At 50.9% G+C, this 57,671-nt stretch carries 49 protein-coding genes, 2 pseudogenes and 1 riboswitch (2 of these 52 cut by a window edge); of the genes and pseudogenes, 12 read left to right on the top strand and 39 right to left on the bottom strand.

The window, feature by feature from the left end:
• The 7 genes from ACPV3A_RS10590 to ACPV3A_RS10560 form a co-directional block, all read right to left on the bottom strand.
• Positions 1-961 carry the 5' portion of a response regulator gene (locus ACPV3A_RS10590; RefSeq protein WP_194544589.1) on the bottom strand. 719 nt of this gene lie to the left of the window's left edge, so 961 of the gene's 1,680 nt are visible here — the first part of the coding sequence; the start codon lies at positions 959-961; its stop codon lies off the left edge, out of view.
• A 19-nt stretch (positions 962-980) separates the two neighbouring features.
• A complete protein-coding gene (locus tag ACPV3A_RS10585; protein ID WP_076325426.1) occupies positions 981-1,853 on the bottom strand; it encodes a CheR family methyltransferase in 873 nt (290 codons plus the stop codon).
• A 60-nt stretch (positions 1,854-1,913) separates the two neighbouring features.
• Positions 1,914-5,573 (bottom strand): response regulator, encoded by a 3,660-nt coding sequence (locus ACPV3A_RS10580; RefSeq protein ID WP_194544590.1) that lies wholly within the window; start codon positions 5,571-5,573, stop codon positions 1,914-1,916.
• On the bottom strand, positions 5,570-6,745 hold the full coding sequence (locus ACPV3A_RS10575; protein ID WP_194544591.1) for a PP2C family protein-serine/threonine phosphatase: 1,176 nt from the start codon (positions 6,743-6,745) through the stop codon (positions 5,570-5,572). Before ACPV3A_RS10575 ends, ACPV3A_RS10580 begins: the two co-directional genes overlap by 4 nt.
• Positions 6,746-7,000: 255 nt before the next feature.
• Positions 7,001-7,342 carry a general stress protein gene (locus tag ACPV3A_RS10570; RefSeq protein WP_194544592.1) on the bottom strand — a complete coding sequence of 114 codons (342 nt, stop codon included), beginning with the start codon at positions 7,340-7,342 and terminating at the stop codon, positions 7,001-7,003.
• Positions 7,343-7,429: 87 nt separating this feature from the next.
• A complete protein-coding gene (locus tag ACPV3A_RS10565; RefSeq protein WP_220683881.1) occupies positions 7,430-7,963 on the bottom strand; it encodes a hypothetical protein in 534 nt (177 codons plus the stop codon).
• 57 nt (positions 7,964-8,020) lie between these two features.
• Positions 8,021-8,542 carry a DUF948 domain-containing protein gene (locus ACPV3A_RS10560; protein WP_220683880.1) on the bottom strand — a complete coding sequence of 174 codons (522 nt, stop codon included), beginning with the start codon at positions 8,540-8,542 and terminating at the stop codon, positions 8,021-8,023.
• A 278-nt stretch (positions 8,543-8,820) separates the two neighbouring features.
• Between ACPV3A_RS10560 and ACPV3A_RS10555 the strand changes: the two genes are divergently transcribed.
• Positions 8,821-8,985, top strand: a complete 165-nt coding sequence (locus ACPV3A_RS10555; protein ID WP_006212708.1) for a DUF1328 domain-containing protein — start codon at positions 8,821-8,823, stop codon at positions 8,983-8,985.
• 119 nt (positions 8,986-9,104) lie between these two features.
• On the opposite strand, the gene ACPV3A_RS10550 is transcribed toward ACPV3A_RS10555, so the two are convergent.
• The 3 genes from ACPV3A_RS10550 to ACPV3A_RS10540 all read right to left on the bottom strand — a co-directional run bounded on the left by ACPV3A_RS10550 (position 9,105) and on the right by ACPV3A_RS10540 (position 11,947).
• The gene (locus ACPV3A_RS10550; protein ID WP_194544595.1) at positions 9,105-10,610 is read right to left on the bottom strand and encodes a DHA2 family efflux MFS transporter permease subunit; all 1,506 of its coding nucleotides are present in this window, start codon (positions 10,608-10,610) and stop codon (positions 9,105-9,107) included.
• Positions 10,611-10,662: 52 nt separating this feature from the next.
• Positions 10,663-11,112: a MarR family transcriptional regulator gene (locus ACPV3A_RS10545; protein ID WP_426199464.1), complete on the bottom strand. Its 450-nt coding sequence runs from the start codon at positions 11,110-11,112 to the stop codon at positions 10,663-10,665.
• Between the two features lie 256 nt (positions 11,113-11,368).
• Entirely contained in the window at positions 11,369-11,947 is a 579-nt protein-coding gene (locus tag ACPV3A_RS10540) for a hypothetical protein (protein WP_194544597.1), read from the bottom strand.
• A gap of 203 nt (positions 11,948-12,150) precedes the next feature.
• Here ACPV3A_RS10540 and ACPV3A_RS10535 point away from each other — a divergent pair, with 203 nt between their 5' ends.
• A complete protein-coding gene (locus tag ACPV3A_RS10535) occupies positions 12,151-12,516 on the top strand; it encodes a hypothetical protein (RefSeq protein ID WP_194544598.1) in 366 nt (121 codons plus the stop codon).
• Positions 12,517-12,622: 106 nt separating this feature from the next.
• On the opposite strand, the gene ACPV3A_RS10530 is transcribed toward ACPV3A_RS10535, so the two are convergent.
• Positions 12,623-13,495: a cation diffusion facilitator family transporter gene (locus ACPV3A_RS10530; RefSeq protein WP_426199461.1), complete on the bottom strand. Its 873-nt coding sequence runs from the start codon at positions 13,493-13,495 to the stop codon at positions 12,623-12,625.
• A gap of 225 nt (positions 13,496-13,720) precedes the next feature.
• Between ACPV3A_RS10530 and ACPV3A_RS10525 the strand changes: the two genes are divergently transcribed.
• Positions 13,721-13,909, top strand: a complete 189-nt coding sequence (locus ACPV3A_RS10525; RefSeq protein ID WP_071219622.1) for a hypothetical protein — start codon at positions 13,721-13,723, stop codon at positions 13,907-13,909.
• Positions 13,910-14,034: 125 nt separating this feature from the next.
• On the opposite strand, the gene ACPV3A_RS10520 is transcribed toward ACPV3A_RS10525, so the two are convergent.
• Positions 14,035-15,660: an ABC-F family ATP-binding cassette domain-containing protein gene (locus tag ACPV3A_RS10520; protein ID WP_194544600.1), complete on the bottom strand. Its 1,626-nt coding sequence runs from the start codon at positions 15,658-15,660 to the stop codon at positions 14,035-14,037.
• A gap of 267 nt (positions 15,661-15,927) precedes the next feature.
• Here ACPV3A_RS10520 and ACPV3A_RS10515 point away from each other — a divergent pair, with 267 nt between their 5' ends.
• Complete coding sequence (locus ACPV3A_RS10515; protein ID WP_426199459.1) at positions 15,928-16,332, top strand: DUF1259 domain-containing protein; 405 nt, start codon at positions 15,928-15,930, stop codon at positions 16,330-16,332.
• Positions 16,333-16,444: 112 nt separating this feature from the next.
• Here the strand turns inward: ACPV3A_RS10515 and ACPV3A_RS10510 are convergent, their stop codons facing one another.
• From ACPV3A_RS10510 to ACPV3A_RS10495, 4 genes are all read right to left on the bottom strand, one after another.
• Positions 16,445-17,476, bottom strand: a complete 1,032-nt coding sequence (locus tag ACPV3A_RS10510) for an MBL fold metallo-hydrolase (RefSeq protein ID WP_071219625.1) — start codon at positions 17,474-17,476, stop codon at positions 16,445-16,447.
• A gap of 127 nt (positions 17,477-17,603) precedes the next feature.
• Entirely contained in the window at positions 17,604-17,705 is a 102-nt protein-coding gene (gene cydS / locus ACPV3A_RS10505; RefSeq protein WP_422759654.1) for a cytochrome bd oxidase small subunit CydS, read from the bottom strand.
• 5 nt (positions 17,706-17,710) lie between these two features.
• The gene (locus ACPV3A_RS10500; protein WP_216534063.1) at positions 17,711-18,742 is read right to left on the bottom strand and encodes a cytochrome d ubiquinol oxidase subunit II; all 1,032 of its coding nucleotides are present in this window, start codon (positions 18,740-18,742) and stop codon (positions 17,711-17,713) included.
• The gene (locus tag ACPV3A_RS10495; protein WP_194544603.1) at positions 18,739-20,091 is read right to left on the bottom strand and encodes a cytochrome ubiquinol oxidase subunit I; all 1,353 of its coding nucleotides are present in this window, start codon (positions 20,089-20,091) and stop codon (positions 18,739-18,741) included. The genes ACPV3A_RS10500 and ACPV3A_RS10495 overlap by 4 nt, the downstream gene beginning before the upstream one ends.
• Before the next feature lie 633 nt (positions 20,092-20,724).
• On the opposite strand from ACPV3A_RS10495, the gene ACPV3A_RS10490 reads away from it, so the two are divergent.
• Both ACPV3A_RS10490 and ACPV3A_RS10485 read left to right on the top strand, forming a co-directional pair.
• Positions 20,725-21,855 (top strand): virulence factor, encoded by a 1,131-nt coding sequence (locus ACPV3A_RS10490; protein ID WP_426199456.1) that lies wholly within the window; start codon positions 20,725-20,727, stop codon positions 21,853-21,855.
• Between the two features lie 118 nt (positions 21,856-21,973).
• Positions 21,974-22,153: riboswitch (Lysine riboswitch) on the top strand.
• A gap of 170 nt (positions 22,154-22,323) precedes the next feature.
• Complete coding sequence (locus ACPV3A_RS10485) at positions 22,324-23,715, top strand: amino acid permease (protein ID WP_233355141.1); 1,392 nt, start codon at positions 22,324-22,326, stop codon at positions 23,713-23,715.
• Positions 23,716-23,791: 76 nt separating this feature from the next.
• On the opposite strand, the pseudogene ACPV3A_RS10480 reads toward ACPV3A_RS10485, so the two are convergent.
• The 5 genes and pseudogenes from ACPV3A_RS10480 to xylA all read right to left on the bottom strand — a co-directional run bounded on the left by ACPV3A_RS10480 (position 23,792) and on the right by xylA (position 31,316).
• Positions 23,792-24,815 (bottom strand): annotated as a pseudogene (locus ACPV3A_RS10480) (transglutaminase domain-containing protein).
• 107 nt (positions 24,816-24,922) lie between these two features.
• On the bottom strand, positions 24,923-27,274 hold the full coding sequence (locus tag ACPV3A_RS10475; protein WP_426199454.1) for a YcdB/YcdC domain-containing protein: 2,352 nt from the start codon (positions 27,272-27,274) through the stop codon (positions 24,923-24,925).
• 242 nt (positions 27,275-27,516) lie between these two features.
• Positions 27,517-28,146, bottom strand: coding sequence for a bifunctional 4-hydroxy-2-oxoglutarate aldolase/2-dehydro-3-deoxy-phosphogluconate aldolase (locus tag ACPV3A_RS10470; protein ID WP_426199451.1), 630 nt, complete (start codon positions 28,144-28,146; stop codon positions 27,517-27,519).
• A 149-nt stretch (positions 28,147-28,295) separates the two neighbouring features.
• A complete protein-coding gene (gene xylB, locus ACPV3A_RS10465) occupies positions 28,296-29,792 on the bottom strand; it encodes a xylulokinase (protein WP_426199449.1) in 1,497 nt (498 codons plus the stop codon).
• 207 nt (positions 29,793-29,999) lie between these two features.
• Positions 30,000-31,316, bottom strand: a complete 1,317-nt coding sequence (gene xylA / locus ACPV3A_RS10460; protein ID WP_071219634.1) for a xylose isomerase — start codon at positions 31,314-31,316, stop codon at positions 30,000-30,002.
• A 367-nt stretch (positions 31,317-31,683) separates the two neighbouring features.
• On the opposite strand from xylA, the gene ACPV3A_RS10455 reads away from it, so the two are divergent.
• Together ACPV3A_RS10455 and ACPV3A_RS10450 are read left to right on the top strand one after the other, a co-directional pair.
• Positions 31,684-32,856, top strand: coding sequence for an ROK family protein (locus tag ACPV3A_RS10455; RefSeq protein ID WP_194544609.1), 1,173 nt, complete (start codon positions 31,684-31,686; stop codon positions 32,854-32,856).
• A gap of 153 nt (positions 32,857-33,009) precedes the next feature.
• Positions 33,010-33,213, top strand: a complete 204-nt coding sequence (locus ACPV3A_RS10450) for a hypothetical protein (RefSeq protein WP_426199447.1) — start codon at positions 33,010-33,012, stop codon at positions 33,211-33,213.
• Positions 33,214-33,333: 120 nt separating this feature from the next.
• Here ACPV3A_RS10450 and ACPV3A_RS10445 read toward each other — a convergent pair whose 3' ends face one another.
• From ACPV3A_RS10445 to ACPV3A_RS10430, 4 genes are all read right to left on the bottom strand, one after another.
• Complete coding sequence (locus ACPV3A_RS10445; protein ID WP_006212730.1) at positions 33,334-33,570, bottom strand: glutaredoxin family protein; 237 nt, start codon at positions 33,568-33,570, stop codon at positions 33,334-33,336.
• Between the two features lie 67 nt (positions 33,571-33,637).
• Entirely contained in the window at positions 33,638-34,579 is a 942-nt protein-coding gene (gene trxB / locus ACPV3A_RS10440) for a thioredoxin-disulfide reductase (RefSeq protein WP_071219637.1), read from the bottom strand.
• 480 nt (positions 34,580-35,059) lie between these two features.
• On the bottom strand, positions 35,060-37,081 hold the full coding sequence (locus ACPV3A_RS10435) for a heavy metal translocating P-type ATPase (protein WP_339219902.1): 2,022 nt from the start codon (positions 37,079-37,081) through the stop codon (positions 35,060-35,062).
• Positions 37,082-37,417: 336 nt separating this feature from the next.
• The gene (locus ACPV3A_RS10430) at positions 37,418-38,527 is read right to left on the bottom strand and encodes a PEP-utilizing enzyme, TIM barrel domain protein (RefSeq protein ID WP_194544612.1); all 1,110 of its coding nucleotides are present in this window, start codon (positions 38,525-38,527) and stop codon (positions 37,418-37,420) included.
• 266 nt (positions 38,528-38,793) lie between these two features.
• Between ACPV3A_RS10430 and ACPV3A_RS10425 the strand changes: the two genes are divergently transcribed.
• Positions 38,794-39,408 (top strand): nucleotidyltransferase domain-containing protein, encoded by a 615-nt coding sequence (locus ACPV3A_RS10425; protein ID WP_426199444.1) that lies wholly within the window; start codon positions 38,794-38,796, stop codon positions 39,406-39,408.
• Positions 39,409-39,493: 85 nt separating this feature from the next.
• Here ACPV3A_RS10425 and ACPV3A_RS10420 read toward each other — a convergent pair whose 3' ends face one another.
• Both ACPV3A_RS10420 and ACPV3A_RS10415 read right to left on the bottom strand, forming a co-directional pair.
• A complete protein-coding gene (locus ACPV3A_RS10420) occupies positions 39,494-40,786 on the bottom strand; it encodes a homocysteine synthase (protein ID WP_216534086.1) in 1,293 nt (430 codons plus the stop codon).
• 153 nt (positions 40,787-40,939) lie between these two features.
• Entirely contained in the window at positions 40,940-41,767 is an 828-nt protein-coding gene (locus tag ACPV3A_RS10415) for an SDR family NAD(P)-dependent oxidoreductase (RefSeq protein ID WP_194544615.1), read from the bottom strand.
• 237 nt (positions 41,768-42,004) lie between these two features.
• Here ACPV3A_RS10415 and ACPV3A_RS10410 point away from each other — a divergent pair, with 237 nt between their 5' ends.
• A complete protein-coding gene (locus ACPV3A_RS10410) occupies positions 42,005-42,262 on the top strand; it encodes a DUF3949 domain-containing protein (protein WP_426199441.1) in 258 nt (85 codons plus the stop codon).
• A gap of 75 nt (positions 42,263-42,337) precedes the next feature.
• Here the strand turns inward: ACPV3A_RS10410 and ACPV3A_RS10405 are convergent, their stop codons facing one another.
• From ACPV3A_RS10405 to ACPV3A_RS10375, 7 genes are all read right to left on the bottom strand, one after another.
• On the bottom strand, positions 42,338-43,195 hold the full coding sequence (locus ACPV3A_RS10405) for an ATP-binding cassette domain-containing protein (RefSeq protein WP_426199439.1): 858 nt from the start codon (positions 43,193-43,195) through the stop codon (positions 42,338-42,340).
• Positions 43,188-44,030, bottom strand: coding sequence for a hypothetical protein (locus tag ACPV3A_RS10400; RefSeq protein WP_071219647.1), 843 nt, complete (start codon positions 44,028-44,030; stop codon positions 43,188-43,190). Before ACPV3A_RS10400 ends, ACPV3A_RS10405 begins: the two co-directional genes overlap by 8 nt.
• Positions 44,011-44,700, bottom strand: coding sequence for an RNA polymerase sigma factor (locus ACPV3A_RS10395; protein WP_113059518.1), 690 nt, complete (start codon positions 44,698-44,700; stop codon positions 44,011-44,013). The genes ACPV3A_RS10400 and ACPV3A_RS10395 overlap by 20 nt, the downstream gene beginning before the upstream one ends.
• Positions 44,701-44,789: 89 nt before the next feature.
• Positions 44,790-46,991, bottom strand: coding sequence for an ABC transporter permease (locus ACPV3A_RS10390; RefSeq protein ID WP_426199436.1), 2,202 nt, complete (start codon positions 46,989-46,991; stop codon positions 44,790-44,792).
• Positions 46,984-47,853: an ABC transporter ATP-binding protein gene (locus tag ACPV3A_RS10385; RefSeq protein ID WP_194544618.1), complete on the bottom strand. Its 870-nt coding sequence runs from the start codon at positions 47,851-47,853 to the stop codon at positions 46,984-46,986. The genes ACPV3A_RS10390 and ACPV3A_RS10385 overlap by 8 nt, the downstream gene beginning before the upstream one ends.
• A gap of 307 nt (positions 47,854-48,160) precedes the next feature.
• A complete protein-coding gene (locus tag ACPV3A_RS10380) occupies positions 48,161-49,066 on the bottom strand; it encodes an aldo/keto reductase (protein ID WP_194544619.1) in 906 nt (301 codons plus the stop codon).
• 49 nt (positions 49,067-49,115) lie between these two features.
• Entirely contained in the window at positions 49,116-49,910 is a 795-nt protein-coding gene (locus tag ACPV3A_RS10375) for a sulfite exporter TauE/SafE family protein (RefSeq protein WP_194544620.1), read from the bottom strand.
• A 123-nt stretch (positions 49,911-50,033) separates the two neighbouring features.
• On the opposite strand from ACPV3A_RS10375, the gene ACPV3A_RS10370 reads away from it, so the two are divergent.
• Positions 50,034-50,213, top strand: a complete 180-nt coding sequence (locus ACPV3A_RS10370) for a hypothetical protein (RefSeq protein ID WP_071219655.1) — start codon at positions 50,034-50,036, stop codon at positions 50,211-50,213.
• A 48-nt stretch (positions 50,214-50,261) separates the two neighbouring features.
• Here the strand turns inward: ACPV3A_RS10370 and ACPV3A_RS10365 are convergent, their stop codons facing one another.
• Both ACPV3A_RS10365 and ACPV3A_RS10360 read right to left on the bottom strand, forming a co-directional pair.
• Positions 50,262-50,822 (bottom strand): hypothetical protein, encoded by a 561-nt coding sequence (locus ACPV3A_RS10365; RefSeq protein WP_426199433.1) that lies wholly within the window; start codon positions 50,820-50,822, stop codon positions 50,262-50,264.
• Entirely contained in the window at positions 50,819-51,730 is a 912-nt protein-coding gene (locus ACPV3A_RS10360) for a hypothetical protein (RefSeq protein WP_220683864.1), read from the bottom strand. Before ACPV3A_RS10360 ends, ACPV3A_RS10365 begins: the two co-directional genes overlap by 4 nt.
• Positions 51,731-51,918: 188 nt before the next feature.
• Here ACPV3A_RS10360 and ACPV3A_RS10355 point away from each other — a divergent pair, with 188 nt between their 5' ends.
• Positions 51,919-52,260 (top strand): hypothetical protein, encoded by a 342-nt coding sequence (locus ACPV3A_RS10355; protein WP_194544951.1) that lies wholly within the window; start codon positions 51,919-51,921, stop codon positions 52,258-52,260.
• Between the two features lie 146 nt (positions 52,261-52,406).
• Here the strand turns inward: ACPV3A_RS10355 and ACPV3A_RS10350 are convergent.
• The 3 genes and pseudogenes from ACPV3A_RS10350 to ACPV3A_RS10340 all read right to left on the bottom strand — a co-directional run.
• Positions 52,407-54,597, bottom strand: a pseudogene (locus ACPV3A_RS10350) (alpha-galactosidase).
• Positions 54,598-54,645: 48 nt separating this feature from the next.
• Positions 54,646-56,688: a beta-galactosidase gene (locus ACPV3A_RS10345; RefSeq protein WP_426199430.1), complete on the bottom strand. Its 2,043-nt coding sequence runs from the start codon at positions 56,686-56,688 to the stop codon at positions 54,646-54,648.
• 152 nt (positions 56,689-56,840) lie between these two features.
• Positions 56,841-57,671, bottom strand: partial view of an ABC transporter substrate-binding protein gene (locus ACPV3A_RS10340; RefSeq protein WP_426199428.1) — the 3' portion only. Its footprint extends 456 nt past the window's final position; 831 of the gene's 1,287 nt are visible here — the last part of the coding sequence; the start codon falls outside the window, past its right edge; its stop codon occupies positions 56,841-56,843.

Raw genomic sequence — 57,671 nt, 5'->3', positions numbered from 1 at the left:
GGGTTAATCGGTCTTCTTCAGCTTGGGCAAGCGAGACAACCAAATACACACCACCCTCATTGGTAAACTTCACGGCATTGGATACCAGATTCACCAATACTTGACGAAGGCGTCCCATATCCCCGAATACGATCGCAGGAATTTGATCCTCAATGTAATACGTGAGCTCCAGATTCTTCTTGGAGGCTTCTCCGGAGAACAAACCAAACACTTCCTGAACGCAGGACTTGAGATCAAACGGATATTCCTCCAGCTCCATTTTGCCTGATTCCATCTTGGAGAAATCCAGAATGTCATTAATGATGTTAACCAAGGCATCCGCACTGTTTCGGATAATGGCTGCATATTCCCGCTGCTCATCCTGAAGATCGCTGTCCATCAGCAAATCAATCATCCCGATGACGCCATTCATCGGCGTACGGATCTCATGACTCATCATCGCCAGAAATTCCGTTTTGGCTTTGGCGGCAATCTCCGCTTCTTCCTTGGCCAGCACAAGCTCTTGATTAATTTTTTCAAGCTCCTGGGTCTTCTGATGCAATTGCATGGATTGAATCTTCAGCCTGTTATTGGTCCGGTACATATCGACAAAACCCTCGATCTTGGATTTCAAGATTTGAGGGATAAAGGGTTTAACCATATAGTCGATTGCTCCTGCGGAATATCCTGCAAAAAGATGCTCCGCGTCCTTGCTGTTTGCAGAAATGAATATAATCGGAATATCCTTCGTCTTGTCTCTCGCCTTGATCAGCCTTGCTGTTTCGATACCGTCCATGCCGGGCATTTGTACATCAAGAACAATCACGGCAAAATCATACTTCAAGAGATATCGTAAAGCCTCTTCCCCCGAAGTAGCTTTAATTAGCGTGTATTGTTCGCTGTCCAGAACAGCTTCGAGCGCAAGTAAGTTTTCAGGGCGGTCATCTACCAACAGAATATGAATCGGTTCGTGAAACCCCATGAGATCCTCCTACAAAACTCTATTTAATCTTCCGGTATATCTTCTCCACCCGGTCCAGCGTCTCATAAGCTTCACTATAATTCGTAAAGTGTATGGACTCTTTAGAACCCAGTACGAGAATACCAAAATGGCTTAGACTCTCGTGAAATAATCCGTGTACGTGATCCCTCAGCTGATCATTAAAATAAATCATGACATTCCGGCAAAAAATCACATTAAACTCGTTAAAGGAACGGTCTGTTGCCAGATTATGCTCGGCAAATATCATGTTTTTCTTCAAAAACGGTTGGAAAATAACCGAATTGTACTTCGCTGTATAATATTCGGAGAACGAGCGGGTACCGCCCGCCTCCATATAATTCTTGGTATATTGCTTCATGCGTTTGATGTCGAATACGCCTTCCTTGGCCTGCTGGAGCGAACGCGAATTCATGTCCGTCGCATAAATCCGGGACTTCTCATACAATCCCTCTTCATGAAGCAAAATGGCCATGGAATACACTTCTTCTCCGGTCGAACAGCCTGCATGCCAAATCCGTATATAAGGATACGTACGAAGCAATGGAACTACAGACTGCCTGAATGTCAGGAATAGCTTCGGATCCCTGAACATTTCCGTAACCGGAATCGATAGATTATATATAAGCCGCTCAAAACAAGAACGGTCGTGAAGCACTTTATCCTGTAGGGCTGATATGGTGGACACGCCCTCGGCATGAACATGATGCCAGATTCTCCGCCTCAATGAGGGAATGGCGTAATTGCGAAAATCGTAACCATAGAATCGATGAATACCTTCCAAAAGAAGCTCAATCTCGATCTGTTCCAGCTCACGTTCGCTTTCCTCTGTCAACAACAGTTGTTCTGATTCCATATGGTCACTAGATGACATCACGCTTGCACCGCTTTCCCCGTGTTTATTTGCTACTTGTACTTTACCCACAAAAGCGGCTTACGAATACAACCAAACCCTCATAAGCGAAAGAAGTTGCTCCGTTTGTATCGGTTTCTTCATATAATCGGAAGCTCCCGCTTCAATACATTTTGCACGATCCTCTTTCATGGCTTTGGCTGTCAGGGCAATAATCGGCAGTTTCTCGAATTCCGGCATTTCGCGTAAACGTCGCATCGCCTCATATCCGTCCATCTCCGGCATCATCATATCCATTAACACCAGATCAAATTCCGGATGATCCTGAAGCAGCTCAATGGCTTCCTTGCCGTTTTCCGCAAAGGTGACTTCCATATTGTAGCCCTCCAGCACGCTGGAGAGAGCAAACACGTTGCGGATATCATCGTCCACCAGCAGAATCTTCTTGCCTTCAAACAGCTCTTCCTTATTGTGCAGCTTCTGCAGGATTTTGCGTTTATCTTCCGGCAAATCAGCCTCGACCCGATGGAGGAACAGCGTCGTTTCATCCAGAAGCCGCTCTGGCGATTTCACGTCTTTGATGATGATCGACTCCGCATATTTGCGAAGCTGCATCTCTTCCTTCGAATCAAGATCCTTGCCTGTATAAATAATGATCGGCAGATCCACCAGGTTCTCGTCATCGCGGATCTGATCCAGCAGCTCAAAGCCTGTCATGTCCGTTAGCATCAGATCAAGCACCATGCAATCATAGCGCTGTTTGCGAAGCTCACTGAGCGCTTCGGCGCCTGTGGATGCCGCCGTAATCGATACATCGTCATGACCAATCAATTCAATGATCGAATTCCGCTGAATGTCGTCATCCTCAACAATCAGGAGATGTTTCATCGATTTTTCCGCATAGGATTCGATATGCGTAAACGCGTCCTCCAGCGCTTCTCTCGATGACGGCTTCTTCAAGTAAGCGATCGCACCCATCATTAATCCTTGCTTCACTTCATCCACGACGGAAATGACATGCACTGGAATGTGGCGCGTAACCGCAGAGCTCTTCAGTTCGCCCATGACAGACCAGCCGTCAATAACCGGAAGCTGGATATCTAGGATAATGGCATCCGGTTTGTACGACTTGGCCATCTCCAGACCGATATCCCCCTGCAATGCAACCAAGGCCTTGAAGCCGCGGCCTCTGGCCATATCCAGAAGAATTCTGGCAAACTTCACATCATCCTCAATGATAAGCAAGACTTTATCTGTCGGTCCGAGCTGATCGCGATCGTCATCCACCTGTATGGATGGCTGAACCTCTTTTGAAATCATCTTCGCTTTCGGTACGATCAGATTACTCTCCGTTGGTGCCTCAATTGCTGCAGCTGCTTCCTGATTACTCTCTACCAAATCCGGATGGCTGGATGGCAGGAAGAGCGTAAAGCAGCTTCCCTTACCTTCTTCCGATTCAACCAGAATGCCCCCGCCCAGCAGACGGGAAAGCTCGCGGCTGATAGATAAACCAAGCCCGGTTCCCCCGTATTTACGACTGGTTGTGCCGTCTACCTGCTGGAAGGCTTCAAAGATCAGATCCGTTTTATCCGCCGGGATACCGATTCCGGTATCTCTGACAGCAAAGGCCACATAATCCGCTTCGGCATTCAGGTAAAGCGGAAGCTTCTCCTTGTCGGCCTTTTCCACATGCAGCTCGACGGAGCCGCTATTGGTAAACTTGAAGGCATTCGACAACAGATTGCGAAGAATTTGCTTCACGCGATGGCTGTCCGTGACAATGCTCTGCGGAATATCTTCACTGATATGCACACCCAGGTCAATATGCTTGCGTGATGCCACGGCGGCAAAGTTCTGCTCCACGAAGGCTTCAATATCCGGAAGCTGAACGTCCTCATAATGGATCTCCATCTTCCCGGCATCCACTTTGGACAGATCTAGAATCTCATCGATCATTTTGAGCAGATCGGAGCCCGACATGTATATGGTCTGTGCATATTCAATCTGTTTATTGCTCAGATTTCCATCCTTATTCTCCGACAACAGCTGTGATAAAATCAGCAGACTGTTAAGCGGGGTCCGCAGCTCGTGAGACATATTAGCCATGAATTCCGACTTATACTTCGTTGTAATGGAAAGCTGCTTCGCTTGCTGCTCAAGCTGCATTCTCGCCTTCTCGATCTCATCGTTCTTCTCTTCCACTTCCTGCACCTGTTCCTCAAGCGCACGCGTCTTGGCAACAAGCTCGGTATTGTAATGCTCCAACTCTTCCTGCTGGCGCTGCAGCAAGTCCTCGGAACGCTTGAGGGCATTGGTTTGCTCCTCCAGATTTTCGTTGGTGCGGCGAAGCTCTTCTTGCTGGGTCTGCAGCTCTTCCGATTGAACCTGAAGTTCTTCGGTCATGGCCTGCGATTCGCGCAGCAGCTGCTCTACCCGCAGACGGCCTGTAATATTGTTCAGAATGATGCCAAGCGATTGACTCAGCTGAGATAAAAGCTGCTCCTGCAGTGAAGTTGTTTCTTCAAAGGCTGCCAACTCAACAACACCCAACACTTCATTCTCAAACAGAATCGGATAGATCACGACGGATACCGGCTTCGATGATCCCCAAGCGGATTCCACATTCATGAAATCTTCCGGCGCGCTTTTCAGTACGATCGGTTTCTTATCGAGCGCAGCTTGACCTACAAGCCCTTCCCCGATCATGAAGGAAATCTTCGGCTCTTCGCCGCCTTCATGGGCGTAAGAACCTTTCATCTCCAACTTATTCGGATGTTTGTCTTCTTGACGAATATAGATAGCTCCATAATGAGCACCCAAAATCGGCGTAAATTCGCTGATAAACCGCTGACCGACTTCCTCCAAGGAATTGATCCCCTCCAAAAGCTCCGTGACTCTGGCCATATTCGAGTTGAGCCAGGACTGATCACGCTGGGCCTGGAGATAGGTTTCCTCGATGCGCTGCTTCTCGATAATATCTTCGGACAGGTCTTTAAATACCCGGGCCACATCGCCAAACTCATCCTTGGACGTAACTTTAATACGACGGATCGCCTTCAATCTGCCTTCTCCAAAGCTCTTCAACATCATGGAGACTACGTTGATGCCCCGGGTAATGCTTGGAAGAATCCATAGAATGACCAGCATTCCTAATAACAAACCGCCAGCCATGAGATAGATAAACATTTGGACAGAGCGGTCATATGCTGCTGTCGCTGCTGTTATATCATCATTGATCTTCTGGTTCTCGTAGCTGCTAAGCTCGTTCAAACTCATCAGCATCTCTTCCTGGACAGATTGTCCGGTCGAATTACGGAGCAGGTTAGCTTCCGTTGCGTTGCTCTTTGCCAGCAGCTCCAGTGTCTTATTTTGATAAACGATATATTGATTCACCGCACGCTCAATCCGGACTAACAATTGCTGCTCTTCCGCAGCATTTGCACTTTCTTTGATCGCTTGAAAATACGTTTGAGCTCGTGCTGTCATCGTTTCCAGTTCCTGTTCGGACACAGCAAACGTAGACTGGTCATTGCTCAAGATCATGTTCGTAAGCTCTCGTGCCATATCGTTGACTTCTCCGCGCATTGCGCTGGAGTTTCGTACCTTTTGGTAGCGATCCTGATAGATCTGGTTCAATTGGTCGTTCATATAACTGATTCGGTCATAACCAATCAAGGTCAGAACCAGCATGAGCGCCAGCAAAGTCGTAAAACCAATGACTAACTTGCTCCTAAGCTTCATTGATTGGTTTCCTCTCCTTTTTTAAGAGATATCCAAACCAGGCATTTATCGTCCTCTCGCTCCTGCGATGGATCATCCACAAAATATTGCTTCTTCATCTCATCTTCTCTCCAATGATGAGGGCCTCCCAAATGCTCCTTCAGATAATCCAGCTTCTCGTCATGACCGCCCTCCACCAGTTCGAGCAGGCCGTCCGTATACATAACCAAATGTCCTTCGCCTTCATATTGAAAGCTTCTTGGCTCCATGTCTTCGATCCGGTCAAACAATCCCACCGGGCAGCAGCCTTGATCCAGGGTCATCACATCCCCGCTCTCCTGAAAGAAGAGAGCCGGCGGATGCCCTGCGTTGACGTAGTCCACCCGCTTTAAACGGGTATCCACAACAAGATAGATCGCTGTAAAATAGTACTGTATCAGCTGTTCGCCGAGGTTTAACTGATTGAACCTGCGGTTCAATTCCTGAACCACCTTCTCCGGTTCGACATAAGTCGTCACCGTGTCCTTCAGAACCGAAGCGATGAACATACAAAATAGGGACGAAGTAATCCCGTGTCCCATCATATCCAGCAGAATCACGCCATAACGGCCATCACCAAGCGGGTACCATGCGTACAAATCTCCCGCAAGCTCCGCCGAGGGCTGGTACAGCGCATGAATTTCAAGCTGATCATCTTCAATTGGTAAGCTCAATACGGCATTCTGTACCATGGCCGCAAGCTTCAATTCAGCCTGGACCCGCTGTTCTCTCTCAATATGCCAGTCTTTCTCATGCTTCAACCGGAGCGCCAGGCGTATGCGTGCCATCAGCTCTACCTTGTTGATCGGTTTCGTTACGTAATCGGCGGCACCGGCATCCAGCGCTTCGGCCAGCTTCTTGGAATCCCCAACGGCGGTAACCATAATGATCGGTATATCTTTCAAATGCTCGTACTGCTGAACTATACGGCATGCTTCTATTCCATCCATCTCGGGCATCATCATATCAAGCAGGATCAGATCGATGTCCGATCTCCGGGGATGGAGTTCTTGGCTGCGATCGCCGATCCCCAAATGCTCCAGCATTTCCAGGGCTGAAGATGCAGATAGAGTGTTCTGGTAATTTTCCTTCTTTAAGATTTCTCGGATAATAATGACGTTAGTCGGATTGTCATCTACGATTAATATTCTCATTGCCCTCTCCCTTAACGTTTCGGATTATACGATAGAAATCCTTTTCCTACTATTATACTATAATAGTCCTCTGATCAATTGCCATAGAAAAAGGTTCTAAATCTTGAATCTTCCACTTTTACTAGGTATATGGAACATTCTTTTAAAACATAGATAAGGAATGAGACGTCTATGGTCTCATTCCTTATCTATGTTTTAAGTCCTATAACGCCTACCATCGATGCTGTCATAAAGCTGAACTTCGTTGCTATATCATCAATCTTTTTTAGCGATAACAAGTACTTTGCCTAGATCCAGCTGTTTCTCATAGAATCCAGCCTCGGCCTCCGTGAAGCCAAGCGATACGATTTTGGCGCGGAGCTCATCGCCGCGGGACCGGAACAAATTCGCAAAGGCGTCAAACACGCCTTCTTCCTTGATGCCTACGTTATTCGCATCGGATGCATCCACGATCCGGCTTGTCTTATCCGAATCATGAGCCAATACATAAATCCGATCCTGATCGTAACCGGACTGCCGCAGGTTCTGCACCTCCTGAACCGCTTGTGTACCATTCTCAACGACTTTGGCATATGACTTCGTATTGGTAAATTCCATTGTGAAAACCTCCCCTAATAGTGTAAAACCTCGATTTAGGTTATAGTCCATTTGTTATTAACCTTATTTCTTAAGGTTGAAACAAATTCAGTCGCTATAATCGAAAAATAAATCAATCCCTGCAATTTCGCCGGAGTCCCGGTCAATAAATACCTTAAGCGCTTGATGGTTCTCAAGGTACACATCCCCGTCCTCCGCTTTGAAATACGGCTTACCCAGTGATGCCCTAATTTGATCGGTTGTCATACCAATACGCTGGTCTTCAACCTGAAAGGATACGGCAGAGGGCTTCACACGAACATATTCCGTGTAGCCGTTGCGGACCCCAATCTCCATATCTTTGTAATCCAGCTTGGTAATTCCGGTCAGCTCTTCATGCTCAATTCGAGCCGGCGTTCCCAGCTTCCGAATGACATCGTGCTTGTTATCCGTTAGCGAAATCCCGTTTAAAGTTCCATAGCTCTCCGTAGAGTTGTCGCTGGTTTGTGCTTGTCCAACATCCGAAGCGGCATAAATTATAGGCGGTGGCGACATCCCGGCAGAAGGCTGCGGCTCTGCCACAGCACCCCCACCTCCGGAGTAAATCAAAAGCCCTACCATCAACAGTGCGACATTCCACATGCGACCTCCTCCTTTCTTCAGCTGTCGGAGCTATACCCGGGTTTAGCTTTCTTACGTTTATCTGGCTTTTTGGCGACGGAAGCTGTTCCACAGACCAACCGCTGTATCCACGTAGGCTAACCAGTTCCGACCGCGTGACTTTTCTTGCGCTTCCGTGTTCTGATATACCGCATCATAGGACTGGAACGTACGATCCTGAGCCGTCAAAGGCACTTCCATACGGGCAGGCTGCTCTTTCTTCTGCTCCATCCGGGATTGCTTAAAGCGGCTAACCATGCCGGAGGATACCTGCTTCACCGCATAGGTGACCTCGCTTAAAGCTTCTCCCAGATTCTTGACGGTATCCAGTACCGGATCGATCTGTCTCATCTTATGCTGAACGTCCACCGTAATATCGTTCGTATTCCGGATGGTCTGCTTCACTTCATAAGTCAATTCGTCCACCGTCTTTTGAACATCCTGAAGGGTTTCTGTTACCTTTTCGAGCGATTGTGTCGCAGCCTTTAATGTCTTGATTAAAAAGAAAACCAGAACCGCAAATGCTACGGCAATAATGGCAACACTGATTTGGGTTAGCATACGTTGTCCCTCACTTTCAAGTATGTTGGTTTCGGATACGCAATAGTTACCCTATCCCCCAGTCCACGAAACAAAGAGATCCCTGCCAATAATGCCATTGTCCTACAGCTTGTTTCATCCCCTGCCACCCCGGTTAAAGAACACTACGAAGGGCGCTGTTGGCAACGGCTAATCGGCTCCCTACCGAGCTTCAAATTGGATATGTGCCGCTTCTTGGAGCATCATGAGACTACATGCCTATGTCCAATAAAATCGATGAAGAAAGCAGGGTGAATAGGATGTTAAAATGGTCCGTAATTTTTCTAGTTGTTGCACTGATTGCAGGGATCTTTGGCTTCTTCGGCATCGTTGAGGCTGCAGCCAGCATTGCGAAGGTGCTGTTCTTCATCTTCGTTGTCCTGTTTGTGATCTCTCTCTTTACTGGACGCAGACGAAGTATGTGACGCTGTCGCATACTAAAGCCCATGCATTGAATATACACATAGGAAATGAAAAAAAGGGTGTCCTCCGTTTGATCAACGGTTAGGACACCCTTTTTTGCGCTGCGCAAAATCGGATCAGATTATACGTTCGTTGCTGCAGCCTCCTGATTTCCTGCGGTTTTCGGCTCTTCCGCCGGCTTGGTCTTCTTGATAAAGAAAGCCAGGATGAAGGAAGCGACGCTGATCCATGTCGCAATAACAAAGGCATAGTTAATGCCATAAATGGTTGCTTCATTCCCCAGCTTAAGCAGGTCGGCCTGATTCTTCGGATCAAATAGCCCCGATTGCATCAGAGCTTCCCCTTTGCTCTCTGCCTGGGTGGACATGACGGTAACTAGAATGGCCGTTCCGATTGAGCCGGAAACCATGCGCAGTGTATTGGACATGGCCGTACCATGAGCGTTCAAGCTCCGTGGGAGCTGATTAAGCCCCGCCGTTTGGATCGGCATCATGAGCATCGACATCCCGAACATCCGGGCCGTATAGATGATCATCATGTGGCTGTAGGACATGGTTTCGGTCAAATTACTGAACTCCCACGTCGTAATGACCGTAATCGCCAGACCGATAACAGCCAGCCATCTTGCGCCTACCTTATCGAAGATCGCCCCCGTGATCGGTGACATGATCCCCATCAGAATAGCACCGGGAAGCATAAGAAGGCCTGATTCCACCGGCGTGAATCCACGAATCTGCTGCAGATAAATGGGAAGCAGGATCATGCCGGCATACATCGCCATCGTGACAATGACATTGATAAGCGTGGTCAACGTAAACATATTGTATTTGAATATTCGGAATTCCAGCATCGGATTGTCGGTCTTCATCTCCCGCCAAACAAACAGGATAAGAGCAATCGCTCCGACCGCTAGGGTCGTAACAACCGGCGTGCTGGACCAACCATCATTCCCGGCATCACTGAAGCCGTACAGCAAACCGCCAAAGCCCAGGGTGGACAAAATGATGGCGATCATGTCCAGCTTCGGCCGGCTGACCTCGGTCACATTTTTCAGGAAGAATACCCCGATTAGCGTAGCAATGATCGAGAAAGGCAGGATCATGTAGAACAGGACACGCCAATCATAGTGCTCCACAATATATCCGGAAAGCGTAGGTCCGATGGCAGGAGCAAATATCATGGCAATCCCCATCATCCCCATCGCCTTCCCGCGATTCTCAATAGGGAATATGTTCAGAAATACAACGGTCATAAGCGGCATCAAAATACCTGCACCGGCAGCCTGAACGAGGCGTCCGGTAAGCAGTAACGCGAAGTTGGGGCTGACCGCGCACAGCAAGGTGCCAATCGTAAACAGCGTCATCGCACTAATGAACAGCTGCCTTGTCGAGAAACGCGCGATCAGATAAGCGGTAACGGGAATTAAGACCCCGTTCACCAGCATAAAGCCAGTGGTCAGCCACTGGGCTACGGTCGGTTTAATGTTCAAATTCTCCATGATGCTCGGCAGAGCAACATTCATCAATGTCTGGTTAAGAATGGCGACAAAAGCGCCAATCATAAGTGCAGCAATGATAGGGCCTTTCTTAACAGGCTCGCCGGGGCGAGCAATGGTATGGGTACTCATGTGCAGCCTTCACTCTCTTTCTAAGTAAAATCATACATTTAGCATGTTTGTTCTATGTGGACATCTGACCTTGGATGTGCTCAACATTCGTCAAAATTTTGCTGTACAGGACACTCAACTGCTTAACCTCTTCGTCCGTTAGAAAACCATATAACAAATCGCTCAACTCGGCACGTTTATTGGCCAACTGCTCGATCAGATCCCTCCCGAGCGGCGTAATCTCCAAATGAATGACCCTTCGGTCGGCTGTATCCCTTGTTCGGCGCGCGAATCCGCCCTCGATCAATTTATCGGATATGCCCGTAACCGCCCCGCATGTCACATGAATGGAATCGGCCAAGTCCGACAATCTCAATGCTCCCTGTTCATGAAGCATCTCCAAGGCGGTATACTGCGTTCTGCCTAGTTTAGGAAACCCTTCCTTCTGCCACTCATGATGCACAGTTCGAACCATCTTCTTAAATAGCATCTCCAACTCCAGAATTTCATTCCGCATGGACATGTATTTTTTACACTCCTTTAAAAGGTCCAGCACTTCTTCAATAGAGACCAATCTACTTCGCCTCTATATACTTTAGTACTAAAACATTTATTTCTAAACAATTACTGATTATAGTGGGGGATAATTATAGTGTCAATGTTTACATATATATTTTTTTCATAGTTTTTTTCTGAAAATAACGACTTTTCTCTTGAAAAACACAAAAAAAGACCCAGACTTGGTTTCCTTGTCTGAGTCTTTAGCCGATTCCCTTGCTTTACTTAAACAGCGAAGGAATGGACATCCAATCCATCGTAAAGTTCAATTCCAAGCCGTCGGACAGAAACTTCACATTTTTCACAGTTACCAGATCCGGTAAATAGTCCTTGAGCGAAATTTGTATCGGCTCCAGCTGGAACATGTTCAAAGGGATCTGGGCTCCCCGGATCGTTGTTGATTCATGCGTCAGGTGAAGATAGCTTCCCTCGGCAGACATCTGAAAGCGCAGCACTGCACCAAAGGGAAGAATCCCCCATTGCCCATTCATATGGGCTGTCATTGTGGTGCCATTCATCACGAAATCAGCACCTGTAATATCGACGCCCAGGTCATGGGTGCTCATATATTTTACCATGTTCTTCTTGCTGAGTTCCCCGACTTCTTCCGTGCTCAGCAGCATGCGGGTATCCCGATTGGACACCATGGTCATCAACTTGTCCTTGAAATCAACGGATCGGTAGCGCATATCCAGAGATTGCGTAGGATAAACAAACCAGACCAACGCACCGACAATCACAAGCAGAAGGACAAATATACCCAGCAGGAAACGTCCGGCTCTTTTTTTTCGACGTACCATCCAAAGCCCCTCCTCCCATAGGATATCCCTGCGGCAACAAGGCTTTTCCCATCTCCAAAGTATATAGGAATCCTTAAAACTTGTCACGAATTGCGAAATGTACCCAATTTTCTTGATTCAAAACATCCAAATCGTGGTTATTACGATAGTGTGTTAAAATAGCGAGATAAAATCATACTTCGGTCCCAAGGAGGAATTATTCCATGAAAAAAACTCTAAGCATTACTGCAGCCCTAGCACTCACCCTGTCTCTGACCGCCGTAGCAAGCGCAGACCCGATTAACGGGACGGTATCCGAAACTTCAGGGACGGTAACTGAAACTTCAGGACCGGCTCCAATCTCGACGACAGACCCTATTATCAAACCGGAAGAAGTCGTGTTGGTGCCTACACCTATGATCGAGATTGCGGAAAGAACTTACTTCTATAACGCTCCAAACGGCGAAAAGCTTGGTGCCTTGGCTCCGCAAAAAATCGACACAACCGGTAATCGAACGGGTGTCGTGCTTGGCGGGGAATGGGTTGAAGTTTATACATGGCTCGGTAAAGCTTGGATTTATGTAAAGTAATCAGGTATGACTGCCGGACTTCATGATCCTTCATGTCTCCTTGCAGGTTAAATGGCAGGTCAAGATGAACTTGGCCTGCCATTTGTATTCGTACCGATCGGTTTCCCTAGGACGATTCCTTAGGCTCCACGTGAATATGGACGCTCATAATATTGTGAATCCTCTCCATCTGTTCTTCGATACGGTCACTGATCTGATGCCCCTCCAGAACAGTGATATCCGGGTCCACCTCGATGACAACATCCACCAGCACATGATTGCCGTGAATTCGGGCCTTCATGTCCTTAATCCCCTCGACGCCGGGCGTACGGGCAATCGTACTACGCAAGTCCGACAAACGATTCTCATCAAAACCGTCCGTCAGACTATAGGTGCAATCCCTGAATATTTCCCAAGCCGTTTTGCAAATAATGACACCAACCGCTACCGCCGCTACGGTATCCAGCCAGGGCAGGCCGAATTGTGCGCCAATAATACCTACAGCTGCTCCCACACTGACGAGTGCATCCGATAAATTATCCTTGGCTGCGGCCATAAGTGCCTGGTTATCGATTCGCCGTGCGAGATTCCGGTTGTACCGGTATACGCCAAGCATCGCAACGGCACACACACCGGCTACGCCGGCAGACCATAAATTCGGGATTTCCTTGGAACCTTCAAAAAATGAACGAACGGCTTCAACCAGCACTTGGATACCAACGACCGCCATGATAAATGAAGCAACCAAAGCCGCAATCGTCTCCGCCCTTAAGTGTCCGTACGCATGATCGGAATCCGGCGGTTTCCGGGAAATTCGCAGTCCGATCAATACGGCGAGCGATGCCACGATATCCGTCAGGTTGTTAAAACCGTCGGCAAGCAAAGCACTGGATGCGAATAAGTATCCACAAAATATTTTAAACGAGGACAACACGAGGTAGGCGGCAATGCTGATCCAGGCCCCGCGTTCCCCTTGTTTGATATTATCATAGGCATTCACTTTATAACGTCTCTCCTTTGCTTGGCTTTCGCAGCCGTCAAGCGATATCCATCATTATCCATATTTAATCCTAGCAAAGGTCATTCGTGTGGGTCTAGAGAAACATAATTGCTTCGGTCAAAGAACCATGGACGTAGAAAATGGTATTAATCATTGTTACCCTTGCCGGGCGATTTAAAAACGAATAAAATGAGGACAAGCGAACACGAAGAGGAGGGTGATACTATGCCCGAGAATAATGAATCACGTAAAGTGAATTTAGCCGATGCAATCCGGCAAAAGCTGGAACAGAAAAAACAGCAGAATGCGTCCGCGAATAAGCCCGGACAATTCCAAGCCGGTTCAGCGCAAAAAATGAAAAGCCAAAACAACAAAAAACCAAACAACCAGCGTCGTCGTACCGGCGGTTCGTAGAAGAGCCAGTATCGTGCTTAACGCAAAAAATGCTGCACCTCCCATACTTGGAAGGTGCAGCATTTTTTTAATGGATCGGACGAGGTGAAAGCTCACGCCCTCATCCTTCGCCATATCCTATTTTCTTAAGCTTCAACCGGGTACATGCTATCCCGAAGTCCCTTGATCTCTTCACTCTCAAGATACTCGTCATAACTCATGCTGCGGTCGATGATGCCATTAGGCGTAATCTCGATAATTCGGTTGGCAATCGTCTGAATGAACTGATGGTCATGCGAGGTGAACAGAATCGTTCCGTCGAAATCGATCAGACCATTGTTGAGTGCCGTAATGGATTCGAGATCCAAGTGGTTCGTCGGCTCATCGAAGATCAGCACGTTCGCGCCGTTCAGCATCATTTTGGCCAGCATGCAGCGAACCTTCTCGCCCCCGGACAGTACGCTTGCTTTCTTCAGCGCTTCCTCGCCCGAGAACAGCATGCGGCCAAGGAATCCGCGCAAGAATGTCTCATCTTGATCCTTGGAATATTGGCGCAGCCATTCCACGAGGTTGATATCAACACCGTCAAAATAGGCAGAGTTGTCTTTTGGGAAATACGCCTGGGTTGTTGTTACCCCCCAGCTGTATTCACCGGCATCCGCCTCGGTTTCACCGGTTATGATCTGGAACAGCGTCGTTTTCGGCATCCCGTTCGGTCCAACAAATGCGATTTTGTCGCCTTTGTTTACAACAAAGCTGACATTATCCAGCACTTTTTCCCCATCCATCGACTTGGTGATCCCATCAATCGTAAGCAGCTGCTTGCCCGCCTCGCGTTCAGGTTTGAAATGAAGAAACGGATATTTACGGTTCGAAGGACGTAGATCCTCCAACGTAATTTTGTCGAGCTGTTTCTTACGGGAAGTCGCCTGCTTCGATTTGGAAGCATTCGCCGAGAAGCGCTGAATAAATGCCTGCAATTCCTTGATCTTCTCTTCCTTCTTCTTGTTGGCATCCCGCTGAAGTTCAAGCGCCAGCTTGCTGGATTCATACCAGAAGTCGTAGTTGCCGACATACAGCTGAATTTTACCGAAATCGATATCCGCAATATGCGTACACACCTTGTTCAGGAAGTGACGGTCATGGGATACCACAATAACGGTGCCTTCATAATCCATAAGGAAGTTCTCAAGCCACTGAATCGATTCCAAGTCCAAGTGGTTGGTAGGCTCATCCAGCAGCAGGTTATGCGGACGGCCAAACAAGGCCTGCGCCAAGAGAACGCGTACCTTCTCGTTACCGCTCAGCTCAGACATCTTCTTATCGTGCAGCTCACGTGGAATGCCGAGACCGATCAGGAGCGCTGCCGCATCCGGCTCTGCATCCCATCCGTTCAGCTCTGCGAATTCGCCTTCCAGCTCACCCGCACGCATGCCGTCTTCTTCGGAGAAATCGGATTTCGCATACAGCGCATCCTTCTCTTTCATGATGTTGTACAGCCGGGCATGACCCATTATAACCGTCTCCAGGACGGGATACTGATCGTATTCATAGTGGTTCTGCTTCAGAACCGCCATCCGCTCATTCGGTGTCATATGAACCTCGCCTTGGTTCGGTTCAATCTCACCGGAGAGGATTTTCAGAAATGTAGACTTACCCGCCCCGTTGGCGCCGATGAGGCCGTAGCAGTTGCCCGGGGTGAATTTTATATTGACATCTTCAAATAGTGCTCGTTTGCCATAGCGGAGCGTTACGCCGCTTGTACTGATCATTAAGCATTACCATCCTTTATCACTATTGGTTTCAGCACATTATAGCATAAGTACGACGGTTATCGAAGCTTCTGGATGATATAAAACGGTTTTAAACAAATATCACCTCCTGCATGCACCTTTTTCTCTAGTACACAAACGCCGACGATCAAGGCCTCTTTTTCTAGTTTAATAGAAAAAGAGGCTTTTCTATTAATGAAAGAAACCAGTCGGATCAGGTCCCCCTCTCATACGTTATATTATTCTGATATGAAAGGAGGGGCCATTATGGGCAACAAGCTTTGCAATCGCCTGGCTCGGATCATTGGGGGCACAGGAAGCGTCACCAATGGCGTGTGCGTTGTCTCCACGCTGCGGAGGCTAAATGTGAAAATATTGGGACGCCGCAGCCGTTCTCCTTTGACACTGCCTTTCGCGTTATCCTTTGAATCCAAAGACTCCCGTGGCCGCACGTTGAATCTGGGGGAAACCGTTATCCTGGAAAAAGAAATCAGTCCGTTTGCGGGGGAACTGCTGAAGCGCGGCATAAAAGTAACCGCCATTCATAACCATTGGCTTTTCCAGAGCAATCCATTCAAATATATCCACTGGGAATCGATTGACGATCCCGTGCAGTTCGCAGAGAAAAGCGCTGCTGCCGCAAGAGCAGTTGGCATTCTGCCAAAACGCTAAACGTTTAGAAGCAACTGAAAATGGGCCCGTAAGGTTATGAAAAACCTTTCGGGCCTCTTTTGGCAGTCTATGGTGTATGGTGCATGTAATCCGAATCGCTTGCACATTTCGGTTATGATGTCACGCTTCTTCGCTCAGGCTGAACCTTAAAGGTTTCTCCGTACTTTAATACGCGAATTCGCTCCTTGGCGATCCCCAGCCGCTCACGTTCCGCTTCCATTCGATCCAGCGCTTCTCTGGCCGTATCGTCTGCCAGCTTGAAGGTGCCGTAATGCATCGGAATCATCGTCTCGGCCTTCACATCCTGGAACGCCTGCAGTGCTTCTTCGGGATTGACGTGCTGCGACGTCATGAACCATTCCGGCTCATATGCCCCGATGGGCATCAGCGCAAGGTGAATGTTGAAGCGTTCTCCGATCAGCTTAAAGCCCTCGAAATAACCGCTGTCTCCGGCAAAATACAAATTCGGCGGAAGCAGGCGGGTGCCATCCTCCGATACAGGTTCGTTATTGCATGATGATTCATCGGAAGAAGCCGAATCCACCTTCGCATCCTGCAGGACAGGCTCCATCACGAACCCTCCCCAATGGGATGTATTCGTGTCAAACGGCGTGCGCCGAGTCCAATGCTGTGTCGGCACGAAGGAGAATTTCACGCCCTTGATGGTCGTGGATTCCCACCACTGCAGTTCAATCACGCGGCGAAAGCCTTTGTTGATCATTTTGCGACGCAGACCAACGGGTACAATGATCGTGGTGTCCGCACGGTACAGCTTACGGATCGAGGCAACATGCATATGGTCATAATGGGAATGCGAGATCAGAATGACATCGATCGGAGGGATCTCATGAATGGGAAGCCCAGGTTCTCCAAGACGCTTATTAAATCCCATTCTCCGCGCCCATACGGGATCAGTCACGATGTTCAAGCCTTCATATTGGATGAAGAACGTAGCGTGCCCGATCCAGGTAACGGAGGTTTCGTGCCGGTTGCTATGCAAATACTGAAGATCCGGCGTCAGGTTCGGAATGCAGTAAGAATAATCCTTCTTCTTCTGACGACGTTCGTCGCGCCACTGCTTGAATTGTTTAAGTGTTTTATCCGTGCTGACGTTATCGATATTGTTATAGCGAATTTTTGGCATGCAGCCTCCTCCTTCCATTACCCTGTATTTTACCCCGTATTGACCTCTCCGCTCAACTTTGCGCTTGTTGTTCTTTTTACACCGAACGTTTCGTGGCGAAACAACCCGGAATTGCCTTTATCCAGAATCAATCCGATGGATCCTTATACTTGACGACGTAGATCGCCATAAAGGCTACAGCAGCCAGTACGGTGAGCAGCGGTGCTATGAAAATGGCGAAGTCCTCCACTTGCCTCACCCCTTCTTCGCGGATTTGCCGCGAATGTAGTTTGCATCGAACAGAAACAATCGCATCAGCAGGATCAGGGAAGGAACCAATACGCAGAAACCCAGGATAAATGCGGTAATCAATGCGATCGCCATCGTATCGTTGGTTATGCTCTCATGAATATGGATGTAATCATAGAGAATATACGGCAGATGCGAGCGTCCATACCCGTACCAAGCAAAGGCAAATTGGAGCATGACCATAATAAAAGCGATGCCGAGCCGGATTCGCTTCCATACGAGGTACACCGCAATGACAAAGCAGATGAACGACGCGATAAACATCCATGCGATATCCAGCATCTGCCCAAAATGCACCGGATTCTGATGGTTAATCTGGAAAAACGCGAACACCGAAGCCAGGATCGTCGGACCGCTCCATCCCAGCGCATAACCCCGGACCACGCCGAACGCTACCTCATCCCCCGCACGATGCGCGTAATAGGACAGGAACATCGCCGAGATGTACAGAACGCTCACAAGCGCAAGCAGGATGACCGACCACGTGTACGGATTCGTGAAGAACGTATACCAATGAAGCTCTACCTTCCCATTGTCCATATAGATAATGCCGCCTTCCGAGATGGCCAATATCGTCGACAACGCTGCAGGGATGAGCAGTCCCGTGGCCCCGTAGAGCCCCATATACACGATATTGTTCCCGGTCTGGCTGCCATACGTGTGATAGGCGTAGTAAGCGCCGCGGATCGCCAGCAGCACAAGGGCCAAGCTGCCCGGCACAAGCAAGGCGGTGCCATAATAATACGCAGCATCCGGAAAAAATCCGACAAGTCCGACCACAAAAAAGATCAGGAATACGTTGGTTACTTCCCAGACGGGAGATAAATACCGCTGGATGATGTTATGAATCTTGTTCTCGTGTCCGGTGAGCACGCTGTAATAGCTGAAAAATCCGGCACCAAAATCAATCGAGGCCACCAGCAAATAGCCAAACAGAAATGTCCACAGCACGGTTATTGCCACCATTGCATAGCTCATTTGCGGTCTCCCCCTTCGATTTCGAGTCCCAGCAGCCGGATTTCCTCTTCCGCGCTTTTATTCCGGAACAATTGGCTTAACACGCGAATCGCGGATACGGATAGCACCAGATACAGGATTATAAACAGCACCAGCATCCAGCCGACGCTTGTTGAAGTGGTTGCCGCATCCGATACCTTCATGTATCCCCGCACAATCCACGGCTGCCTTCCGATCTCGGCAAGGAACCAGCCCAGCCATATGGCTGACATCGATAGAGGCCCCAAAGCCAATATACTGAGCAGCAGCCATTTTGGATAAGGCCTTTTGCCAGGAAGTTTCTTTCGGAACATATACAGGAGCGGAATCAGTACGATCACGGCGCCGCTGGTCACCTTTAGATCGAAAAAATAATGCACCGACATCGGCGGTCTCTCATTCTCCGGAAACTCATTCAGTCCAATGACCTCCGTGCTGGGACTGTTTCCCGCCAATATGCTTAGCGCATACGGAATCTTCAATGCATACTTAATCTCGTTATTCTCATCCAGAAAGCCGCCGTAAATGAGCGGGGCTTGCCTCATCGTTTCAAAATGCCACTCGGCCGCCGCCAGCTTCTCGGGCTGGTATTTAGCCAGAAATTTGCCGGAGAAATCTCCAATCATCACGGTGGCCACAGCAAAAACAAAGGTCGACACGACGGTGAGCTTCAGCGCTTTCTTAAAGTAGATGTGCTTGCTTCCCCGCAAAATACTGAAGGCGGCTATGCTGGCAAGCGCAGCGGCACTGGTCGTAAACGCTGACGCCAGCACATGGCTCACCTTGGTCGGCGTCGCCGGATTGAACATGGCCACGAACGGATTCACATTCGTAAATACCCCATCCACCAGCTCGAAGCCCTGAGGCTGATTCATAAACGCATTCATGCTCGTGATAAAGAACGCTGACGCGGAGGAGCCGATCGCCACGGGAATAAGCAGCAGCAAATGGGTCCATTTATTTTTGAATCGATCCCATGTATAAAGATAAATGCCTAAAAAGATCGCCTCCACAAAAAAAGCAAAGGTTTCCATGAACAGCGGCAGCGCAATGGCTTTACCAGCGACGCGCATAAAGGTGGGCCATAACAAGCTGAGCTGCAGGCCGATGGCGGTACCTGTCACGACGCCGACGGCCACCGTAATCACATATCCCCGCGCCCATCGCCGGGCAAGCAGCGTATAATGGTTGTCCCCTGTCCGAATCCCCCTCCATTCCGCCAGAGCCAACATAATCGGAATCCCAACGCCGATGGTTGCCAGAACAATATGCACAAACAGGGTCAAGCCGGTCAGGATCCGGCTCATCAGTACGGGATCCAGTGAAGACATCAGGTTCACTCCTCGGTTTTGTTATCCAAAATGTTCCATATAGCGCAGATACCCTTTCACCGCGCCGTATAGCATAATGGCCGCAACAATAAAGCATAGAATAAGTCCGCTTTTGATAAGAAAACCTCTATCGAGGCCACTTCAAGGATGAGCGACCGCGATGCATAGGTAGGTTTTCTTGCGATATAGAATTTCATCAGTTCCACTGATAACTCATAAATTCTATATCTAACACGAAGCGAATCAGGAAGTAGCTCGGCATCGAATCTTGAATTCAGCCGGGCCTAAGTAGAAGCTTCCGAAGCATGTTTCCTGCGGAAACATTTCAGGTGCTCACGTACCCAAAACGTACGCTCCGCTCCTGACGTCCCTAGCTTCATCCAACCTTCTCGGTGCTGAAAATCGACCTTTTTGAACACGCACTTTAAGTATTTCAGTCCATCTGCAAGAGTGCGGCCATCTAACATGTGATTCTTTGAAAACCCAAATGCTTTACAATCCCATCATTATCAGTTTTACAAACCTTTCCTCTTTTTATCCAAAGTCCGGTCATTTTGTTTGAATCCTTGCCATGATGTTTTTTCCGGCATGGAAAAGAGGTACAATAAGAGGATAAGGAGGCGAGATAAACCCATGAAAATTACATTTATTGAACCAACCCCGAGCCCGAACTCCATGATGCTTCGTCTTGACGAAACGCTGGAGCCCGGGATTCGAAGAACATATACACTGGATAACGAACGGTCGGCTCCCCCCTGGATCAGGCAGCTGCTCCATATCCCGGGCGTAAAGAGCGTTTTTCATACCCTTGATTTCATCTCGCTCGACCGCAAAGGCAACGCCGATTGGCCTTCCATTCTGGGCGCCGTTCAGGAAATATTCGGTCAGGAGGGGCTTGCCGCCGGACTCCAAGAGAATGCGGAAGATTTTGCTTTTGGAGAGGCTCAAGTGTTCGTCCAGTATTTTCGAAATATACCGATGCAAATCCGTGTCAAAAGCGGGAATCAGGAAGAACGCATCGGTCTGTCGGAGCGCTTCGCCAAAGCGGTGGCCGCCGTCGGAACCTCGACGCTCATCAAGGAGCGCAAGCTCAAGGAGTACGGCGTGCGCTACGGCCAGCTGGAAGGCATCGCCCGTGACGTAGAGCAGGAGCTTGAAGCTGCCTTCCCGCAGGAGCGCCTCGATAAAGTCGTTGCCCAAGCGATTGCCCACGGCGCCAGCGACGAGGATTTCGTCGAGCAGCGCCGGAAGCTGACAGACGAGGAAACCGCAGCCGCGCTGCAGGATGAGGACTGGCGCGTCCGTTATGCCGCGCTGGATGCACTGGAGCCAACGGAGAAACACATTCCGCTTCTCCGCCAAGCCCTTCGGGATCCGAAGATGCAGATCCGCCGGCTCGTCGTTGTGTACTTGGGCGATCTGCGCACCCCTGAAGCGATGGAACTCCTGTATGAAGCCATGCGCGACGAAACACCGGCCGTTCGCCGTACCGCAGGCGATACACTGTCCGATATCGGCGATGCTGCCGCTACCCCGGTCATGATCGAATCGCTCAAAGACAGCAGCAAGATCGTACGCTGGCGTGCAGCCCGCTTCCTGTATGAAGTAGGCACCGAGGAAGCTCGCTCCGCTCTGGAGGAGGCTGCCAATGATCCGGAATTCGAGGTTAGTCTGCAGGCACGAATGGCACTGGAGCGCATCGAATCCGGCGAAGAAGCAGCCGGAACCGTATGGCAGCAAATGGCCAAACGGAATCAATCGTAATTGCATCTGCGAAACTGCCTTAGAACCGTAAAATTTAACCATTGCTTCTAACATGGAATGTGATTTATACTAGGACTCTCTTGTTAGAATTGAATATACAGATAGCCTCATCATTCCAAGATGAGGTAGAGGTTGCAGACATGATCAGTAGTTGTGCCGAGGCGAAGAGAAGCCGGTGAAGCACAGTGAAAGGCATGAATGCCGAAGTGCAGGGTATACTCTTGTATCCTGTGCTGGGGCCGTTGTCGAAAGAGACGGAACTGTCACGGGGATTTCCCCGTGTTGTGCTATCTTCATGGAGGGTATGATGCGGATACGATAAAGACCGCAGGTATAGGACCTGCGGTCTTTTTGTTCTAACAGGGTATATTTTAAATATCATTTCTTAATGTATAGAAGGAGTGTTCGATCTTGAATCGCAAAAAAGCACCGGCTGCTTCGCTCAAGCAGAGCTTTAAAGCCCGTCATATGACAATGATCGCCCTTGGCGGATCGATCGGTACCGGCCTCTTCCTGGCAAGCGGAACGGCCATCGCCTCTGCCGGCCCAGGCGGAGCGCTTATCGCCTATGCCGCGGTTGGCCTCATGGTTTACTTTCTGATGACCAGCCTCGGCGAACTCGCTACGTATCTTCCGGATTCCGGCTCATTCAGCACCTACGCCTCCCGGTTTGTCAGCCCCGCCTTCGGATTTGCCGTCGGCTGGAACTTCTGGTACAACTGGGCCGTTACCATCGCCGCCGAACTCGCAGCGGCGACGGTTATTATTAAATTCTGGTTCCCGGACAGCCCGTCATTTCTGTGGAGTCTTCTGTTCCTGGCGATTATGTTCGGCTTAAACTTTCTATCTGCCAAAGGATACGGCGAATCGGAATATTGGTTTGCTATCATTAAGGTGGCAACCGTCATTATCTTCCTCATCATCGGAGTCATGATGATCTTCGGTATTCTTGGCGGTGAAGCCGTGGGATTCACTAACTTTAGTCTCGGCGACGGGCCGGTACACGGCGGGTTCTTCGCGCTGGTCGGTGTGTTTATGGCTGCAGGCTTCTCCTTCCAGGGAACCGAGCTGATCGGGGTCGCGGCCGGCGAGAGCGAAAATCCGAGAAAACACGTCCCTAAAGCCATCCGTCAGGTGTTCTGGCGCATCCTGATCTTCTATATTTTCGCTATTTTTGTCATCGGCATGCTGATCCCTTACACCCATCCGAGCTTGCTTCAATCCGGGGTCGACAATATCGGTGTCAGCCCATTCACCTTGGTGTTTGAGAAAGCCGGCCTTGCGTTTGCGGCTTCCGTAATGAATGCGGTCATTCTCAGCTCCGTGCTGTCGGCAGGCAACTCGGGGATGTATGCCTCAACCCGTGTCCTGTATGCCATGGCGAAGCAAGGAATGGCTCCGAGATGGCTGAGCCGGCTGAACAGCCGCGGCGTACCGGTTGCGGCACTAATCGTAACCTCTGCCGTAGGCATGCTGGCCTTCCTGGCCTCCTTCTTCGGCGATGGCGTAGTCTACGTGTGGCTCCTGAATGCCTCCGGAATGTGCGGATTCATTAACTGGCTGGCCATTGCCGTGAGTCATTATCGCTTCCGCAAAGCTTATGTCGCCCAAGGTAAAGACCTGAAGGAGCTGCCGTTCCGCGCGCGCTGGTTCCCCTTCGGTCCCATCTTCGCCTTCCTGCTCTGTCTTGTTGCCATTATCGGTCAAGGCAATTTCAGCGGGGAGATCGATTGGTTAACGATCATTGCCACTTATGTCAGCATTCCGTTGTTCCTCTCCATCTGGTTCGGCTACCGCTTGATTAAGAAGAGCCGCATCGTACCATTGGACGAGTGCGATTTGAGCACGAACGTTAAATAAGTTAAACCGGACATACCAAAAGCAGCTTCCCTCCCATACTTGGGAACGGAAGCTGCTTTTTTTGGATACGGACACATTACCAAATGATCTGCACTCTAAGATCACCTGTGTTCTCAAACGCATGATGATAGTATTTGATAGAGCCGAGATTGCTCTTCATCTGCACTTGCTGGAGCACATTTACAAGCTCTCGCTCGCTGCCGTCAAACCGGAACACCAGCTTCCGGCTGCCTTCAGCCTTTGCAGCTTTAACCAGTGGTTGGAGCTGTGCGTAGGAGCTGACGATGGAACGGGCATCATAGAGCTGATATTCCAAATCCCGCTTCAATTGTTCGTATACTTCAGCTCTCGAACGATCCTTCGCAGCTAGCCCGGCCAGCGTGTTGCGGTAAAGCGTGCTGGCCTTCGGGTAGGATTTCACCCAGGTATGATCGCGGCCCATCTGTTCATCCGTCCGGAGATAGTACGTATAGGATACCTCGTTGTCGCGATCCGGCACGGGATCGTTCCACGTCGTGTCCAAGTTTATGCGTTAACAGGGAATAGCCCTGGCATACCGTGCTTCCGGTGTAGAGTCCGTCATAGGCCGTATATTTCGTAAGCGTGGTATCATACTTCAAGTTCCGGACAACCCAATCGTGGATGGCTTTCACCTTCTCATGATCATTCATGCCCGGCTTGATGATTCGCTTCAAAATGCTGTCGGCATTCTGGTTCACGTAGTTCGTCTGCTCCGCAGTCTCGCGGTAACTCAACCGAACGGTAACATTGGCGGAACTGGATGTCCCACGATAGTCGTAGCTATAACTAGCGATGGTGTAGTGAATATAAGGATCACTGGCCATCGCCTGATCAAGTGCATCTTTAAGCTGCGATTTCAGCGATTGGGTCTCTCCCTGGTAAACAAAACGCACCGTCGATTGCCTGTCGCTCATCGCTGTCAGCAGCTTCTGTTGAATCCCATCGACCGACTTCACGACCGCTTTGTTGGAGGTGGCATAGACATCACTGAGATTAGCTGGTTCAGGTACTGCTGCAACGGTTACCGCCAAAGACCCTATGAACAGTAATTTAACGATTGTTCCTCGGCTTCGTTTCATCGGTACACCCGCCCTTCATCTTCCTCATCCGTATGCACCATTATTGTAACACATAACATCAAGGATTAAGGGTTCTAGTTTTGTCGACCGGGCACGAATATCAAATGCTACCAATAAAATGAGGACAGGAAAGAATCGCTGCGTCCCGCCAGCTTCGACATGCGGACCAGTACCTCCGCAGCTTCCGCTCGCGTCACCTCACGCTCCGGCAAGAACTTGCCATCGACCGCCGGGAGAAGCCCCAGCTTGAGCGCGATCAGGGCTGCGCCTTTGTTAGTTATGGCGTCGGCATCCGATATTCCCTGCACATCGGTTGGCAGGATAAAGGCTTTGGACAGCTTCTCGTAATTCAGAATACGGGTCAGCGAGCTTGCCAATTCATCCCTTGTCAGCTTGCGGTCCAGCTGCAGCGGGCTGTCCGGATCATAAGGAATCCAGTTCTGTCCGATCAGCACCTGAATGGCCTGATAATACGGATGATCCGGCTGCAAACCCGCGTATGGATCCATGGTAGATCTTCCATACACCTGCTCGTAGGACGGACTCACCGAAGCCGCCACCAGCTGATACCATTCGCCAAGGGTAATTTGGCGATCCGGGTATACCTTTCCGTCCTTGTCCGGAACCAACACCCGATATTTCACCAGCTCCTTGAGCGCCGCTTCCGCATCATGCCCCGCCGCATCGGTAACCGACGGAATATCCTTGCGGCTCATATCAGGCGTAATATCGCGCCATTCTCCGTTCTTGGCATCAAGCGGTACCGCAATGCCCCCATAAACCGCCTTTTTGTGTGTCGGATAATAAATCAGCTTAATGAAAGGCTTCATAATCTCATTACCGTTCGTTGCGTAACCGCCATAGTAACCGTATTTCAGCTTCAGCTCAATCTCTTCCAGATACTTAGCTCTTGCCTGCTCAGCACTGACGGCCGGCTTTGCATCCGTTGGCAGCTTGGACAGGACAGCTTCGGAATTCACACTAAAGCCCTGGATTTGCCCGTCGGCCTCAATCGTGAGGTTCAGGGAATCGCCCATGACGCGAATATCACCGATATAGCGCTGAAATGAAAATTGATAGTTAAGGGTTTTAGTGTCTTTGCCCATTTTATCAACGGATGTCAGCTTCCATTCCTCGGCAGCATTCGGCACCAGCCTGCTTACCGTCTCGAAGGCGAGATCCTGCGCAGCCTGCTTCGAAATCGGGCTCTTCACTTCCGGAGCACCGGTCCGGTCAAAACGATATCGGTTGTAGGAGTAGATTTGTCCGGTCTTGGCGTCCACCTCTGCGGATACCATCTCCCCTCCGCCCATGGCGGAAAGATGGTTCTCGCCCCATCTTATATTCCACGTCTTGATCTCATTATTGTTCCATCTGGTACCCAGCGACTTGGATTCTGTCTTCAAGCCGGACGGGAGTTTGATCTGCGATTCTACCCATCTGGCTGCTGCCTCTCCGCCAGCGAATGGAGCCGTGATTGGCTTGAAGATCTCTTTGGACGCCGGAATCGTGCCGTTCTCAATCGAGGTAAACTCACTTTCTTCCCCAGTAAAACTAATGAACTTGCCTGTATTGGCATCCATTGAATTCGCTGATTGATCATTAGGTATGTAACCTAAGAAATAATTGCCTTTGGCGTTGTTATATAAATGATCAGGTACATAAGCCAAGGAGACCTGGAACTGATCCTCAAACAATTTACGAATGGAGGCCTCATTCAATTTCGGTGTGGATGAAGGAAACTCTTCATTGACTTGATTGCGGGAATAGTTAATGGTATTGCCCTGTCCGTCCAGCGTGATCGAAATGCTGTTTACATCCGATTCAATTCCGTTCACCGAGGTCTGGAAATAAAAATCAAACCGCGGCGGACTGAACAGCGCCGTCTGCATCCCGAGATAAGCCTCATTCTCCTTAAGCTCGCTGGCCTTCAGATCCGATACATGGCCGCCGATCCATTTCAGCGCCTTTTCCTTGGCTGCTTCACGGGTTATCACCGGTTTGTCGCTACCTTGGTTCAACAAGGAACGAGGGATATAAATGTTAATAAGTTCACCCGTGACCGCATTGACCTGGGCATTGAAGCCGGAGCTTGTGTTCCCTTTGGTCAATTCCATTTGCAGATCCCAAGCAAGTGCGCTCGATCTCATGCCATCATTCTCCAAGAACTGCACATTCGATACTTTCACGTTTTTTAGCTCCGGGAAAGCCTTCTTGATGATCTCTTCCGCCTGCTTGGACGAAATTTTTGCACCCTTCGGTATTTCGTTATCCGTTACACCTTCCGAACCGGTGTTATCGCTGCTAGTCACGGCAGTTACCGTTTCAGATACAGCGACTCCGCTGCCCGGAACGGAATTATCTCCCCATACCGGCTGCGCCAAACATAACATAGCTGTAGCCGTAACCGCACACACGGTCTTTTTTACCCTTACCTTCTTCTTACCCGATGGATTCACTTGATTCGCTCCCTTCCATAACTTGAACCTAACCATGCCTTACATACACATGATGATATCCTTAACAAGTGACTGTACACGGCAGCAATGACATAACCAAGCTACCTAAATAATACCATAACTTGTCTATATATTCCTTATGTAGTAAGCTTCCAAAACATAACCAACATGATTAAGGATGAACAAAGTGTAACTATTTCGATCCGGCTTCTTACGATTGGGAATACCCTATTGAACGCACGCTAGCCAAGCCGCGCAGCTTCAACAAAAGCCGCGGTACGACGCCTGATCTCCTCCATATTTCCGGACGCGAGCGCATCCTTCGGAAGCAGCGCGCTGCCTAAACCAACCGCAACTGCACCTGCATTAAAATAATCCGCAAGATTATCCAGCGTAACACCGCCCGTGGCAAGCAGCGGAATGTGATTCAGCGGGCCCTGAAGCTCCCGGATAAATGACAAGCCCAGGCTCGCCATGGGAAACAGCTTCACGATCTCGGCACCGGCTGCGTACGCCGCAACGATCTCCGTAGGCGTCATCGCCCCAGGCCATACATCAATTCCTTGCTCCAAAGCATATTCGATAACGGAAAGATCCGTGTTTGGCGAGATCAGAAATTGAGCTCCAGCGGAGACCGCTTCCTTCGCCATCTCCACATCAAGCACGGTTCCCGCGCCTATATATACAGCGCCATCATACCGAGTACGCCAATCCTGGATCATATGTAAAGCGCCTTTCGTATTCATCGTCACTTCCATGAACCGAATTCCGCCTTGGGTCAACCCTTCTCCTACGAAGTCGGCCTGTTCTCTCGTAATGCCCCGCACGATGGCAACGATTTTCTCGCGTTTGAGCTCAGGTGTCAGTTTCATTGTCTTCCCCCCATTTCTATTTACACTTCCGGCACGTTCCTAAATCGCATGGCTGCAATTTCAACCTGCTTCAAGTATATGCGGTCCACCGCGTTCACGCAAAAAAGCAGGCCGGGAAACCTGTATTCCCGACCTGCTCTTCTATAGGGTTATCCCCGGAATTCGGACAGCTCAGCGCCTAGTTCACGCGTTGCTCCATATACGCTTTGATAGAGTCCAAACAATTGGTCATAAGCTTGAACTGCCTGCGGATTGGGAGAATACGAGCGTGCCTGCCGCAAAAACGCCTTGGCGCAGTCCTGAAGGCTAGGGAACCAGCCGCAGCCGTAGGCTGCGAGCATCGCCGCGCCCATAGCCGGGCCCTGTTCACTTTCCAGCTTCACGATTTCAGCGTTGAACACGTCCGCCTGCATTTGCAGCCACGTTTCGTTCTTGGCGCCGCCCCCGATGGAAATGACGCGGTCGATCCGCTTGCCGGATGAGCGAAGGATATCGATGGATTCACGGAGAGAGAACGTGATTCCCTCGAGTACCGAACGTGCAAAGTGAGGCAGCTTATGTCCCGCGTCCATTCCGATAAAACTGCCGCGAATGGTAGCATCCGGATGCGGCGTGCGTTCACCAACGATATACGGCGTGAACAGCAGACCTCCGCTGCCAACCGGGATGCTTCCGATATCGCTTAACAGCGCGTCAAAGGAGACATCCGGCGCAAAGGTATCCTTGAACCAGGTCAGGCTGTATCCCGCAGCCAGGGTCACGCCCATGATATAGTAAGCATCTTTCTCGCCATGATTAAAGAAATGGACCTTGCCTTCAAAATCCACCTCGCGACGCTCCTCATAGGAGAGTACCACGCCCGATGTACCAATGCTGCACATCGTCTGCCCTTCTTCGAGAATACCTGCGCCGATGGCGCCGCAGGCGTTGTCCGCACCGCCAGCAAATACCTTCGTATTTGGCAGCAGAGCGGCTTGCTCGGCGATCTCAGGGAGCAAGGTGCCGCACTGATCGAAGGATTCGACCAGCGGCGGGCATAGGGTGTGCGGCAGCTGGAAGGCATCCAAAATGTCGATGCTCCAAGACTTGCCCGCCACATCCAGCAGCAGCGTTCCGGCTGCATCGGAATAGTCCATTGCGTATTGCCCGGTCAGGCGGAAACGCACATAATCCTTAGGCAGCAGGAACAAGGCAGCCTGTTCGAGCAGCTCCGGTTCAAACTCCTGCACCCATAGAATCTTGGGTAGAGTGAACCCTTCCAGCGCGCGATTGCGTGCAATCCCTAGCAGCTTCTCCTGCAGAGTCTCCTCGATTCGACGGCATTGCACCGTTGTGCGCGTGTCATTCCATAGGATGGCCGGCCGCAGCACTGCACCCTCACCGTCTACCAAGACAAGACCATGCATCTGGCCGGAGAAACTTAACCCCTCAACCTCGGATGGGTCAATGTTGTTTCTGCTCATTAATTCCCGTAACGACAATACCGTTTTGTCGACCCAATCCTCCGGTCGCTGCTCGCTGTAACCCGGCTTCGGCTGGCTCAGCGGATACGACTCCGAATGCTCGGCGACAACCTTGCCGCTTGGGTCCACCAGCACGGTCTTCACAGCACTGGTCCCCAAATCAACTCCGATAACGTAACTCATCTATATCCTCCTTCGTCTCCTCATGAACCGAACATGAAAACATCGTTGGCACTTCCCCCGGCGCACGATGCGTGATCCGAGGTATGCTTGGATGGCTGTCGACCATAGCTCGCTATAGTTTCCTGATTGAAATAAGTACACCGGCTTCCCTGGAGGGAGCCGGTGAAGGTTTGGATTTCATGGTACAAGCGCTAAAGAGAGTATCGATTAATTTGCAAGAATGTACTGATTCAGAATCGCTTTCAGCATTTCTTGACGTCCGGATTCGTTCTTGCGCGGGGACTCGTTGTTCAGGGCGTACTCTGCAAGGGAAGCCAGTGTAGCCTTGCCGGATACGACGTCTGCGCCGATGCCTTCGTTAAAGCTGCTGTAGCGCTTCGCGATGAAGTCCTCGAATACGCGGTCTTCGATCAGCTTCGCTGCCACTTTCAAGCCTTTTGCGTAAGTGTCCATACCCGCAATGTGCGCATGGAACAAATCTTCCGGCTCGAAGGACGGGCGGCGAACCTTCGCATCGAAGTTCACGCCGCCGCGGCCGAGACCGCCGTTCATCAGCACTTCGTACAGCGTCAATGTCGCATCGTAGATGTTAACCGGGAATTCGTCCGTATCCCATCCGATGAGCATATCGCCTTGGTTCGCATCGAGGGAACCGAGCATGCCGTTGATGCGTGCTACGCGAAGCTCGTGTTCAAAGGTATGACCGGCGAGCGTGGCATGGTTGGCTTCGAGGTTCAGTTTAAAGTGCTTGTCGAGGCCGTACTTCTGCAGGAATGCAATTGTTGTAGCCGCATCAAAGTCATATTGGTGCTTGGTTGGCTCCTTCGGTTTAGGCTCGATCAGGAATTGGGCGTCAAAGCCGATTTCCTTCGCATAATCAACCGCCATATGGAACAGGCGTGCCAGGTTATCCAGTTCAAGGCCCATATCCGTGTTGAGCAGGGTCTCATAACCTTCGCGGCCTCCCCAGAACACGTAGTTCTCTGCGCCGAGGCGTTTGCCGACTTCAAGGCCTTTCTTCACTTGGGCTGCCGCATGAGCGTATACGTCCGCGTTGCATGTAGTGCCCGCACCATGCATGAAGCGTGGGTTCGTGAACATGTTCGCCGTGTTCCAGAGCAATTTCTTGCCAGTGGATTTCATGTGGTCTTCAATCGAATCCACGATCGTATCGATGTTGCTGTAGAACTCGCGCAGGCTGCTGCCCTCAGGCGCAATGTCCACATCGTGGAAGCAGAAATACGGAAGATTCATTTTCTCCATGAACTCAAAGCCTGCCTCAACGCGTGCTTTGGCGAGGTCCATGCCGGAGTAGTTGCCCCAAGGGCGAACCGCAGTGTCAGCGCCGAACGGATCCGAACCGCCTGCAGTCAATGTATGCCAGTAAGCCATGGCGAAACGGAGATGCTCTTCCATCGTTTTGCCGGCTACTACTTCTGTCGGATTATAAAATTTAAAAGCATAAGGGTTGGTTGATTGGCTGCCTTCGTACTCGACTTTGCTAATGTTGTTAAAATAGGCCATGAATAAATCCTCCTATACCTTGTTAAGGTGTGGTTAACGCTTACAAGGTTATCCTAACACAGGATTTCTACTTTGTCTATTGGTTAAACAAAGTTATTGCTTTACAACTTTTTCAAATCCGGTGACACCTGCTTTTAGGACTAATTCTACAAAAGATCAACACATCTCTGTTTAGCTCACTGCCTAGAATTCCTGCAATTTCATATTTAAATGTTATGGCGATGGAAACCACCGAACAAAAGATTAACGCGCACCCGGGCAGCGTTACGGGCTGTTGCAATTTCCGGACTTTGCCCCTAGACTATGAGCATATCAAGTCTCCAAAACTTATCATGATCAGGAAGCAAGACTAAAAGGATGAATACACATGGCGAATATTACCGGTGACCAGGCTCTGGTCAAAAAAATAAATACTTCGATTATCCTCGATACGATACGTCAGCACGCCCCTGTCTCCCGAGCGAAAGTCTCCAAGCTAACCGGACTGAACAAGGCTACCGTCTCCAATCTCGTGCAGGAGCTGTGCAGCAACCACCTGGTCCAGGAGATCGGACCCGGCGAATCCAGCGGCGGCAGGAAGCCGCAGCTGCTGCTGTTTAACGGACAAGCCGGTTATGCCGTCGGCGTTGAGCTGCGCGTCAAGCAAATGACCGCCGTGCTTACAGATCTGGAAGGCAAGATCCTTGCCGAAGAAGATACCGCCCTTGTAGGGCATGACGTGGAATCGGTGACGCGGCTGATGGTTGGTCTGATTCATGGCCTGATGCGGCAGACCCCTCCCTCCCCGTACGGGATCATCGGGATCGGCGTAGGCGTCCCTGGAATGGTGGACGGTGACGGCACCGTCCTCTTCGCTCCCAACCTGGGATGGGATATGGTGCCTCTGCAGAAGCAGCTAGAGGACGAGCTCGGACTTCCCGTAACCATCGACAATGAAGCAAACGCGGGTGCCCAGGGCGAGCTGCGCTTCGGAGCTGGCCGGGACGCCCGCCATCTCCTCTATATCAGTGCCGGCAGCGGTATCGGCTCCGGCATCATCATCAATGGCGAGCTCTATAAGGGGGCCCGCGGATACGCTGGCGAGAGCGGCCATATGTCCATCGATGCCGATGGACTGGAATGCACCTGCGGCAACCGCGGCTGCTGGGAGCTGTATGCCTCGGAGAAATCCTACGACAGCAAAGGCGCCGCTCTCCCGTCCAGGCGGACATCCGAGCTGATTCACCATGCAGAGCGAGGCCATGAGGAGACTATCCGGCATTTTGAAGAGCTTGGACGTTATCTCGGTATCGGCATTACCAATCTTGTCAACGGATTCAATCCGCAATCGGTCATTATCGGCGGTCCGCTGTCCGACGCACGGGCTTGGATTGAGGATACGCTGCGACAGGTCGTTGCCCAGCGCACGCTTCCTTACCACCGTGAGCTGATGGAGATTCGGTTTGCCGAGCTGGGCAGCCGCTCCACCCTGATCGGCGCGGCTTACTCCGCCATCTCGCAGTTTCTGGGGCCAGTGCGAGTCTCCATGCCGATTCATTAAAATTGACGATATTTTGTCGTAATTAACACCCTGCATATTAAGGAAAATCCCGCGATTTTCCGCTATAATTAATCTCGTCCTGCAATTTAAATCACGCTTCTCCTCGTGGAGATGCCGTGTGATCGTTATACTAAAGGGAGAGGAAACGCTCAAATGACCTATGTAAGCACTGCGGAAATATCGCCGGAAATGTTTGTGACCGTATTGCTGTTTCTCCTAGTTATCGCACCTTTGTTCAGTCTCGCCATCATGCGTTTTTTTCAAGGCAAGAAAAAAGCCGGCTTCATTCTCCTCGGCTCCGGCGTGGCATCTTACGTCGTATTCCAGATCATCATGACTCTGTTTTTTGGCAAGTGAACACGATCTGAGCGAACGTTAGCAGCATATCTCGGCAACAAAAAAAAGCTCCTTCCCGGAAATCGGGGAAGGAGCTTTTTATCATAAGCAAGCAATAGGCTTGCCAGAATGCTGATTAGATTACGCTTCGGGGTTCAACGCTTTGTTGAACTGGAGCTTATTCATGCCAAGAATGCGGTGCTCGCCGATGATCGTGAGCGGTACTGCGCGAACGCCCATATCCCATACTTGCTGCGCGAATTCGTCGTTTTGCTCGATGTTGCGCTCTTCAAATTCGATGCCTTGATCGGACAAGAAGCCTTTTACTTGTTTGCAGTGCGGGCAGTTGTTCGAAGTATATACAATCACATTTTCCATGGTTGATCAGTCTCCTCTACTCATGATTAGGCTCTGATTAAAGCCCGTTCGATCTCTATCTATCAGTTTACAACACAACAGCGTTGTGTTCCAAGCTCTCGATATATTTCTCCGCATCCATAGCTGCCATACAGCCGCTTCCTGCCGCGGTGATCGCTTGTCTGTAACGGGTATCCTGCACGTCGCCGCAAGCAAATACCCCTTGGATATTCGTCTCGGATGTTCCCGGGGTCGTTACGATATAACCGTTCGGATCCGTTGTAATGTTTCCGCCGAGGAAACCAGTGTTCGGATGATGACCGATCGCCACGAATACGCCGCTGACTGTAATCGTCTCCTCTTCGCCAGTTTCATTATTGAGTACTTTGATCCCTTTGACGCCTGTCTCGTCCGCGATGACTTCCTGCGGCGTGCGGTTCAGGGCCCATTCGATTTTCTCGTTAGCGCGGGCGCGGTCCTGCATGATTTTCGATGCACGAAGCTCCTCCCGACGGTGTACCAGTGTTACTTTGGATGCAAAGCGGGTCAGGAAGTTCGCTTCCTCCAGCGCGGAATCGCCGCCGCCGACAACAACGATCTCTTTTCCGCGGAAGAAGAATCCGTCGCATGTTGCGCAGGTACTTACACCGCGTCCTACATTATCCTGTTCTCCAGGAATGCCGAGATATTTGGCCGTTGCGCCCGTAGAGATAATCAACGTTTCGGCAACTACCTCACCCATACCGTCTACGTCCAGCTTGAACGGACGCTCTCCGAATTCCACGCTGTTCACCCAGCCTGTACGAAATTCTGCGCCAAAACGTTCAGCCTGCTGACGCATATTGTCCATCAGCTCAGGACCCATGATGCCTTCGGGAAAGCCCGGAAAATTCTCAACTTCGGTTGTGGTGGTCAGCTGTCCGCCAGGTTGCGGACCTTCAATGACGAGCGGGCTCAGGTTTGCGCGAGCCAGATAGATTGCAGCCGTAAGGCCGGCAGGGCCTGTGCCTATAATAACGGATTTGTACATATCGTTTCCCTCCTATATATGGAACGCTTAATTATAATCATTATAAATTAATATTAATTATGGTTATATCGCAGCCGTCTGTCAATATGTCACATCACACCCCCTCCGAAAATATTGTTAATCCATTCTTCATAATTCGAAATGTAATCCAATATTTTGGGGAACTGAACTTCTTTCTCCCAAGAAGGCGGCGATCTTTTGGGCCCGGAAGCGTTTACTTCGCAAACAATCGTACGCGGAGAGAGGGTTATATGAATTTAAGGGCACCACAAGACTCCCCCGCTCTTTTAACGAAAGGAAGATGAATGTTTGATGAAAAAAAGGACAACCCTTGGCAGCGAGTCCTTGCATGTCGAGCCTAGCAGCGAAGAGCTTGGGAGAAATCGAGATCGTCCACGGCCATTGAGAGCCAACAAACAAGAATCCCCTTCTTCTCACGAATGAAAAGAAGGGGACTTTTAACACAAGATACAGATTCGATTAACGGTTAGTGCGCAGCAGACGAAGCCCGTTCAGTATAACCAGAATGGTGCTTCCTTCGTGACCGATGACGCCCAGCGGCAGCGCCACGCCTTGAATGAAATTGGCTGCAATCAGCGTCAAAATCACGGTGATGGCAAAGATCATATTTTGCTTCACGATACGCTGAACCCGGCGTGCAACCTTGACGGTGCCGGCAATTTCATCGATATTGTCATTCATAAGCACCGCATCCGCTACCTCCAGCGCCGTTCCGCTTCCCGAAACGCCCATGCCGATGCCGACGGTCGCAGTAGCCAGTGCCGGTGCATCGTTCACTCCGTCCCCAACCATGACCACATGGCCGTAACGGGCCCGAAGCTCCTTAATATGTGTAACTTTATCTTCCGGCAGCAAATCGGAGAACACCATGTCTACGCCGCTCTGCTTCGCAATCACGTCGGCCGTCGCCTTGCGGTCCCCCGTCAGCATCGCTACCTTGATGCCCAGCTGCTGCAGCCGTTTAACGGCCATTGCCGCTTGAGGCCGGACCGCATCCTGCAGAGCGATCATGCCCGCGATACGGTCTCCCTTCAGAATAACGGAAACCGTCTTGCCTTCGGATTCCAGCATGTTCCGGATGGACAGCCAGTGCTGGCGATTCTCTTCAAGCGCGCTCAACTCCTTTTGCGCGGAAGCTGCACCGGAATGCTGATCAATAGTCGGATGATCCAAAATATCGCTTTTCCCTATTTTCCAAGTGATTCCTTCCACTTCCGCCTGCATACCCCATCCAGTTATGGACTGTCCGTTCTCTACCTGCTGCAGCGCGGCCCCCTCTTTCTCAGCCGATTGGACAATCGCCAAGGCCAGAGGATGCTTCGACATTCTTTCGATAGAAGCACTGATGCCAAGCAGTTCATGCCGATCCCAGCCTTCGCCAGCGATAAAATCCGTAACTACCGGCGTACCGAGCGTCAAGGTACCTGTCTTATCAAAAGCGACAACCGCCGTGCGTGCCATATTCTCGATATGGGCGCCGCCCTTGAACAATACGCCTTTTCTGGCGCGATTGGAAATCGCCGACAGCATCGCAGGCATGATGGAGGATACCAGCGCACAAGGGGAGGCAACTACGAGAAACACCATCGCTTTATAGAAGGTCGTATCCCAATCCCATCCCAGAACGGGAGTAGCCAGAACAATCAGCGCCACGGTCGCAATGACAACGACACGGGCATAAATCGATTCGAACCGCTTGATGAACCGCTGCGATTCCGGTACTTCGTTCTCCGCTTCTTCCACCAGCTTGATAATCTTGGCAAACAACGTGGATTCCGCCGACTGGGTAACCTCAATGTACAATACGCCTTCCCCGTTTAAGGTGCCTGTGAACACTTCATCGCCTACGGACTTATCGACCGGTACGGATTCCCCGGTAATCGAAGCCTGGTTGACGGAGGAGCTGCCGCGATAAATTTTGCCGTCTGCCGGAATAAGCTCGCCCGGCTTTACCAGAATCAGATCGCCGATCTCCAGCTTGTTGATGGATACCGATACCATCTCTCCCTTCTCAATGCGAAGGGCCGTTTCCGGCTGCAGCTCCATCAAGGACGAGATATCCTTGCGGCTTCTCTCCATGGTATAACTCTCAAGCGCGCCGCTGAGGGCAAAGATGAAGATCAGCATCGCGCCTTCATTCCAGTACCCGATCGCTGCAGCTCCCATAGCAGCAGCAATCATCAGCAGATTCACATCCAGATCGCGCTCCTTCAGAAGGGTCTCCACACCTTCTTTCGCTTTCACCCATCCGCCGACGGCATAGGATATCACATACAACACAACGGAGAGCGGCTCAGACCATTGGCTGGTCAGCCAAGCGATCAGCATCAACAGGCCGCTGCCCAGCGCAGCCACGACCTCCGCGTTGCTCAGCAGACTGCGTATATCCCACTTCCCAGGCTGCCGCGGCTCACGAGGATCAGCTCCATTTTCTATTGTCGATATGCGTCCAGTCGTCGTTTGACTTTGTATCCATTGCATAACCAATCACCTTCCTAGTTGAGAATGAGATCCATTATTACTACCCTTAAAATGACACATGCTGCCCCGGCTTCGCCGGAGCAGCATGCTAAATGAGAATGAGAATCATTTTTGAGCTTATACAATTTATTTTCCTTCGTACAACTTTATAAGTATCATACTCACTTCATCCTCATTTGTAAACCATATTTTTCACATTTTTTAAATACTGAAGAGTACCTATTGGCGTCCCCTGTTATTGAAGATGAACCTCTATACGTAAAAAAAGCCCTTGCGTTCTCTCCGCAAGGACTTCTCTTTAATCCATCACCTAGTTTGTTAAGCGCTCACATTCCATCACTCGACAATCGTCGAACATCTGCGGCGCATCTCCAGCCTCGCACCGGTTATTCGAATGGCTGCAATCTCTGAGGACTGACAGCACACCTCGTGAATGCCCTGTCGGTAAACCATCCGCAAATCCGTGGTAGCCACCCCATTGATCCGGAGCGTTAATTGCGGCTTCGTTCGCTTAATTCGATGGATCATCTCGGAGAAAGCCGTGACCCTGTGTCCTGCCTCATCCGACGATCCGGAATTCTCCGTCCCCTCCGAGTCGAATACAATCACATCGGCCAAACGGGCAATTTCCGCTGCCGTCGCTGGATTCATCCCTTCTCTGAGAAGCGCCCCATAACGAATACGCACAAAACGTCTTTGATCCATAAGGGTCTGCTCTGCCACTTCTTCGATAAAATTATGAATCGATATAAAGTCATCCGCGTGTGCCGGACGTACAGCCAGGAGCTCTAATTGGCAATCCACGCCTTCCTCGCTGCACTGCTCCATAGCCCGGAACAAGGACTCCAGCTGAGCATCCTGCGCTTCACGCAACTCCATCGTGTTGGAAAGCCGGGCATCGTGCAGCAAGCTGACCGCACACCTAGCTCCAGCCGCCGCCTGAAACACCGATACCCAATAGGTCATCCACAGCATGATAAGTCTCCGCCTCAACAGGACGCTTTTCTCTGCGCTCCGCGAATTCAACCACGCCGTGTAAACCTCCTGCAGCAGGCCATGCTGCACAGCATCCTCCCCGCGTATCAGCCCGATTCCCTGAGCACCTTGACTGATATCTCGTGCAATGGATTCAGGGTCTGCGGATCGGCTCATGACTTTCAGTCTTCGGTTCCTGTCACTCCACCCCAGCAGTCGGGTCAAGGAAGGTCTGTCCGTGCCGTTATGCCGAATCCCGGAAACCCTGAGGGCTTCTTCAATATCGTCAGGCGATGCCAATAACAGCAATACCTCCTCATGGGTGACTCCTCCTGCCATTGCAAAATGCTTCAGCAGATCCGTCTCGGGAGAAATCTCGTTTGCCCCAATCTCTTCAACTCCGATGAACTCTTGATCTTCAAATCGACGCTCTCCCAATTCACTGCGTGCTCCCCATTGCCTTTCCGTCATGGTTATCCTTCTACTCCCTTTCACCTTGAATTGGATAAACGCCTCCTTACAGATTATTATGAAACAATTGGAAATATACAGCCCACGGAATAAACACCGGCTGAAAAATAACAAGACGGAACAAACCAAGCACCCTGCTCTCCTTATATCGGATAACTGCGCAAGGGTGCGGATGCCTGACTCTATCTGTTTATCCTCATTTCAAGGACTGGATAAAACCTATACAATGGAGGAATGAATCCATCCCGGAAAAAGGAGAGTAGCACATGAGAACCGATTATGACCATTGGGAACCAATCAGCGTATCGGATGCCGCTGGAATTTTTGCTGAAATCCCTGCTCGTTGGTATATCGCCGGAGGTTGGGCTTTGGATTTATATTTGGGGGAGCAGACCAGGGAACACGGCGATATCGATATCCTGATCCTGCGCGAAGAGCAGGCCGCCATTTACGCGGCATTAGCCAAAGAATGGACGCTGTACAAAGCGGATCAAGGAACCTTATCCCTCTGGGAGGAAGGCGAATATTTGCACTCGGTTGGCGATGTATGGGTAAGCCGGAATGAAGAAGCCCCATTCTCATTCCAGATCATGCTGGTGGAATTCGAACTGGACAGCTGGGTTTATCGCAGAGAAACGTCCATCCGAAGACCGCTCCAAGATATATCCTTAATAACAGACCAAGGAATTCCTTATCTAAAACCAGAGATACAACTCCTGTATAAAGGGGGAAGCAAGAACATCCGTGAAAAAGACGAAATGGATTTCAGGAAGGTCCTGCCCTTCCTCGATCGACAGGCTGCAGGGTGGCTTGCCCAAGCGCTGCGGACGCAGTTTCCATCAGGTCATCCATGGCTCGACAACATTGATACAATCCCGTAGCGGCCTTGCGACAACAAAAAAAAGAGCACCTTCCTCCATATACAGGAAAGTGCTCTGAGTTTATTTGAAATCCATCAGTCAGCCTTTACTCCTGACTTGCCGCGATGGCTTGACCCAGATCGTACAGGATATCATCGATAGACTCGGTCCCGATCGACAGACGCAGCAATTCCGGATTGACGCCCGCCGTAAGCTGCTCGTCTTCCGTCAGCTGCTGATGCGTCGTGCTGGCCGGATGAATGATCAGCGACTTGGAATCCCCGACGTTGGCCAAGTGGGAGAACAGCTTCACATTCTCGATCACCTTCTGACCTGCCGCTGCCCCGCCTTTGATACCGAAGGTCAGGATAGCGCCTTGTCCCTTCGGCAGGTACTTCTTCGCCAACTCATACGAAGGGTGACTCGGCAGCCCTGCATAGCTCACCCATTCTACCGCCTCGTGACTCTCCAAGTACTTGGCAACTTTCAGCGCATTCTCGCTATGGCGCTCCACCCGGAGATGCAGCGTTTCCAGTCCTTGCAGGAGCAGCCAGGAATTGAACGGGGACAGCGATGCGCCGATATCCCGCAGCAGCTGCACGCGCGCTTTTATAATATAAGCGATCGGGCCTACTGCCTCTGTATATACAACACCATGATAGCTTGGATCCGGCTGTGTCAATCCTGGGAACTTGTCATTAGCCGTCCAATCGAATTTACCGCTATCGACAATGACCCCGCCGATGGAGGTCCCGTGGCCGCCGATGAATTTGGTCGCGGAATGAACGACGATATCCGCTCCATATTCAATCGGGCGCAGCAGATACGGGCTAGGGAAAGTATTGTCAACGATAAGCGGAATGCCGCTCTCGTGCGCGATGGCCGCAACGGCTTCCACATCCAGCACATTCCCCTGCGGATTGCCGATCGTTTCGGCAAACACGGCCTTCGTCTTGTCATTGATCGCTTTGCGGAAATTCTCAGGATCCGTGGAATCCACGAAATGCACCTTGATCCCCAGCTTCGCTAGCGTATTGGAAAATAAATTATAAGTACCTCCATACAAACTCGAGGAAGAAACAATTTCATCACCTGCGCCCGCAATGTTCAGAATGGAGAAGGTGATGGCTGCCTGCCCGGAAGATGTCGCCAGTGCACCGGCACCGCCCTCGAGCGCTGCAATCCGCTTCTCAAACACATCCGTGGTCGGGTTCATAATACGCGTGTAGATGTTGCCGAATTCTTTAAGCGCAAACAGATTCGCCGCATGCTCGCTGTCTTTGAAGCCGTAGGAAGTCGTCTGATACAGAGGGACAGCGCGGGATAATGTGGTCGGATCAAGCTCCTGACCGGCATGAACCGCTAAGGTTTCAATGGAAAATTGGCGTTCTTCTGACATGGGTGTTTCCTCCCTTTTCTTCATATGGAAAGTATGATGATTTCATAATTTCTCCCATTCTCTCATACTTTCTCTCGTTTGAAAAGAGAGATAACCCACTAAATTTATCGGAATATTTATTATAAATTCTTCTTCATTCACCCGTAAGTACCCTTATTCCTTGTCCTCCTTATACACTCTGCCCCATCCATATCCGGCTTCCGGGGACGTATCCTCCGGCATGCCCGGCAAGATTAAACCGCCGTCTATACGGAGGTTGATGCCGGTAATATAGGATGCCGCATCCGAGCAGAGCCAGGCAATCGCTTCCCCGATGTCCGACGGCGTGCCTAACCGTCCCAGCGGAATCTTTCTGCCAAGCGGCTCGTCCTCTGCCGATTGGTCCGGCTTGTGAACGGTTGCTCCCGGTGCCACGCAGTTTACGCGGATGCCATGCGGAGCCCACTCGAGCGCCAGCGATTGTGCGGCACGAATAAGCGCTGCCTTCATGCCGCCGTAAATGCTGTCCTTGGGATAGGCTCTCTCTCCCCGTGAAGACGTGATGAAGATGATATTGCCCGGAATTCCCTGGGCGATCATCTCCCGAACAGCATATTTGCTAAGCAGCATCGGCGCTCGAAAATCCAGATGAACCGTCATGTCCAGCGCGTCCTCTTCAATCTCCGTGAGCTCGTCATATAGGCCGATCCCCGCATTGTTCACCAACAGATCGATCCGGCCAAACTCCTCTATCGTCTTTCGTATCGTATTCTCCGCTTCACTGCGAACGGTCAAATCGCTTTGGATAATAAGAGGCGTCTTGCCATAGATATGGCGAATATCCTCTGCCATGTCCAATATTCCATCTTTACTCGAATTGTAGGTCATCGCCAGCCGATATCCTTTTTCAGCCAGAACCTTGGCAATCCCTCGTCCGATTCCGGCGCCTGCACCCGTTACCAGAGCCACCTTCTCCATTCCTTGATTACTTACGGTTCCCATTCAACTCGCTCCCTTCTCCATCATTCATGCATACCACGATTACGCCGCTGTTCAGCGAATACGCGCACCGTGCCTACCCTTCCTTACCCTGTTCTGAAACGGATGATTGGCTTTCGATAGATAAAGTCAGCATGACGGGCGTTAGTTATTGTAAATAGTTGAATCCATGCCGAGGTTTATACGTAGTGTATATTAATATGGCTTTCCATATACGATAAACCAAAGGAGCGTGTACGTATGAGTTCTGCGATGTGGGTTATTGCGAGCGTTCTGGTCGCCGTATTCCTGATCATGATCCCCGTACAGTACCGGTATATTGCAGCGTTAAAGAAAGATCCCCGGAGGCAGGGGGTCGATCAGGAAACGTATTACAACAACATGTCATTTCAAGAGGAACAGCTCCATTACAATACGCAAGGATGGTTTTGGCCTTCCACCATGGTTGCTTCGTGGATTTATAATTGGAGGCATAAAAGCGGAAAAACGACCAAGTAGGCGGCTTTAAACGGATGAAAACGCAAAAATCATCGCCCGAATGAAGGCGATGATTTTTCATGATCCAAGCTATACTCAGCCGCGTCTGGCTAAGGCGTTCATATGTAGGAAAAAGGTATCCTCCAGCGTAGGCGCCTTCTCCACAAATTCGGGACCCGGCTGCTTTTTCCCCATCAGCCTTACTCTCATGTGATGTTCCGTCATTTGAAAATGAATCAGCAGCTCCTGCGGTATCCGCTCGAAGGCTTCCAGATCGATCTCGCCTTCCCAGACGCTGGAGGCCACATTCAGCTTCCACTGGGTCGGTGAACCGATATACCGGATGCGTCCGCGGTGTATCCATATTACGGTATCCGCCGCCTCTTCCCATTCGTTCAGCTCGTGGGCGGCCACGATCACCATTCGGCCCCTGGCGTACTTGGTCAGGTACGTGATAAGGAATTTGCGTTCCTCGGCGTCCATACCGTTTAACGGCTCATCGAGGAATAGAAAAGAAGGAGAAGCCAGCAGCGCCTGCACGACGGCAATGCGCCGCTGCACCCCTTGCGACAAATTCTTGACCTTGCTCTTGCGGAAGGACTCCAGCCGAAAGTCCGCCATCAGCCTGTCAATGGCCTCCGGGTTATAGACGCCCTTTAATTCCGCCATATAGGTCAGCAGCTTGCCGACCTTCATATCTCCATACAGCTCGATATCCGCCGGGACATAACCGATTTGGCTGCGGATTAGCGGCAAATGATCCCCTGCCCTGCGCCCGCTGTACAGGATCTCGCCTGCATCGGGCGCCTGCAGCGTGGTCAGCAGCTCGATTAGGGTGGTTTTTCCGGCGCCGTTCGCCCCGACGATGAGGTTCAGGCCGGATTGAATCTCCGCTTTGTCGATTTCAAGCCGGTACGTACCTGCCTGTCGTTCCAGTCCTTCCAGCCTAATCATTAGCCATTCTCCAGGCTCCGTTCAGCTTCAAGCTGCGTCCGTAGGAAGAGACGAGCAGAATCACTCCGATAACAAGCAAAGCCATGTCCGTCATCATTTTGCCGCTCATCGAAACGCCGTGATCGACGATTTGTCCTTGAATCACGATCCACATGCCGTAGACCAGGACGGCCGAGATCAGTGAGACGACCATGCCTTTGCGAAACAGCATATACATCGCAGCTCCTCCCGTCACCAGCAGAATCCCCATCCACTCCAGGATAAAGGGCCCGAATAAAAAGCGGGAGGTTTCCGCCTGGATGGATCGCAGCCCGAGCGCGAGGGTACTCAGCAAGGCCATTCCAATGACGATACCGGTCACAAGCAGCAGGCGGGTATACAATACAAGGGCTGGCGGGTATGGGGTCAGGGTCTCCACGGCCCGCATCCCTTTATCCCAGGTTCGGCTGCTGAACAGCATCGATACAATCAGCAGCAGCGGGGTAATCAACGGAAAAATGCCGCCGGGCAATCCGGCAAACTGATCCAATGGATACTCCGGATCGATCAGCAGAACCAACATGCAGAATACCGCCCCTGCTGTGAGCAGAATGGATCTTTGATTCAATCGGATCTGGCTCCGAAGAATCTGTTTTAATGAGGGCGGGTCGACCTGCGGATTAAAATCCAGCTTGGGGGACTCGGGCTCAATCCTGAGCTGATTGAACTCTCCCTGAAGAGACGCAATGAGCTGCGCCGTCTCATCCGGTGACGGCGATGGAAGAGCAGCGCGTCTAAGCGGGCCGCGAAGCTCGTCTTCGAGTCTTCTCAATTCATTATCGAATGGATGATCCATGGAGATACACCTCACTTTCTTTTACTTTGCTCTGCGAATCCGGCTCTTCCGACTTGGAGCGGTTCCGTACCTGTTCCTGGGGACTCGTCTCCCGCGTCCTTCGGGACGGATGAACGGGTACCAAATCGGAATGCTCCATGGACAATGTTTTCTTCAGCTTTCTCAAGCCGTTATATAAATGCGTTTTCACCGTACTTAAGGGGAGGTCGACCAGGTCGGCGATTTCCTGCAGCTTCAGATCATGAAAGAATCGAAGAGATATGACTTCCTGTTGTATATCGGGCAGGCTCTCCAGCGATGCTGCAATCTCGAGCGAGGTTTCCTGCCTCTCCACGAGTTCTTCCGCACCAGGTGCAGGGTCGTATGCATCCGGCATCTCCTCACCCGCCAGACCTTCAGACCTGTAGGATGCACTTTTCCAATAATCCTTGCACATATTCAGAGCCACGCGATAGAGCCAGGAGCGAACATGTTCCAGCGTGCCGTGCTGCTTCAGATGCCGAATGAGCCGGATAAACGTTTCCTGAACGATATCCTGGGCTTTTTGCCTGTCGGCCAGCCTCTGGGTCGTATAACTGAGCAGCGGACCATGGTACCTCGTCACCAGCATTTCAAAAGCTTCCTGGTCGCCGGCAGCCATGCGTTCGGACAGCTGCTGATCGGAAATCATGCCTTCCCCCCCTTTCTATGTGCATTCTAATCTTCCCATTATATCTATTTCTCAATTATAACCGACCGTGTGCATGTGCATAGTCGTCATTATTTGACATTCAACATGGCATCCCATTTCTGCTGCCACTCTTTGTACGTAATCGGGCTCTCCGGATTTAAGTACGAATTCCGTTCGGTGCTCGGGAGCATCAGCCCTTGCTGGTAAAAATGAACCAGCAGCTCTTTGACCTGATCCCCTCTGCCTTCTTCCAACGCCCTTCTGACTTGCTGAGCCATACTTATCCCTATTTTGTTTTGAGGATCATCGCCGTCCCCATTCTTGAACAACAGTTGCTGTACCGACCGGAGATTTCCGTAAGCGGATCTCAGCTGTTTATCACTAAGCCCTTTCTCTTCCACATAATACACATACCAGAAAAGACTGCCGATCTTCCCGCGCACATCACGTTCCGGATGTTCAAAATAATAATTAAGCCCATCCTGGTTGCCAAACAGAATCGAGTTCATCCATTCGCCCGACAAGTTTGAGTAGTTATATGTGTACTGGTTCGAGGACAGAATCAGACGATGGTCCACCCGGGGATAATCAAAACCTTGACCTAAATATAAGATCTTGTCGACGTTGCTGTTGAACGCGGGTACCCACTTGGAGAAATAGTCATATTTTCTTTGCATATCCCGCAGCATCAATACGGATGCCTTCTCCATATATGGCGTTGTCACAATGGTAATCGGGAGATCATTCCGGCGGATTTCCTTCCAGAAACGACCTCCGTACAGGGAGATGTTCTGCTCGATCCCCCTATCCTCAAACCGCTGGTAGCCGGGCCTCCGTTCCAGCTCCTGCATCCCCGTATACAAGGGAACCGGATACCCTTCCACCTCCAGCTTCATCTCACCGAAAGAATAACGCATCCGGCCGAATTCCCAGCCCAAATAAACATATTTCGGAGGACGGTCTTCGTTATCACTCTTTAAATATACATGCTGATAACCGGGAAGCGGATACCACGCGATAAAGCCATCCAGTTTAACTTCGGGTCCCACACTGTAAACCGAAAATTCCTCACGGGAGTATCCGGCCATAAAGTCCATGACTTTGCCCCTATATTCCAGCTCGGCTTGAATGTCTCCTCCCTTGGCATCGCCGACCATCCTTACCGATAGCCGATCTCCCTGTCTGCGATAAGGAGCGTCAATACCTTGAAGTTGGACACGCTCAAGCTTGAACATCCGGTTCAGGGTTAATGGAAGCTGCCGCATGCCCGATAATTCGGAGGCGGGTATCGTTAGCTTTGCCATCACGCGAAGTTCATCGTTTGGCAGCCGCTTCAGCTTGATATCATAAGAAGAAACATGATAAAAGGATCCATCTTCAGGATCATCGATATAAGAAACCGTGGGGTCTTCAAGCTTCGCATCAATTTGGGCATATCGTTCCGCCCATAGCGTGCCGTAAGGTACCGCTGCAGCTGCCGTCAATACGACAGCCCCCAGCACCGCGAGCCATCCCGCTTTCAGCAGCATCGTAGGGCGTTTGCGGTTTAACAAGAACAAACACACCGTTAGCAGCAGGAAAGTGAAGGCAAGCACGAACCACCGGGAACTCATTAAATCTTCGCCAAACAGGTCGTACCCCCAATTCTCATATTCAAACCGATTGGATTGAAGGAAGAATTGGTTGAGGTGAAACACTTGGGCCGGCATCCATCTTAATTCGCTGATAATATAAATTTCCATGAAAAACGTTCCGAACATCCATGCACAGAAACCAATCAAATAAACGATCCGATTCGGAATGCTTGCCCCGAGAAGCATGGCGAGCGCGAGTGTCACCATGTAGGAAACCTCATACTGCACAGCAAATTGCACGGTATGCATCATCGCAATATGACCGGCGATTCCTTGGCTAACCGACAGGATATAGAATATAACTGACGTCGACAACGTGAACAGGGAAAAGTACAACAAACTGACCACATATTTCGACGACAACAAGGTAAAGAAAGATACAGGCAAGCTGTGATTCCATTCAAAGGATCGACGGCGGACATCCCGGCGAATGGACAAGATGCCAATTAACATAGCCGGACCCAGGGTCATCGTATGACCCAGCATGTGGAAGGAATAAGCCGCCGTGTACAGATTATGGTTCGGCCCGTTGCCGCTCGCCGCCTGCAGCATCATAATGATGAACAGAATCGCATAGATGATCGGAAGCGAGGCAAACAAAGGATTGCCGAACAAAAGCCGAAGCTCAAGAAGACTGTGCCTCCACCATTTATGCATGGCGATCCCTCCGCAGCAGGCTCAGATACCCATCCTCCAGAGTCGGATCCGCGGGAAACGCCCCTGCAACCGGAGGCGCTTGGCCGATAAACCGGCAGAGAACGCCTTCCGGGACGGTTCGGGTAGACACGACGGACATGGGATCAATCAAGGCAAATTCATCCGGACTCATCACCGCTTCCCATACTTGTCCCTTCCCGCAAGCCTGCAGTTCAGTCAGGCTGCCATTCATGGCCAACCTCCCCTTGTTCATGACCGCGATACGACGACAGTTGCTCTCGATATCGGCGACGATATGGGTGGATAGCAGGACTGTCCGGTCGATGCTAAAGCGGGTTAACACATTCCGGAACCTGACACGCTCCTGGGGATCCAGCCCGGATGTCGGTTCGTCAACGATCAAGATATCAGGCGATCCCAATAATGCTTGGGCAATACCCAACCGCTGCTTCATTCCCCCGGAATAAGTGCGAACTTTTTTATCAGCCTTTCCCTGGAGATTCACCATCTCGAGCAGCCTGGAGATTTCCTTCTGCCTGGCACTCCGTTCCGTGATCCCTTTCATAGCGGCCACATAATCCAGATAATCTCGGCCGGTCAGCTGCGGATAAATGTGAAAATGCTGGGGTAAATACCCGATCATCTGCCGGATCTCCTCCGGCCGTCCAATCGATATCCCGTTCACTCTTACCTGCCCGGAGGTCGGCGTCAATAAGGTTGCCAGAATGCGCATCAGCGTGGTTTTGCCGGCGCCGTTGGGGCCTAGCAGACCCGTCATACCTTTATCCAATTGTAGAGAAACATCCAAGAGCGCCCAAGCGCCCTTGCGATAGGTTTTTGATAGATGCTCAATGGTAATCATTCTAGAATCCTTTCACCATTAACGATTATGGCATAAGCCGCGCGGTTTACGTTACTTGGAACGAACCATCGTCTCAAAAAGTTTGGCATTTCCAATCTTTTGACGCCAATTCATATATAAGGTACAAAAAAGCCCGTGATCCTTAAAGCGGATTGCGGGCATGATCTATATTCACCTAACGTCAGGCTCTTATTCAGTTATTATAACATGCAAAGATGGGGTTCATCCGTAAACCTTCAGGCCGTAAATATTTCATGTCCCGAAAGATTAACGGGATGGATCATTCACAGGCTTATTTCACCGATCATTACCGATGAGCCTCATATTGGTTGGCACGACTGATCGCCTGGATCGATTGGATGTCCTGCGGCGATAACTCTTCTCTTTTTCCCGCCGCCAAGTTATGCCGCAGCTGTTCAAGCGAGCTTGCACCAGGGATGGTGCAGGCAACTGCGGCATGGGCCAAAGCATAACGAATAGCCAGATGGGAAAGATCCGTGTCACCGCCAACCTCTTCAAGCTCCTTGAGTACAGCGAGCAGCTCATTTTTGCTGTAATCCAGATAGCCCTTCTCGGCTTTGGCTTGTCCACGGTCCGTTAAGATGCCGCGGGCAACGGGTCCCCGTGCAATGACGGATATTCCGTTCTCAGCAAGCAGGTCGAGCACCGCTTCCTCCGGTCGCCGGTCCAGAATGCTGTACTGGCTCATGACGCTGACGATATTGGATTTCGCAACATACTCGCGGATGACGTTCGGCCGGATGGACGAAATGCCATAGTATCGAATCCACCCTTCCCGCTTCAGCTCTTCAAAAGCTTCAATCGTCTCGTCAATAGGATCATCTAACGTCCCCCCATGAAGCTGATACAGATCGATATAATCCGTACCCAATCTGCGGAGGCTGTCCTTAACGGCGGATTTGATGTATTCCTTGGAAGGATCCCATACCCAGCCTTCCTGTCCCGGTACACGACGGTTGCCGACTTTGGTAGCGATGATCACATCCTCGCGCCGGCCTTGAACCGCTTGGCCTACCAGTTCCTCGTTACGGCCTTCGTCGTACAGATCCGCTGTGTCCAGAAAATTCACGCCCCGGTCCAGCGCTTCATGGATAAGCTTCACGGCTTGTCCCTCATCCGTACCCAGTGACATACAGCCCAGCCCGATTTCGCTTACATACAATTCCGAAGATCCCAGCTGATTGGTTCTCATGCTTGATCCCCTCCTCTTCCCTATAATGAATAAGGTTCTACTTCTTTACTTACCCTAAAATATCGATCCAGATCTTCACGGCCGTAACCGCAATGAGAAGTGCCAAGGCGTATCGCAGCAGTCGGACATTCATCTTGCGACTGATGATGGCGCCGAAGGGGGCACCCATCAAGCTTCCGGCAACCGCGAACAAGGACGGCCAGATCGGAATGTCGCCAGAGGCGATTTTGCCGACAACGCCCCCGACCGCGGACAGAAAGACGATCGCGAGTGATGATGCGATGGTGATCCGCGTCGGTATCTTAAGGATCGTCAGCATGATGGGGATCAGGATAAAGGCGCCTCCAGCGCCGACAATCCCCGCAATACCGCCAACGATAAAGGCGGCTCCCATTGCAATCCCCGAGTGATAAGTCACCTCGCTAACCGACCTGTTTTCCATGGTTGCCCGGGTCGGCACAATCATCAATAACACGGCGATAACCGCCAGAAAACCGTAGATCACGTTAATCGTACCGCTGGTCATCAGCATCGAGGACAGACTCCCGATCAGACTGCCAACCAAGGTACTGATCCCCATCTGAATGACCAATGGCTTGTGAAAGTACGACTCACCGCCGCGCGAACTCATCCGGTTGGTGATCATGCCTGACAATGAGGCGAAAAATACCTGCAGCATGCTGATGGACGCCACTTCCTTGGAGGTAAAAGCCTCCAGTCCAAACCAGGAAGGAACGTAAAGCAGCAAGGGAAAGTTAATGATCGCTCCGCCAATTCCCAGCAGTCCTGAGAAAAAAGAACCGATGATACCTATAAAGATCATGACTACAAGCTGCACTATCAAGGTGATCGATCTCCAATTCAATTTAATATCGTGACGGCACACATTGCTATTGAATGTGCCCCGTTGTTGATTTATAATAAACCCAAGTATTTATATCGGAAATAAAGGAGGTGTATGGTGACCATGTTGAATAAGCTGAAATTCCTTTTTCAGGACCGTTGCCCTGACTGCGAGCAGAAGCTGATTTCCAGGCAGGAAGACATGGCTACGATCAAGCATTGCCCGGATCACCACTACACCGAAGAAATATATAATCAGCTGGGAGTTACGATTGTCTATCATCCCAGCAAAGATAACAGTTAAACTTGGTTTAAACTCTTATTAGCAATTACGGGCAGAAGTCTTTGCGCTTTATTCCTTTCCCTCTGCCCATTCCCGTCCGGCCAGCCTGACGAGAAGCAGAACCGCGATCTCGGCAATCATCACAACGAGCGAGCATACAAAAATCACAGGGATCATATCGCCTGAATCCAGATTTAAGATGAACGGGTAGGCGATAAGCCATAGCAGCTGCGCTGCCATAAACAAGTGCTCCCGGAAGCTCGCCTTATGATCCAATCCGGATTCGGCGTCTGTGAAATTGGCTTGGATGCCTCGGCAGATTCCGAAAATCAATACCATATGCAAGCAGACTGCAGGCAGTTGAATCAGCAGCCCCTTCACCGATTGCATAGGCACGCTCCCTGTCCCCACCTCAGGAAACCAGAATAATGAAAGAACCGACCAGATCAGCAGCAGCCAGGCTGACAGATGACCTGCCCTAAAATATCCGTTTAATGCCTGAAGCCGCCATAATCCCGAAGCCATCAGCAGGTATCCCAGCATGTCCGGCAATACATCCACAAATTCGATCTTAAGGTCGACCAGTACAAAGAGCAGCCCCCACACGATGCGATAACAAGCGCTCCTCATGACCCCTTCCTGCTTTCCCGGACAAATTTCGCCATTTCTTGTTCCGTCGGACTTGGTTGATAAGGAATCAGCGTGTCTTCATACCATCTCCGCCCGCGTTCCTCTATAAAGGTGCTTCTCAATATCAACTGATATACCTGCATACTCTTCTTAAGCGATGGCATATCAAATTGATGGCTGATTCTAATGGAATCCCCTTTATTAATCTTAAGTGGAAGCTGAATCTCGTCGATAGGTTCACCTCTTAACTCGATGTGCGCTTCCGAAGGCTGCGACTGGTAACTAGTACCCGGTATTAGTCCGGAAATGTCGGCATGGATTCGAAGATCCCCCTCTTCTGCGATATCCAGCAATTTAGAAGAGAACGCCGTTAACTGAAGGTTCCGCTTCACGACGGCAGATTCGTAGCCCGAGTTATCGGAAGAGGATCCGCCGGACGTCCACGATACCGGATGTTGTTCTTCCTGATCATATACGCCAGGCCATATGTAAATCTCCCCGATATCCACTTGTTCCGAGGTTCCATCGGAATATAGGGCGGTAATCTCTCGAACGAGAACCGGTTCCTTAAGCTGCTCTACTTCTGGGGCTTCTTCCTCAGGAGCGGGTTTATTCAAGTTCACCATCATTTTGCCTAAGTATTGCCTCTGATACTCTGCATATTTGGGGTATGGCGTTACGATCTGTTCGGGATAACCTTCGATCCGGATGGAGCTTAACGTCTTGTCTGATCGTTTGTCCTCTACATAATACAAGTCAAATACGCTGCCTCCCCCTTCCCTCGTCTCCACATGATGCTCAAGGAATACGGTTCTTCCCAGTTGGTTGGCTTCATAATACCAGACATTCCCGACCCAGCTGCAGGCTACGAACAGGATGGCGAGAACATAATACCATTTCTTGCTCATGGCCCCTCCTTATGTATCATGCGATTGTTCCATATTATTTAACTATATTAACACGTAAATAGATGAAGAGGGTTTGATCAGCGTTAATTTTCATATGCTTCTGGCGGAGAAAGCCCATGAATTTGAAATAAGGTTACGCCATCATGGACAGACTAGTTGAAGCCACCCTAAAATCAAGGAAGGTGTTCATGATGAATCCATCGATCGAAGAGGTCACCCATTGGCTTCAATCCAAAAGCAATCACACTCTGCACATATCCAAGCAAGAAGAGAAGGATCAGGATCAGATTAAAATACAGCTGGAGCGTTTTGAACACCAGCAGCATCAAGAGCAGTCCATCGACGGTTATGGAGACCGCCATGCGCTCCTGCTGCACGGCCCCGGCGTTGTCATCACGGCCGGCCATGAAGCGCCCCTGCCAAGTGATGCCTTCGTCATTGGACTGGACGGGTTAACGGCTGCGGACATCCAGGACCATCAAGTGGTGCTCACTACGGATCGGAGTACCTATTCCATCACGACAACCTAAGGAGCAGCCGGAATGAAACAGCAAGAACCGCCAGAGTTGTTGAGCTCTGACGGTTCTTTTGGCTTTATTCGCTTATGCTGAATCTTTATTATACATAACGCTTGCGCTCGGGGCGCGTTTGGCCCCCCTTGGCATGAGTCAACAGCTTACACTCGCTCGAATCTCCACATGAAGCTCTGGAAATCGCCATGCATCGCGGGAATGGCCAATCCGGCGTTCATCAGTCGGTCCCCGCCGTAGATGTTCCCATCCTCCACGCACCGATAATCCCCTTCCGGATCCAGCCCTGCCGTGCGCAGCCACACAATCGGCTCATTCGCCTCGCTTAAGATGCGGAAGTAATACAGCACCGCTTCCGAGCGATCCTCGGAGACGATGGTCCAGGCTGCTTCGTTCCCTTCGAACGGATTCCGAAGGCGATAGAAATCCCCGAACTGCACCAGATGCCGAATCTCCTTGTACAGTTTCACCTGCTCGCGGACCTCTTCCTTTTCCTGCTCACTGAAGGCCGTCAGGTCAAGCTCATATCCGAAATTGCCCGACATCGCTGCATGGCCTCTCGTACGCAGCGAAGTATTCCGAAACACCTGATGATTCGGAACGGCGGACACATGGGCTCCCATGGAGCTTAGAGGATACACAAGGCTCGTTCCGTATTGAATCTTCAATCGGCTGACGGCATCGGAGTTATCGCTTGTCCACGTCTGCGGCATGTAATACAGCATCCCCGGATCATAACGTCCGCCGCCGCCGGAGCAGCTCTCAAACAAAATATGCGGGAACTCGGTCGTCAGCTGCTCCATCACCCGATACAACCCCAGCATATAACGATGGGCCGTTTCCCGCTGGCGCTCAGGCGGCAGCGCAGCCGATCCGATTTCCGTCATATTCCGGTTCATGTCCCACTTCACATAGGTGATCGGCGCACTTTGCAGGATGCTCCGAAGCATATCGGCCACCGCATCGCCTACTTCCTCACGGGAGAAGTCCAGGATCAGCTGCTGTCTTCCTTCCGTTCGCCGGCGTCCCTCCACATGCAGGCACCAGTCCGGATGCTGACGGTACAGATCGCTATCCGGCGAAATCATCTCCGGCTCAAACCACAAGCCGAACTGCATATCCAGATTGCGGACCCGCTTCACGAGATCCTCCAGGCCCTCCGGCAGCTTGTTCTTGTCAACGACCCAATCCCCAAGGGAAGTCGTATCATCATTTCGCTTGCCGAACCATCCGTCATCCAGCACGAACAGCTCGATACCGAGATCCCTTCCGGCGCTGGCGATCTGCTCGATTTTATCCGCATTAAAGTTAAAGTAGGTCGCTTCCCAGTTGTTAACCAGCACCGGGCGCGTGGCATCCCGGAATTGCCCCCGGCTCAGCCTTGTACGGTACATCTTATGATAGCGTCTGGACATGCCGCCGAGGCCCTCCGCCGAGAAGACCATTACCGCTTCCGGCGTCTGGAACGATTGTCCCGGCTCCAGCAGCCAGGAAAAATCGAATGGATTCAATCCCATCGTGACCCGGGCTGTTTCGTATTGATCCACCTCAACCTGCGCGGAGAAGCTGCCGCTGTATACAAGGCTGAAGCCGTACACCTCACCGTGCTCTTCGCCGGCGCCTTCGGACAGCAGCGCAAGGAACGGATTATGGTTATGGCTGCTTGAACCCCTGCGGCTCTCAATTCCCTGCATGCCGGGAGATAATCTCCTGCGCTGCACATGGCGCTCTCTCGCCCATGCCCCATGAAGATGCAAAAGATCATAACGGCTATGATTCATATCCACGCTGGCGCTCATGGCCCGTAGCAGGGTGATGTTCTCCTTACTGTCATTACGGAAGGACACGGAACGCGTGATGGCGTCGAACGCATTCATGACCGTATAAGACAAATAAATCGTCAAGCCGCTTGCCCGATCAAGCAGTTCCAGCTCCAGCGTATCCGCCTCGGCATCCTGTTCCGTATATACGGCAGGCAAGCCTTCCAGCTTCGGTTTGCCGCTGTATATCCGGTGACGGACATATTCCGCTTCGGTGACCGTAGTCCCGTTAGCCAGCTGTACCCTGATATGCAGGCTGCCGGAAATCGCCGCTGCCGTAGCCCGGATATTCCTGAGGCAAGCTGTCCAGGGAAAAGGAAGCATCCTCGCGAAACGGCGTTGGCGAAAAGGATGCTCTTCCCCGGCGTTCCAGCAAATTGCCGACGCGGTTATCGCGAATCCGGCGCCCCCAATAGGCATGCGCCGGATAAACGCCCCGCACAAGCTCAATCACGTAACTTGACCGATCGCTTTGGAGATGGAACACTCCCAGATCTTCATGAAAATGTATACTCACTGCTTTTTGCCCCCTAACAAGGTCCGAGTTAAATCTCCATGGTCCTTCTTAAGACCTTACGGCGGCCGTCCTTTCCAGAATCATGACGTCCCTTCCCGGAATCGTGACATGGCCTGAAATCTGCCGGCTGCCCAGGAGATCGAATTGATTGGCAGAACCTGCATCAAACGTCATCTCTTCGGCATTGTGGTTCATGATGAACAAGTAGGAGTTCCCATCCTTCACCCGCTCTACCACCTCTACTCCGGCTGGTGTTTCCAGCAGCGGCTTCACGCCCTGTTCTTCGCACAGATTGGCGAGAAATCCCTGCAGGAACTGCGAATCCGGACTGCTCGCCACATAATAGGCCTGACCTTCGCCAAAGACATTCTTCGTGAGAACAGGCGTGCCTTTATAGAAGTCCGATCCGTACTCCGCCAGAACCTCCGCTGTCTCCGCATGGATGACGTCACACAAAATTCCACATGGATAACTTCCACGCAGCGACCCCCAATCCTGCTTCATGTTGATCTGATTTTGCTGCCCGGGAAGCAGGGCATCGATCTCCTCGGCCCAGATGCCAGTCACCTTGCGCAGCTCGCCGGGATGACCTCCCAGGGTCACCAGATCGTTCTCATTGACGATGCCGCTGAAGAAGGTCGTCACAAAGGTTCCGCCCCTGGACACAAACCGCTCCACGCGCTGGGCAACGCCAGGCTTAACCATATACATCACCGGGGCAATGACCACATCGTACTTGCTCAGGTCCTCCTCAACGCTGATGATATCCGTCTGGATATTCAGCTGGTACAGCGCATCATAATACTTATGAACCTCATCCACGTAGTTCAGCGCTTTGGAAGGTCCGCTTGACAGCTCCAGCGCCCAACGATTCTCCCAATCATACATAATCGCTACCTTGGCGTCTGAACGGGAGTCGAGCAGCTTGTCTCCGAGCTGCTGCAGCTCTTGCCCCAGCTCCGCACATTCCCGGAAGACCCGGGTATGCTCATGTCCGACGTGCTCGATCAATGCGCCATGGAATTTCTCGCATGCCCCGACGGAACGGCGGAGCTGGAAGAACATGACCGTATCCGCGCCATGCGCTACGGCCTGATAACTCCACAGCCTCATTACGCCGGGACGCTTAGCGGAATTGTAGGGCGACCAGTTCTGAACGCTCGGAGTCTGCTCCATCAGCATGAACGGCTGTCCGCTTTTCAGCCCGCGCATCAGATTATGCGCCATCGCCGTAAAGCTTTCCGGCGTATCGATCGCGGGATAATTGTCCCAGGATACCACATCCATGTACTTCGCCCATTCGAAGTAATCCAGCTCAGGATAAAAACCCATCAGATTAGTCGTGACCGGAATATCCGGCGTAATTTTCTTCAGCTCATCTCGTTCCAGTCGGTAACATTGCAGCAGGCTGTCGGACTGGAAACGGCGGTAATCCAGCGATATCCCTTGGAAGAAGGTTCGGTTTCCGGCGAATTCCTCGCTGAGCGCATTCGGTACCACAATCTCGTCCCACTCGTAAAAGGTATGGCCCCAGAAGCCGGTGTTCCATGCGGCATTCAGCTTGTCGAGCGACCCGTAGCGCTCTTTCAGCCAGACGCGGAACTGCAACTCGCAGTTGTCGCAATAACAATACCCGCCGTACTCATTCGAGACGTGCCAGATGACCAGTGCCGGATGATCTTTGTAACGCTCAGCCAGCTTACGCGCCATCAGCACCGAATATTTGCGATATGTCGGGCTGTTCGGACATGAATTATGGCGACCGCCGAATTTGCGTTTGCGCCCGTCGTAGTCAACACGCAGGATGTCCGGGTATTTCTTGGCCATCCAGGCCGGATGCGCCCCCGTGCTTGTTGCCAAGCAGACATGAACCTGCTCCTCTGCCAAGCGGTCCATAATTTCGTCAAGCCACGTGAAATCATAGCTGTCCTCATCGCGCTGCGTTTTAGCCCAGGAGAATACATTGAGGGTCGCCACGTCAACACCGGCCAGCTCGAACATCCGCAGGTCCTCTTCCATCGTTGCCTTATCCCATTGCTCGGGATTATAGTCCCCGCCATACCATATCTTGGGTAAACGTTGATTAATCATCAAATTGCCTCCTTCATCGTTCTTCTAGCTAGGAAAATCGTAACGATCGACGTATTTTGAATCTTAAAGAAAAGAGGCACCATCCCAAGTCTTGTCGGACAGGGATCATACCTCTTATGATGATTCGCTAACTTGGATTAGAGTGCTGCTCCTTACTTTTTCAGACTATCCCAGGATGTCTGCATATCCTCAAGCATCTTGTTCGCATCGGATTTGCCGGCGAAGAAGGCCTGCATTGCACCGGAGAATTCCTGTGCTACACCGTCAGGGAACTTCGCGGATTGTCTTGGCAGTACTTTTCCAGCCTGCACATACTCCCACACAGCCGAGCCCAGGTCACCCATATCCTCAGGCGTTGCTTCGATAGTCTTCAAGGCCGGAATGAATTTGAATTTTTTGACGATGTACTCTTTACCGATATCGGATGTGACAAACCAGTTCAGGAAAATCTTCGCTTCTTCCTTCGACGCGGAATCCTTGTTGATGACCAGGTTCGCAGGTACGCCTACGTTCAGCTTGTCATTCAGCTCCGCATTGTCGCCAAGCGGCATCGGCAGGTAGCCAAGATTCAGGTCCGGATTGATGGCATCAATCTCGGTTTGGGCCCAGTTGCCGTTCTGCATCATGGCTGTTTTGCCGGTAGCCAGCAGGGAAATGGCCGTATTGTAATCGGTGGTCAGCGGGTTTTTGTTCCCGTGATCCAATGTCAGCTGCATCAGCTTGGCCCACTCTTCGAACTTCGCATTGCCCGCGAATTTTTGCGTGCCGTCGTTCAAGCCCTGGATAAAGGCATTCGGATCATCCTGCTGGGCAAACGCCGGGTTAATGCCTTGGTTACCGATCAACCACCATTCCTGGTAAGCGTTCGCAAATGGAGTGATGCCTGCCGCTTCCAGCTTCTTCGCAGCATCTTCCAGTTGGGCATAGGTTTTAGGAAGCTCGGTAATGCCCGCTTGCGCAAATAAATCTTTATTGTAGATGTA

The sequence above is a fragment of the Paenibacillus sp. Dod16 genome (assembly GCF_049893405.1).
GTDB lineage: Bacteria > Bacillota > Bacilli > Paenibacillales > Paenibacillaceae > Paenibacillus_AQ.
The sequence above is the reverse complement of the archived record's forward strand: the minus strand, read 5'-3'. Positions and strand labels throughout refer to the sequence as shown.

Excerpts from the sequence above, each read along its gene's own strand:
- ACPV3A_RS10585 (WP_076325426.1), bottom strand. The coding sequence starts at position 1,853 with ATGTCATCTAGTGACCATATGGAATCAGAACAACTGTTGTTGACAGAG.
- ACPV3A_RS10580 (WP_194544590.1), bottom strand. The coding sequence starts at position 5,573 with ATGAAGCTTAGGAGCAAGTTAGTCATTGGTTTTACGACTTTGCTGGCG.
- ACPV3A_RS10575 (WP_194544591.1), bottom strand. The coding sequence starts at position 6,745 with ATGAGAATATTAATCGTAGATGACAATCCGACTAACGTCATTATTATC.
- ACPV3A_RS10570 (WP_194544592.1), bottom strand. The coding sequence starts at position 7,342 with ATGGAATTTACCAATACGAAGTCATATGCCAAAGTCGTTGAGAATGGT.
- ACPV3A_RS10565 (WP_220683881.1), bottom strand. The coding sequence starts at position 7,963 with ATGTGGAATGTCGCACTGTTGATGGTAGGGCTTTTGATTTACTCCGGA.
- ACPV3A_RS10560 (WP_220683880.1), bottom strand. The coding sequence starts at position 8,542 with ATGCTAACCCAAATCAGTGTTGCCATTATTGCCGTAGCATTTGCGGTT.
- ACPV3A_RS10555 (WP_006212708.1), top strand. The coding sequence starts at position 8,821 with ATGTTAAAATGGTCCGTAATTTTTCTAGTTGTTGCACTGATTGCAGGG.
- ACPV3A_RS10550 (WP_194544595.1), bottom strand. The coding sequence starts at position 10,610 with ATGAGTACCCATACCATTGCTCGCCCCGGCGAGCCTGTTAAGAAAGGC.
- ACPV3A_RS10545 (WP_426199464.1), bottom strand. The coding sequence starts at position 11,112 with ATGTCCATGCGGAATGAAATTCTGGAGTTGGAGATGCTATTTAAGAAG.
- ACPV3A_RS10540 (WP_194544597.1), bottom strand. The coding sequence starts at position 11,947 with ATGGTACGTCGAAAAAAAAGAGCCGGACGTTTCCTGCTGGGTATATTT.
- ACPV3A_RS10535 (WP_194544598.1), top strand. The coding sequence starts at position 12,151 with ATGAAAAAAACTCTAAGCATTACTGCAGCCCTAGCACTCACCCTGTCT.
- ACPV3A_RS10525 (WP_071219622.1), top strand. The coding sequence starts at position 13,721 with ATGCCCGAGAATAATGAATCACGTAAAGTGAATTTAGCCGATGCAATC.
- ACPV3A_RS10520 (WP_194544600.1), bottom strand. The coding sequence starts at position 15,660 with ATGATCAGTACAAGCGGCGTAACGCTCCGCTATGGCAAACGAGCACTA.
- ACPV3A_RS10515 (WP_426199459.1), top strand. The coding sequence starts at position 15,928 with ATGGGCAACAAGCTTTGCAATCGCCTGGCTCGGATCATTGGGGGCACA.
- ACPV3A_RS10510 (WP_071219625.1), bottom strand. The coding sequence starts at position 17,476 with ATGCCAAAAATTCGCTATAACAATATCGATAACGTCAGCACGGATAAA.
- ACPV3A_RS10500 (WP_216534063.1), bottom strand. The coding sequence starts at position 18,742 with ATGAGCTATGCAATGGTGGCAATAACCGTGCTGTGGACATTTCTGTTT.
- ACPV3A_RS10495 (WP_194544603.1), bottom strand. The coding sequence starts at position 20,091 with ATGTCTTCACTGGATCCCGTACTGATGAGCCGGATCCTGACCGGCTTG.
- ACPV3A_RS10490 (WP_426199456.1), top strand. The coding sequence starts at position 20,725 with ATGAAAATTACATTTATTGAACCAACCCCGAGCCCGAACTCCATGATG.
- ACPV3A_RS10485 (WP_233355141.1), top strand. The coding sequence starts at position 22,324 with ATGACAATGATCGCCCTTGGCGGATCGATCGGTACCGGCCTCTTCCTG.
- ACPV3A_RS10470 (WP_426199451.1), bottom strand. The coding sequence starts at position 28,146 with ATGAAACTGACACCTGAGCTCAAACGCGAGAAAATCGTTGCCATCGTG.
- xylB (WP_426199449.1), bottom strand. The coding sequence starts at position 29,792 with ATGAGTTACGTTATCGGAGTTGATTTGGGGACCAGTGCTGTGAAGACC.
- xylA (WP_071219634.1), bottom strand. The coding sequence starts at position 31,316 with ATGGCCTATTTTAACAACATTAGCAAAGTCGAGTACGAAGGCAGCCAA.
- ACPV3A_RS10455 (WP_194544609.1), top strand. The coding sequence starts at position 31,684 with ATGGCGAATATTACCGGTGACCAGGCTCTGGTCAAAAAAATAAATACT.
- ACPV3A_RS10450 (WP_426199447.1), top strand. The coding sequence starts at position 33,010 with ATGACCTATGTAAGCACTGCGGAAATATCGCCGGAAATGTTTGTGACC.
- ACPV3A_RS10445 (WP_006212730.1), bottom strand. The coding sequence starts at position 33,570 with ATGGAAAATGTGATTGTATATACTTCGAACAACTGCCCGCACTGCAAA.
- trxB (WP_071219637.1), bottom strand. The coding sequence starts at position 34,579 with ATGTACAAATCCGTTATTATAGGCACAGGCCCTGCCGGCCTTACGGCT.
- ACPV3A_RS10435 (WP_339219902.1), bottom strand. The coding sequence starts at position 37,081 with ATGCAATGGATACAAAGTCAAACGACGACTGGACGCATATCGACAATA.
- ACPV3A_RS10430 (WP_194544612.1), bottom strand. The coding sequence starts at position 38,527 with ATGACGGAAAGGCAATGGGGAGCACGCAGTGAATTGGGAGAGCGTCGA.
- ACPV3A_RS10425 (WP_426199444.1), top strand. The coding sequence starts at position 38,794 with ATGAGAACCGATTATGACCATTGGGAACCAATCAGCGTATCGGATGCC.
- ACPV3A_RS10420 (WP_216534086.1), bottom strand. The coding sequence starts at position 40,786 with ATGTCAGAAGAACGCCAATTTTCCATTGAAACCTTAGCGGTTCATGCC.
- ACPV3A_RS10415 (WP_194544615.1), bottom strand. The coding sequence starts at position 41,767 with ATGGGAACCGTAAGTAATCAAGGAATGGAGAAGGTGGCTCTGGTAACG.
- ACPV3A_RS10410 (WP_426199441.1), top strand. The coding sequence starts at position 42,005 with ATGAGTTCTGCGATGTGGGTTATTGCGAGCGTTCTGGTCGCCGTATTC.
- ACPV3A_RS10405 (WP_426199439.1), bottom strand. The coding sequence starts at position 43,195 with ATGATTAGGCTGGAAGGACTGGAACGACAGGCAGGTACGTACCGGCTT.
- ACPV3A_RS10400 (WP_071219647.1), bottom strand. The coding sequence starts at position 44,030 with ATGGATCATCCATTCGATAATGAATTGAGAAGACTCGAAGACGAGCTT.
- ACPV3A_RS10395 (WP_113059518.1), bottom strand. The coding sequence starts at position 44,700 with ATGATTTCCGATCAGCAGCTGTCCGAACGCATGGCTGCCGGCGACCAG.
- ACPV3A_RS10390 (WP_426199436.1), bottom strand. The coding sequence starts at position 46,991 with ATGCATAAATGGTGGAGGCACAGTCTTCTTGAGCTTCGGCTTTTGTTC.
- ACPV3A_RS10385 (WP_194544618.1), bottom strand. The coding sequence starts at position 47,853 with ATGATTACCATTGAGCATCTATCAAAAACCTATCGCAAGGGCGCTTGG.
- ACPV3A_RS10380 (WP_194544619.1), bottom strand. The coding sequence starts at position 49,066 with ATGAGAACCAATCAGCTGGGATCTTCGGAATTGTATGTAAGCGAAATC.
- ACPV3A_RS10370 (WP_071219655.1), top strand. The coding sequence starts at position 50,034 with ATGTTGAATAAGCTGAAATTCCTTTTTCAGGACCGTTGCCCTGACTGC.
- ACPV3A_RS10365 (WP_426199433.1), bottom strand. The coding sequence starts at position 50,822 with ATGAGGAGCGCTTGTTATCGCATCGTGTGGGGGCTGCTCTTTGTACTG.
- ACPV3A_RS10360 (WP_220683864.1), bottom strand. The coding sequence starts at position 51,730 with ATGAGCAAGAAATGGTATTATGTTCTCGCCATCCTGTTCGTAGCCTGC.
- ACPV3A_RS10355 (WP_194544951.1), top strand. The coding sequence starts at position 51,919 with ATGATGAATCCATCGATCGAAGAGGTCACCCATTGGCTTCAATCCAAA.
- ACPV3A_RS10345 (WP_426199430.1), bottom strand. The coding sequence starts at position 56,688 with ATGATTAATCAACGTTTACCCAAGATATGGTATGGCGGGGACTATAAT.